This is a genomic window from Citrobacter sp. JUb117, assembly GCF_024809055.1.
Lineage (GTDB): Bacteria > Pseudomonadota > Gammaproteobacteria > Enterobacterales > Enterobacteriaceae > Citrobacter > Citrobacter gillenii.
This window is the reverse complement of record NZ_JANUFB010000014.1, coordinates 1-52,776: the sequence shown is the minus strand read 5'-3', so window position 1 is coordinate 52,776 and position 52,776 is coordinate 1. Positions and strand designations below refer to the sequence as shown.

The window sequence follows — 52,776 nt, the reverse complement described above, 5'->3', positions numbered from 1 at the left end:
AGGTTGTGATAATGAAAAGTAAATCTGCCCAAGTAAATTACCTCCTGCTACTGGCAGCGCTCCGGCAGCCAGTTTTATTGTTTCTACTAAACCAACGTTTACGAAAATGAATATTTCTGGTGCAGATGGCATGATCCCGGCTTTTAGCGAAGGGATTGATCATGCTTATAGGCTATGTACGGGTGTCAACAAATGACCAGAACACAGCATTGCAAAGAAACGCGCTCGAGTGTGCAGGATGTGAACTGATTTTCGAAGATAAGATCAGCGGTAAGGTGTCCGACAGACCAGGATTAAAAAAGGTGCTCAGGACGCTATCAGAAGGCGATACGCTGGTGGTATGGAAGCTGGATCGCCTCGGGCGCAGCATGCGGCATCTTGTCGTGCTGGTCGAAGAAATGAGGGAGCGAGGGGTAAACTTCCGTAGCCTGACCGACAGTATAGATACCTCAACACCAATGGGGCGCTTTTTCTTTCATGTCATGGGGGCGCTTGCTGAGATGGAAAGAGAGCTTATTGTTGAGCGAACACGGGCTGGCTTAGCTGCTGCGCGCGAAGATGGTCGGATCGGCGGCAGACGACCAAAGTTAACCGCAGAAGAGTGGGCTCAGGCTGGAAGGTTGATTGCTGCAGGTGAGTCTAGAAAACGTGTGGCTATAATTTATGATGTAGGGGTGTCGACGCTATACAAAAAATTTCCTGCGCGGCGTTGAGAAGACGCCACCGCGTCGTCGTATGCAAGAACGGGCGGCGGCGAACTGGCGAACGTTCGATAGTGCGAGTATTGAATGATTGCCAGTCACGGCGGATTGTACTTAAGCAATATGACGGTTCAAGGCGTTTAATCTGAAACCAGCCACATATCAGCCTCTTCAAACATTTCCTGAACAGTACGGCTTATCTGTTCCTTCTCATGCTTGCTGGCGTCAGTGTTGATCGCCGGCAGTGTCATCATCGGTTTTACCCGGACATCAGCATCAGGGAAGACCCGGTGAACCCTCTTAGTCAATTCGCCCAGAATGATATCTTTTGCACCGGGCAGGCCATCAAAATTCCTTTTGTCATAAACGAGTTCCACGAACATTGCTTATTTCCTCTTTACTGGATGGATACACAGTATTTATACTGTTTTTTTATCCAGTATTCAAGAAGGGTTAATGATGCCACGACGTAGCGATATTGAAATAGCCTGGCATGCTTCGATACAGCGAGAACCGAATGGTCGGAAGACTGTCACCACACAGCGGTTTGTCCAGGAACTGGGTAAGGTTAACTGGCACTGGACGATGAAGCAGGCCAACGATTGGATAGAATGTTATGTGACAACATTCCGCGATGTATCAACGCAGGAAGGCGAGAACCGAACCTTTCAGCTGTTCAATCCAAACGGAGGGCTTTAGCCATGGGGTTCCCTTCACCGGCCAGCGATTACGTTGAAACGAGGATCTCCCTCGATCAGCAGCTTATCAGCCAGCCAGCAGCGACTTACTTCATGCGGGCATCGCGTTCACATTTCAGGGAAGGGATACTCCAGGGTGCGCTGCTTGTGGTAGATGCGTCACTTACTGCCTGTGATGGCTCACTTCTGATATGTGCAATCGACGGGGAGTTCAGGATCAAGCGATATAGGACTCATCCTCAACCCCACCTGATTAATCTGGAGAGCGGGAGAAGGGAGGCGCTACCAGTAGATGATGACGGTTACGGTTCTGCACCCGCTATATTCGGGGTGGTTACTTACATCATTAATGATGCCAGGAACGCGGAGTTTGATGACTGCCCAGTGATGTAGGAATAGTCATGCGAAACTCAGATTGTTCATTACTGAAAAATTTGTTTAAAAAAAGCTGACCTTAGCCAGCTTTTTGTGTCTACTTAAAGTTAGTAAATGATTTTAAGTAGATTGTATATGGCAAAAGGTGAGCATAAGAGTAATAAAAAAATTATGCTCAGTTTTTTGTGCCAGGGTGCATCCAGATAGCGTTCTAGGAATCGCCACATTTGCTTTTCTCCATTGGAATAACATAGACCGCAGGCACAGGATTGACGTAGAAATAATATTACACTAATATCTACATCAAATGATGGCATGCCCTTGGCGGCGTGTGTTGGATTGGGAATGATGGCCGTCAAACACAATCCAGTATTAAAGCTCTGATTAATCAGGGCTTTTTTATTTTTAAACGAACTGTTTTCTCTTAGAATCAATTCATATTTCCTCCCACTTTTTTATCGCATTGATTTTACCACAATTATAATCTCAGGATTGGACTGCCCACTGAGCTCTATCCAAGCGATACTTAATTAGCTCTTGAAGTTATTCGCTTTATGGTGACCATTCTAGTAGGGATTCTTTTCAGGACAAGAGTTGATTTTGAGGTTGAGCTGAGGATGAAACAGTTTAATGGCTATCGGATGCAGGCCGCGTAAGGCTTGGGAGCTATGTAAACAATTGGTAAAAAATGAAAGTTTGATCGCTAGTGTTGTATCCGTGACATTTACATATGAAATTTTATAAAAAAGCCCGCATAAGCGGGCTTTCATGTCACTCAGGAGCCGCGGCTCCTTTGCGTATCCTTTTTTGTCTCCTCACCGTCTGGTCGGTGTCCTGCTGAGACTGCTAACATCCTGTTTTTGTTAGTGCTGTCCTAGCACTGTCCAATCATGATTGGTGGAGCTGGCTTGAAGCGACACCAAATACTAACTGTCTGATTCTTTGAGCAATGTAGCGGGAATCAATGTCACAGCAGTATGGCACACCCAACTAGCTACGATCAATAGCCTTAACTGCCCTGAGTTGATTGCTTTTTGGCTGCTCTGAGTTGCTGAGTGAAGAAGCGAGCTCTGTCTTTCTGTCTGAAGTCAACTTGACCGGCCGCATGCAGCTTACCTGCCAGCTTTTCTAGATGGATTATTCTTGCTGCGTTGTCTTTTGCGTCAGCCAAAGTAGCGAATTCTTTTCCGATTGAATCATAGTGTGCCCAACGAACCTTAAGTTCCCCATCCTGAATCACTATCCCTGTAAGCAGTTTGCCCTCTGAAGACGGATAAAATCGCTCTTTCTTGTCTTTAGAGGTGAGGCCATGAGAACGGATACATTTTTTAGCTTGGGCGGCAAATCCTTTTGGGATTTTTGAACCAGAGAACGCGACATCGTCAACATATGCTGTAAATACTAAGCTGTTTAAGGTCGCAAGGCTGCTAAGTTCGTCAAACATATCTTTATTGGCCCAAAACGCCATAGCCATGCTTATCGGGCTGCCTGTGGGCACTTTTCCTGCAAAGGTTGCGAGATTGGTCATTACATATGCCACATCAGGTGACATCTCAAATTTATCAACAAATGCTTTGTAGACCTTAGCAGCGCTAGTCGAGGGGAAAAACTTGTGAATGTCGAGCTTCAGAAGTTCAGTTGCTTGCTTATGTGATTCTGCATTAGTTAGTGTTGAATGTTTCTTCCGACCCGAGTGAAGATATAGAGGTAATTCGATTCTGCTTAATAAAACGCCGATCTTCCTGTGAACCGCTTTGAGTTGGGCGATCGGTTCCTGAATCTTCCTTCCTGCGTCGTTTTCGAATTCTTTGTACGCAGAGTCAAGCATGAGTTTATCAGCCTGCTTCTTTGACAAGCCTATGATATCAAATAGTTTTTTTCTGGTTTTAAGCTTGAATAGAGGGGATTGATTCAAAGGGTAAATCTTTGGGGATCTTTGAAGACTAGGGGTACGTTTTGTGCTTTTCATCATTGTTGCTCCAATCCATTATAGCCTCCATTACAGGAATCCCTTGATGGATGCAAAGATAGAGGCAACAGCTTCAGAATGAAAAACCGTAGAAAACACTTCGCTGAAAACCAAGGCAAGGATGTACTTACCGGTATCTTTGGAGTATTTCTTTAGTTTCTCCTTTACACAAAACGTTTGCTGAACACTAGCCTGGTACTTCTTACGTGTCTTTCGACTTGTACGCGTCTTTCGACTTTTACGTGTCTTACGACCCATATTACATCTCCCTTTCAGTTCCCGATGACCAACATGGCCACCAGTCTCGCCTGAACTGACAGGAATAAGAGATGTTCAGCAATTAACCCCAGTTTTCGACGTCACAGAGTGACGTCCTCTCGCCACAAATCCAGCAATCCTAGCTGTCCCAGTACGAACCAGAGCGTCGGTGATGCGTAGCATCGTAACGTTGGAACACTGCGTAAGCGTAGCATGCGTCGTGTGGGGGAGAGATTAGAGGCCGAAACCTCCACGATGGCTGACAAGCAGGCCATCAAGCTTTTGCGAGAAAGTCTCTCCTAGGTACTAGCAGGGACATTTTATGATCATATTCATGTAGTTAGCAATAGAGCGGTAAGCGATTTGTTTCGAAATGTGAGTGATGATGAGAGAGGGGAATTAGGACGCGAATTCAACTCCCTAGCAGGAAGCTGAATTCATGTATTGTTGTAGCTATAATCAGTCGAAATACCTTCAGTCGCTTTTAGCTACCCACGGGGGTTTTGGACGTAATACTCGTTTAGGCCATCTGTGTATCCTTGGTAGTAGGCTACTCGTGGGCTTCTATGCCTGACCTCAGCGGCTTGGCTTTCTAAAAGAGAATTAAGTGCCGTAGTGGCCTCAGGTTCTTGATTTGATAGGCCGGCTTGAAAACCCGCTTCGTAAGCACAACCTGCACATTTATGGCGGTGAGGATAACTTTGATCTTCAGGAAGGGTGGCAAACATGGAATCATATCGATGTGGTTCTTGGCAAGTTGTCATTGAAACCTCTAAATGTTAGAAAAGTACTCTTGATATGAGTATGGTTTTTCTTCATTCAAGGAGATCAAGGCTTGACCTTCCCCTTTATCTAAAAAATGTGAGCCGCCTCGCTTTTGGAATGTAATACCACAAATAGTGAACTCAACCCCCTACGGGGAGCTGAATTCATGCATTGCTGTAGCTATTGCCAGTCGCAAGACTTCCAGTCGCCCTTATCCCACAAATAGAAGCGAATCTCGTTATCCTTGACCCATGTCCGGATTTTGGCTCTCACATCGCCATTACTGAACGTGAGTACAGCTTGTTCCCGGTTCTGTTGTTCAAAGGATCTTAGGGCAAGAACTCCAAAGCCCCGAACAGAGAAATAGCCATCCTGCCAAGTATTATTCATATGAAGTGTGCCTCTGACATTGCTTGGACAGCTCAAATCAATGACTTGGTCTTCCAAAGATGATGCGGTGGCAAGACTGGATGCAGAGAGCATTAATGCAATTGTCAAAGTCCGTGTCAGTGTTCTCATAGTATTTTCCTTAAAGTGGGGAATTTAGGGTATTTTTGTTGCGATACATGGAGCCCAACTGCCATCCGTGTCTCTAAGATAGAATGCTGGTCCGCTATATCTGATTTGTATCTTTGCTTCTGTATGAGCGTCGGCGAAGACTAATGTTATCTGTTGGTTGGTTTCGTTTTCCGTATGCTCAAATGGCAGTGCCATCACGCCCTCAGCAGTCAGTACGTCATCTTTGATCGTTGCATGAATGCCATTCGCACAACGGAGCCAGACATTGATAGGGGGCGCTGCTAAGGCGTTTACGTTGTAGAGCAAGGCAATCAGTAAGCCCCCCTTTAGTCGCTGCAATACTTGTTCTCCAGTAAGTCGGGTCTGTTAGCCCTGACGATGCGATAAATGCTGGTAATGCCGATTCCCAACTGGTGAGATATTTCCGGTTTACTCAGCCCCTTTTCTAGCAGTTCAATAACTTCCAGTGCCTTACTGCGAGCTGTTGCTTTACGGCCTTTGTACTTACCCTTTAGCTTTGCCAGTGCTATCCCTTCGGCCTGACGCTCAAGCATCATTTCACGCTCGAATGTCGCAATCGCTCCAATCATCGTCAGCATGAGCTTTCCGGTTGGGGTGGCAGTATTTATGCCGATATTGAGGATGTTCAACGCCACACCTTTACCTTGTAGGTATTCCGAGATTTCTAGTAAGTGGCGGGTGTTACGGGCGAGTCGGTCGAGTTTCGTTACTTGAACCGTATCGCCCTCTCGGACGAACTCGAGCATTGCCAGCAGTTCAGGGCGGTCGTCTTTTGCCCCACTGACTTTTTCCCTGAATATCTTCTCGCATCCGGAGAGGGCGGAGAGTTGTGCATCCAGACTTTGCCCAGTAGTTGAAACGCGGGCGTATCCGATGGTTGCCATAGTGGACTCCTTACCCTGCCAATAGGCCATGCTATGCTGCAAAGACCTGCCAAAACGCCAAAGCAACCCTGTGGCATGACCTGAACGGGCATTCCATCGTTGCAGTGGTGGCAGATCTTTAGGGCATGGTTATTGGCAGGGGGAAAGTGGTTGGTTAGATTGAGGAAACGTCTGGGGGAGTGAACATCTTGATGATTGTTTCAAGTAGAGCTGTGGCAAAGGCAACCAAGCCAGTTATCAGTGCCGGGACGATTACATCACGTATAAACATAGTGCCTCCTGTTGTGGTTAACACGTTGCTTATACCGACGATATGCTGAGGTATTGACTAAGGGCGGTGACACTTTTCAAATGATGTGAGATCTGCCAAAAAGGTTGATGCTGTCAGCCATTACTTTGAAGTAACTCACCTATGACGACTGAATCCCTATACATTTATAGAGGCTATAGGACTGTGTTGCGGTAGGTTTTGGGGGTTACGGAGTTTGAACTCACCGCAATCCCCATGCTATCAACGTTTCGATGTAACCTTGCTCAAACGATTAGCTTGATTTCAGGTTACTAAGGATGTGCTCGACGCTTTTGGCAGGCAGCCAACGGTGAAGAGTTGTAGCGAATGATTCCAGTGGCACCTGTAACTGGCGTTGCTTCTTTGTTCTGCAATCATTACAACGGATGCCACATTTCTTCAGAGCCTCTTTGATACCACGCAACGGCTGTTTCTCGTGAGTGAGCATATCTGCATTCACGTTCTGTCTAGAATCATATGCCTTCATTGCTGAGTTCGAATCAATGATGAGTGAATCACCTTCGACAGTACGACAGGCGGTGATGATTCCGTCCAAAAAAGCTGATTCAAAGCCAATAAGGCGATTGTTTTCACGCACTAGATCAAACCAGTCATCACTTTCATCATGTTTGACCCTGATGATTGTTGTGTGAGGAGCCTCTTTTTTGATTTCTGTGTCTCTAATCAGGTCGGCTGCCTTGTTTGGTGATAAAGCGTGTTCTTCTTCGTCAAACTCAATGAGGTACAGGTGATAGTTTGAACTATCCTCATCGCCATTCCAGTAATGTTTTACCGCAAAATCAACGTAGTACTTGCCATTGCACATGCGATGCTGAGAATACAGCTCATAATCACCGTAGGTGACGCTTGTGAGTTCGGCATCGATGAATGCACGTAGTTTGTGACCAAAGACAACCTCTCTCCGACTAAGTCCTTTTGGACGGGGAAGCCTGATACCTGTGTATTGTTCGACCCAAAGAGCAACTTCAAGATGCTTGTGATTTCGGGAGCCGTAAGTCAGTAAGACTAAGGCTGAACGGACTGAAATCCACGTGTTTTTGCCGATTTGATCATATAAAACGGCACATATCTCACGAATTTCACGCTCGAAGATGTCACTGGGTAATTTTTGAACCATGCTCTGGCTGGTTTTATACCAAATAGCCCTCGAACCACGGGGCTTCGGTAGGTTTTTAAACAGCATATAGAGATTGATGTGCCACTCGTGATCGATTGTCTGACGGAACATTGCATGGCGGGGAAGAGTGCTATCCGCTGGGAGATACAGCTGGCTCTGGCTAATAATCTGACTCATTGTTAAGCCCTCCCGTTGAGCTGATGGAACATGCATAACGACGTGTAGGGTTTTACATCAGAGGTAATGTCCTGAAAATCAATTGAATTGACTAAGTCTTGCATAACTCGCTGACTAGTGGGCAAAGAGCTGCCGTAGTTGCTGGTTTGGTGACCCATCAATCGGCAAATCCTTTCCTCTGAGTCGGTAACATTCGCTAATTTATCTCTAAACAAGTGCCGGAATCCATGCAATGTGACGTGTTTGGGCTGCCCTAGGTTGTCTCTGAAATTACGAATAAACCATTCACTAGGCTTTGCGGAGTAACTGTCCTGAATTAGTGGAATATTTGGAAATAACCGAGATTCTTGCCCCACCTTCTCCTTCAAGTCACTGATAAAATTTAGAAATCCAAGTCTCACAATTTCTTTGTGTAGAGGGATATAGCGTTTCGCGTTGGGTGTTTTTAGCCACTGGTCATCACGGCGCTTGTCTACACGGATGCAGTGGACTCCTCCTACATCTTCAATATCATCAATATAGAGCTGTGCTACCTCTCCAGTTCTCATCCCTGTGGTCAGGCAAATCAGGGGAAGGAAATAGTGGTGGGGGTGTTGAATCAGTTGAGTTTTGATTCCCATATGATTTGTAAATAATGGATGACTGAATACTAATTTCGCTTCGTCATCGGTAACCGACTGTCGGTCATCTTTGTGGTTTCTCTTCGGTTGAGGGATACTTTTACTAGGAAAGGGACTGGATTTGATGTGCTTACGGTCAACTACCCAATCGAAAAAATTGGCAATTTTTCCCTGATGACCACCAGCTGTAACAAGGGCAATCCTTTTAGAATCACTATTCTGAATTAGCTCAAGCAGAGGCGACGCTGATAACTCCTCTTGTTGCAGATTGAGGGGCAACTTTGATAGGTTTTCGTATAACTCCCTCCCCATAGTGCCTGTGATCGTATGAACTTGGACATCACCAAAGAAGCTGATGACCAGTGCTCTGTACCAGTCGTATTTTTTTTGCGTTCGCCCGGCATGGCCCTTGGCTTTGTTTTCTTCTGCGTATTTGTCAAAGAGTTCAGACAGAGTGGGCGTTTCTTCTTGTTCATCGATAAAAGCGGATTGAGGGACAGCTGGAGAAGGCTGATTCCAGCGGGATTTCCGACCAAGAATGATTTCACGTGTATCTTCCAGTGATTGGACTTTCCCTAGTGCAACTTGGCGGGCAATTTCCTGAATATCGGACTCGCTGAGTGAAGATTTTAGATGAGGAAGCTTATCCAAAATGATATTGGCTTCGTCCTGACGAAGATGAGGTCTGTTGTCGAGTTTGATTCGTCCACTCAAACCCGTTAGGCACGTATCAATGTCTTCAAGGATTCTGTCGAGATCTTCTCCGGTGCGTTCAGGGCGATCAAACCAGCGTTCTGTTTCTTCCGCTGTCCACTCAGCAATTTGAGCTCTGAGCATGGAGTCGATAGTTTGTTTTGTCTTGGAGTCCATTAGATTCTTCTTCTGGTTGGGGTCCCCCAAAGAAGCAACCATATGAAGACAAAGAGTCTGCAAATGGAGGGCTAGAAGCTGGGCTCGCTTGAGGCTTGAGGTTTTTAGGCTCAATCTGAACTCGATTACTTTGCTCTGAGCGACAAAACGCTTCCTGAACCACCAAGTATGGTTACGCTTGTAGAGGTAATGAGGGATGTTGTTTGATGGCATATGGTACACTCCTGAGTCACAGTTGTGCCACACGCCCAAAGAAAAACGGCCTGAAACTCTAAGAGAATCAGGCCGTAATATTTGGTGGAGCTGGCGGGAGTTGAACCCGCGTCCGAAATTCCTACATCCTCGGCACTACATGCTTAGTCAGTCTTTACATTCGCACGCCAGCTGCGGACAGACACGCCACTAACGAACTAGCCTGATTAGTTTTAGCACTTCAGCCCCAGGCAGGACATCCGCGCGATCTCTTTTGGGTTTGACCTCTCTTGATCCCCGTCTTAAGAGCGGAAGCTAGGGAGAGAGGGCTCTTAGCAGGTTATTAAGCTGCTAAAGCGTAGTTTTCGTCGTTTGCGACTATTTTTTTGCGGCTTTTTACGAGGCCAACCGCCCCTCGGCATGCACCTTGGGTTTCGCAAATCCCGTCGAATCCAGAATCAGCCCCAATGTGTTAAGGCAAGTATAACAGACTTGTGACACGCGTGACCAGCCCCTGCAACCCCTTATCCTCAACGATTTAGCGCTCCCGTAGCGCTTCTTTTGCGCGATTAAACGGTTTGATTAAATAGTCGACGATGGTTTTTTCACCGGTTTTGATATCCACGCTGGCAATCATGCCCGGAACGATCGAGAAATGACGGCCCAGTTTGTTCTGCAAATAGTCCTGATGGGTGCGGATAAACACGCGGTAGTAGAAGACTTCTGGCTTTACTTTGTCCTGAATGGTGTCCGGGGAGATGGTTTCGACCACGCCTTCCAGTCCGCCGTAAATGGCGTAGTCATAGGCGGTGATTTTCACCAGTGCCCGCTGTCCGGGGTGAATAAAGGCGATATCGCGCGGTGACAGGCGTGTTTCTATCAGCAGGTGATCGTCGACCGGCACAATCTCCATCATCTCGCCGTTGGGCGGGATCACGCCGCCAATGGTGGTGACCTGAATGTTTTTCACGATGCCGCGCATCGGGGCGCGCACGGTCAGGCGGGTGACGGAATCTTCACGCCCTTTCAAAATGGCCGCCAGCATATCCACTTCGGCGTTGGCTTTTGACAGTGCTTCCCGCGCCTGCACGTAATACTGCGAGCGCAGGTCGGTGATTTTTAGTCCGAGGTCGCTTTTTTGTCGCTGCAGGCGCAGCACTTCCACATGGCTGGCGGCGCCGCTTTTCTCCAGCCGCTGGGTGATTGCCAGCTCTTTATTTACCGAGACCAGCGCATCCTGGAGTTCGACCATCGCGTCGGCAAGCTGCGCCCGACGGCTTTTATACAGCCGGATTTCGGAGGCGATAAGGTCGGGCCAGGCGTTCAGTGCATCGGGAAAGGTCAGCGGCAGATCGTTGACTTCGGCATTGAGTCGCGCGCTGGAGGCCAGCGAAGCGCGGTATCGGGCGGCGCTTTCGCCGACGTTAGATTCCGAGCGGGTCGGGTCGAGACGGGCCACTACCTGATTGGCCTGTACTTTGTCTCCTTCGCGCACCGTCAGTTCGGCGAGGATCCCGCCGTCAAGCGACTGCAGCACCTGTTCGCGCGAGCTGGGGATCACTTTGCCGCTGCCGGTGGAGACTTCATCCAGCGTCCCGAAGTATGCCCAGATGCCCAGAATGGCAAACAGCAGCGTGCTGAGCAGGATAATTCGGCTGGCACCGGAAAAGCGCTGTTCGTGGCGGATGTCGAGGTCGTCCATGGCGGCATCATGCGGATTGGTTTTCATTTTTCCACTCCCGACCGTGAGTCTGTGCAGGCGCGCGACTCGCGTTCAGCGCCTGTGCTTTCGGGGCATCCATCACCAGTTGACCTTCTTTTAACACCACCACGCGCTCGACCAGTTCCAGAACCGGTACGCGATGGGTGGCGACGATCAGCGTGCGGTTGCCGAGCCACTGGTTTAGCCGTTGAATAAACTCCCGCTCGGTATGTTCATCCAGCGAGGCGCTGGGTTCGTCGAGCAGCACAATATTGGGCGAGCGCAGCAGCATTCTTGCCAGCAGAATGGATTGCCGCTGCCCACCGGAGAGGCCGTTGCCGCCTTCCATAATCGGGTGTCCCAGCCCTTTGGCGAGCTGTTTAACAAAGGTGGCTGCGCCGCTGACTTCCAGCGCGTCGAATATCTGCGCATCACTGGCATGCGGCGCGCCGAGGGTCAGGTTCTCACGCAGCGTGCCAAAAAACAGGCGCGCGTTTTGGCTGAGAAAGCCGATGTTGCGGCGTAAATCGGCCATGTCGATCTGCGCCAGGCTCAGGTTATCGAGCCGGACGTCGCCCTGAATCAGCTCCACACCGCCCGCCATGGCCTGTAGTAGGGTGGATTTCCCCGCGCCGTTACGCCCGAGGATGGCGATGCGTTCCCCTGGCATCACTTCGAGGCGAGAAATGCGCAGCGGTACCTGCTGATCGTCGCTGTGGTAGCGGAAGTGGGCGTTCTCAAACAGATAGTGCCCGCGAAAGATTTCCTGATGTACCCGATTCTCATCGTGCTGGGTTTCGGTGGGGAGCTGCATAATGCTGTCCAGCCCCGTCTTCGCTGCCTTGACCTGCTGCCAGCGCGCCAAAACGCCGCACAGATTTGCCATCGGGGCAATCATTCTTGAGCCGAGCATTGAGGCCGCCACGACCGCGCCGGTAGTCATGGTGCCTTCGATGACCATCGGCGCACCGAACATAATAATCGCAGCGTAGACCAGACTTTGTACCGACATGCCCCAGCCAATCAGCCCCTGAGTCAGCTTGCGCGTGCGCAGTCCGGACTCGCCGGTAATGCGGATGTAGCTGTTCCACTGCTGCAAAAAGCGGTTCTCCGCCTGCATCAGCTTGATGTCCTCCAGCCCCTGGACGCTTTCGACCAGCACCGCGTTACGCAGCGTGGACTCGTGTGCAGCCTGGTTGGCGAGCACAGCCAGCTTCTTCTGTAACAGCAGGCCAGGCAGGATCATCAGGATCGCAGCGACGGGCGCTATCCACGCAAGCTGCGGGGCGATGCAGGCCATCACGACGATAAACAAAAAGAAAAAGGGCAGATCGACAAGGGTCGACAGGGTTGAGGAGGTGATCATCTCCCGTACCTGCTCCAGTTCGCGGAGCTGGGAAATAAAGCTGCCGGTGGAGCGGGGGATGGCGCTGTTACGCAGGCGCAGTGCGTGGCCGAACACGCGATCGGAAATGCGCATGTCGGCGCGCTTGCCGAGTACATCCATGATATGGGTACGGGCTTCGCGCAGTAAAAAGCCGAACAGCACCGCCACCAGCACGCCGGTCGAGAGCACATACAGCGTGGGATACGATTGGGCCGGGATCACCCGATCGTAAACCTGCATCGAGAAGATAATCCCGGCGAGCGACAGAACGTTAATCAGGAACGCGGCTACCATCACCGGCAGGTAAGGCCGGATGTCCTGTAGCACCAGGTCGCGCATCCAGTCCGGCTTAAAGCGCGAAACATAGCGGTCGACCCGACTGTCTTTGAGCGCCGACAGCGGGCGCAGGGCGGTAATGGTGTGGATCTCCGGCAGCAGCTCGGCAATCGCCAGCCGGTTGCGCTGGCCTTCTTCGGCGATGATAAACACATCCAGCGCATCGTTACCGTTGAAGTGCTCTATTACCATAATTTGGCCGTCGCGTAGCTCCGCCACAACCGGTAAACGCCACTGGCTGAACAGCTGTTTTGTGGTATCCAGCGCATGAAACGACAGCCCCGCCTGGCGCGCGAGTTGCGTCAGTGCGAGGGGCTTATTTTTTCCGGCAAACCACGGAGCGTTGGCCTGAATCGCGCCGGGCGAGCAGGTGACGCGATAGTGGCTGGCAATGTGGCTAATGGCCTGCGCCCACAGGTTCAGGGCGGACTCGCTAATCGTCTCTTCTACACCCGGCTCGACGTGGCTCATAGCTGGATCTCCACTGACTGGATGCTGCGATTGTTGAGGGCGAACGCCTGGCGCAGCGTGCCGGTATTGTAGAGGCAGTTCAGCTGGAGTTGACGAAGCTGGCTTTGGGTTTGCAATTCGGCAAAGCGGGCCTGATACACCTCCTGCTCGGCGTTAAGCACGTCGAGCAGCGGACGAGAGCCGAGATCCAGATATTGCTGTTGATACAGTTCGCGCGTGCGTTCGCTCAGCCGTTGCTGGCGGCGCAGGATCTGCAGGGCGGAGGCAAGACTCATCGCCTGGCTGCGGGATTCGAGCAGTTTCTGGCGCACGTCAAGGCGGGTGCGCTGGATGGAATACTGCGCCGAGTCTACCGCATGACCAGCGGCGTTGCGTCGGGCGGTGAGTCCGCCTCCCTGATACAGCGGCATCTCGACTTTCACCCACGTGGAGTACTGCGTTTTGTCGAGCACCTCATGGCTGGGATATTTGTCATTGAGATAGTGCTGCACGGAAGGCTCAAGAGAGATAGTGGGCGTCATCTGCGCGTTGGCGTAATCCAGATTGGCCTGTGCGACATTAGCCTGCGCCCAGGCTGCCAGCACCGCAGGTACCAGCCTGTCATCAGGCCTGGTGATGTCGCAGCTGCTGTCCAGTTTCACCGGGAACGCGTTGCTGACACCGTTGAGCGAATTCCAGCCAAGAAAGCTCATCAGTGTCGCCTTGCTGCTGTCGAGGTTCGCCTGATACTGCGCCAGCTGCGAACGAGCGGATTCGATACGCGCATCGGTTTGTACAACGTCAGAGAGCGACGTGGCTCCTTCATCGTTGCGTTGTCGGGTTAACCTGCCAATGCCGTTCAGAGCGGAGAGCTGCGCTTCGGCGGCGTCGACCATTTGCTGCCAGGACTGTACCTGCACAATGGCGTTGGCGGTTTCGTGGGCGACGGTGTCAATGCTGAGTAAGACGTTAGCCTGCTGCTGGGCGGCCCCTGCAGTCTCGGCGCGTACCTGACTGGCGACTTTGCCAAAGTCATACAGCATTTGCGAGACCGAGATCACCAGCGACGGGCTGAAACCATGATCGTTATAGGTATTGCTGTAGCCGTTGTTCACCCCGGCCGTGACCTGCGGATAGTATTTGGATTTCGCCACGTCGATCTGCTCATTTTGCGAGAGCAGTTTGCCGATCGATTCACGGATCGCAGGATGCCAGCTTACGGCGCGGCTTACCGCATCGTTAAGCGTCAGGTTGCCGGGCGCGGCGGCGCTCAGCGGGAGTTCGGCCACCGACCCATCCAGAGAGGGGAGCATCTGGCTGGTGGCCAGCCCTTCCGGCGTAATGATTTGCGGTTCATCTTCGGCATTCACCTGTAAGGAACAGAGCGTGAATGCCAGCAGCAACGTAACAGAGGCGACATTTCTCATCGTATATCCCTTTCAAAATACGGCAGTGACGACTGTTATTGCCCCGGACGTCATAGCATCCGGGGTTGTTGTTATGGCGTTTTGGTGCTCACGTCAGGTCACAATATGATTTTGTTGGATCAGCTCATCGAGCGTGGTGTGAACGTTCTCCAGTGTCACAAGGCTGGTTGATTGATAGGTGGCGCCCGTACCGTCGCGGTCGATGGACACCACGGTGTTGTTACCGTTGGTGGACACGGTGAGATAATTGCCGAGCGTGGCGTTCTGCCCGTTCCAGCCCACCAGCAGGTCGCCGATATCGATTTTGTCACCCTGCGCCAGCGAGAAGTTGCTCCAGGTGTCCGCGGTTCCGTTGCCGCCGGTTGCATTATTGGCGCTGAGCAGGTGGTAAATCAGCGTATCGCCGTACGCGCTGCCGATAACCCGATCGGCCTCCGCGGTGCTGATCACCTGTGGATTCATATCGATGGTCAACGTGGCGCTATCGGTATGTCCTTTTTGGTCGTTAAGGGTGTAGTTGAATGTCTCTTTGGTCTTGATGGATTCCAGTGAGACATCACTGTTGAGGGTATAGGTGTAATGCCCATCAATGCCCATTGTCAGTTTGCCGTACAGTCCATTGATGGTGGCGCTGGCGGTGCTGCTGCCCAGTGGATCCAGCGTGGCGGTACTGCCGCCCGCGCCGTTTACCGTCAGCAGGGTATGGACGCTGGCAATATGGTCGCCGTCATAGATGTTGCCGGTGACGCTATTGACGCCCGCGGTTTCGAAGTTATCGAGATCGACTATTGTCCCTTTCACGCTGGGGGTGATGGTGATGGTGCCTAGCCCCAGCGCACCTGCGTTGCCGGTATAGTCGAGGCGATAGTTCCCGGCGTGCAGCACCAGTCCGTTCAGGGCAATATCAAGATTGCCGCCGATCAGGAGCCCGCCGTTGAAGGTATCCCCGGCAACTTTAACGCCATTGCTGTCGTACAGCGCCCAGGTCACGTTCAGCCCACCCAGCGTCAGCCCTGATGCCACGTTAAAATGCAGCACCACGTTTTGCACCGCTGTACCCGCTGCGACTTCAACTGTTCCGGTACCACTTTTCGAGCTGGGCCCCAGCACAGTGGTCCAACTGGCCGATCCCACGCTGGTATCACTAAAGGGCTGAGACGTATCCTGCAACGTCGTCACCGCCATCTGGCTGCTGGTGTCGTTTACCGCGTCCAGCACTTGCGGGGTCGCCTTGATGTTCAGCGACGCGCTGCCGATATCGCCGTTTGGCGCCTTGACCGTATACACAAAGCTGTCCGGCGTATTGATGCTGTCCGCGCCCAGTCCGCTTTTCAGCGTGTAGCTGTAGTTCCCCTTCGCATCGATAGTGAGTGTGCCGTACTGTCCCTCAATACGGGTTGTGCCTGTTAAATTGACTGCGACGCCGTTTACGTCGGTGATAACCGTACCGGCGGGCGCGGAATCATTGGCCAGAATATTACCGTTGGTTGAGGCACTCAGACTGTCCACCGCATAGGTGTGATCGGCCTGAATATTCAGGGTGTAGCTGGTTAACAGTGCCAGACCGCCGCCGGCGTTCAGCAGGAACAGGTAGTCACCGCCCGGCAGCGTGATGGTGTAATCTTTTGATTTTCCACCTAATACTGCCGTGGCCCAGTTGGGTTGTACCCGATACTGCTCGTATTGCTGAATAGCGTCATTAAAACGGTAGACGTACAGATCAAAGCCGCCGAGCGTTACGCCGAGAACGTCGGCCTGAATCGTCAGCGTGCGGGTGGCGCCATCTTCAACGTTGAATTTGATGGGGTTGGTTAACCCGTCGACCAGACTGACGTCCAGCACATTCCCCAGGCCTACGCTGGCGAGCGTAAAGCCGGTTTGTTTTGATGGTCCGTGGTCGACCACGCTGACCTCGGTGCCGTAGGTCAGTGAGGCCACATCGTCTGCTGCCGTTACCGTACTGGTCGTCGGACCCTGGCCCAGCGCCACCACCAGTTTTGCCGAAGAGTGGTCGTTACCGTGCGTCAGCGTATAGGTGAAGCTTTCGGAGCGACCGTATACCGAGGCGGATTTATCGGTAAGAGTGTAGGTATAACTCCCGTCCTGATTAATATGCAGAGTGCCGTATTTACCCTCTACACTAGCCCCGCCCAGCGGAATGTTCACCACATTGCCGTTGCCATCGGTAATCGACGTCACCCGCGTGCCGGATGGGGCGTTATCCTGCCCGTTGGTGGGGTCAGTATCGGTGATGATATTGCCGGATTCGCTGGTGCCGCCGGTGATCGTTCCGGCGCTGGTTTTGACCACCGCCACGTCCAGACTGGTGAAGGCTCCGGTCGCCAGCAGGCTGGTGTTGTAGCTGACGACACGGTAGTCCCCACCGGTAAGCCCGCCATAGTTGAGCGTCACGCCGGAGGCGCTGAGCGTCAGCAGGTCGGCAAAATCGGCTTGACCGGTATCGACCACCGTCACCCAGGCGCTGCGCGTGGAGTCAAAGCGTTGGATAACAATCTCCATGGTACTCAGCAGCGACAGCACAATGCCGGTTGCTGCCGCGTTGATGGTGATGGTGCCGCTGCCGCCGGTCTGGATGTTGAAGTTGACGAGTGCAGTGTTGTCTCCCAGTACCTTCAGCACATTATCCACCGCACCGACCAGCAGGAAGCCATAATCGCTTTTGTGCTCGTTGGTAACCGTGAAGTCGGTTTGTAGCGCCAGACGAGTGACGTTGTCTTCAGCCAGCAGCGGTAAGACCGGTGCGAGGATAGTGGTCGGCGTTGAGGTGTTGCCTGCCGCGTCGGTCGCAGTAGCGGACAACGACTGGCCCTCAATCTGGCGTACCGGCAGGGTGACGCTGTAGACCCCGCTGCTGTTGGCGACCGCCGTAATGCTGCCGCCGCCGGGCAGGGAGATAGTGACCGTACTGCCTGCTTCGGCGATGCCGCTGACCGTGCCGCCGTCGGCGCTGATCAGCACTGATGGCGGCGGCGGTGGCGTGGTATCGACAATGACGTTAAACGCGCCAGACAACACGCCGGAACCGTTGGCGTTAGCCGCACTGGCGGTAAACGCGTGGTTGCCTTCACTGAGCGCGCCGGAAGGGGTAAAGCTCCACAGTCCGTTGCCGTCCGCGGTTGTGGTGCCCATCAATGTTCCGTTGTTGTACAGGCTGACGACGGCGTTAGCCTGTGCCGTGCCGCTGAGCATCGGACGGGTGTCGTTGGTGGTTTTTCCGGCGGCGACATTGCCGGTGACCGTACCAATGTCATCAAAAACGCTGGCGATAATCGGTGCGGGTGGTACCCCGGTAAACGGGGCCAGCGCGTTGCCTGGCGTGCCGGTATTCCCGGCGGCATCCTGCGCGCTAACCTGCAGCGTTTGTCCGCTGATCTGCGGCGGGTTGAGGGTAAAGGTGAAGTTGCCGGCGGCGTTGGCCGTGGCGGTGCCGAGCACGGTGCCGCTGCTTGTTGTGACGATCACCGTGCTGTTGGCTTCCGCAACGCCGGTCAGCACAGTACCGTTGGCGTTGACCGCCAGAGCGGTGGGAATACCCGGAGCGACGGTATCGACCACAATCGACGCGGCAGCCGACATGCCGCTGGTATTGCCCGCGCTGTCCGTTGCGGTAATAGTAAATGAATGGGGGCCCTGACCCAGTGCGGTTGACGGGGTGTAGTTCCAGTTGCCGCTGCCATCCGCCGTTACGCTGGTGACAAAGTTGCCGTTGTCATAAATATCAACCCGGGCATTGGCTTCCGTGGTGCCGTTTAACGTGGGGCGCGCGTCATTGGTGGGCTGGTTGTTGCCAATCGACCCGGTATTGGGACCGACATCATCAACAATGCTGCTAATTGACGGCAGCGTGGGGGCGGTGGTGTCCACGTTAATCGTAAAGCCCGCCGTTGCACCGCTGGTGTTGCCCGCGGGGTCGGTGGCGGTGACGGTAAAGGTGTGCGAACCATTCCCCAACGGTGTCGTTGGGGTAAACGACCAGCTGTTGTTACTTTGCACGAGAGCAGTGCCGAGCAGCGTGCTGCCGTCATAAATATTGACGGTGCTGCCCGCTTCGGCGGTACCGTTAAGCGTAGGGCGGGCGTCATTGGTCAGTTGCCCGTTGCTCAGTGCGGCATTAAACACGCCGCCAGTGATGTCATCCACCACCGAGGTCAGGATCGGTGTTGATGGCGCAACGGTATCAACGTTGAGAATAAATCCGCTTGACGCCGGGCCGACGTTTCCGGCCGCATCCGTGGCGATGGCGGTGAAGACATGCTGGCCGTTACCCAGCGTAGTGGACAGAAACTCCCAGGTACCGTCTATTGTTGCGGTAACAGTCGTCAGCAGCGTGCCGTTGTCGTAAATGGCAATCCGGGCGTTGGCCTCCGCAGAACCGCTCAGCACGGGGCGGGTATCGTTGGTCCAGGCACCGCTCGACAGCGTGCCGGTGCCCGGTTGTACGTCATCAAAGGCCTGGATAATGGTGGGTGCCAGCGGGGCGACGGTATCCACAATCAGGGCAAACCCGGCAGACGACACGCTGACGTTGCCGGCCGCGTCGGTGGATGTCACCGTCAACACGTGATTGCCGTTACCCAGCGCACTCCCCGGTGTAAAATTCCATACGCCGTTTCCGTCTGCAGAAACCGTGTCGATAAGCGTGCCGTTGTCATAGATTTTGACCGTTGAATTGGCTTCCGCCGTACCGTTAAGGGTTGGGTGTGCATCGTTTGTCGCCTGGCCGTTGTTTAGATTTCCGGTCAGTGGGCCGACATCATCGCTGACCTGGGTAATAACCGGCGTGTTCGGTGATACCGTATCAACCGTGAACGTAAAGCCGCTGGAGGCCGGGCTGGTATTGCCCGCGCTGTCGGTGGCGGTGGCGGTCAGCGTATGCGGACCGTTACTCAGAGCGTCTGTTGGCGTAAAGCTCCAGGTGCCGCCTGCACCGACGGTGGTGGTGCCAATGGGTAAACCGTCGCTCAGGATAGTAATCGTTGCGCCGATTTCACCCGTTCCACTCAGCGCTGGACGGGTTTCGTTGGTCGTCTGACCGTTACCTATTGGCCCGGTGGTGGGGGCCGTGTTGTCCTGTACGTTACCGATGACCGGCGCCAGCGGGGCAACGGAATCCAGTTCAAGGGTAAAGGCGGAGGATGCCCCACCCGTATTACCGGCCTGGTCTGTGGCTGTCGCGGTGAAGACATGCTGCCCCTGACCCAGCGCGTTTTCTGGTGTGAAGGTCCAGTTACCGGATTCGTCTACCCGCGCGGTACCTAATTCGACGCCCTTATCTTTTATCGTGATAGTCGCTCCGGCTTCCCCTTTGCCGTTCAGCGTTGGCTGCGCGTCGTTAGTCAGTTGCCCGTTCGTCAGTGAGGTATTTCCCGGTTGGTCGTCAATCACCGAGGTGATGATTGGCGCGGCTGGCGCCAGTGTATCGACAACCAGCAGGAACGGCGGCGTTGCCGGGCTGATGTTGCCCGCGCCATCGGTGACGGTAGCGGTTAACGCGTGATTGCCTTCACCGAGAGCTGGGGCTGGTGTAAAGCTCCAGTTGCCGTCTGCGTCGCTGGTGGTGGTGCCAATTACCGTCCCTTTATCAAGAATAGTGACGACCGAATTCGCCTCGGTCACGCCTTCCAGTGTTGGGGTGTTGTCGTTGGTCGACTGCCCGGAGGTGAGCGTCTGGTCCGTGCCGACGTTGTCCTTCACCGTCACAATGGACGGCGCGTCCGGGACTAAGGTATCGACAATAATGCGGAAACTGTCGGAGGCAGCGCCCTGGTTGCCTGCGGCGTCCGTCGCGCGCACAGTGAAGTCATGCGGGCCTTCGCCCAGGGCATTGGTTGGGGTATAGCTCCAGAATCCGCTGCTGTTGACGGTGGTAGTGGCATAGACACCGTTGCCATCGTAGAGAGTGATGGTTGCGCCTGCTTCGCCGGTACCGTTAAAGGTTGGTCGGGAATCGTTGGTAAGTTGTCCTTTGTCTAACGTGCCCGTACCGGGCGTGACATCGTCAATAATGCTGGCGATGGTCGGGGCCAGCGGGGCGACGGTATCGATAGTGATGGTGTAATTAGGTGATTGACCGCTCTCTGCACCACCTACCGTTTGCGACACGGTGAAGTTATACGCGGTACCGTTTGTCAGTGGCGTGGACAGTTGATAGCTCCATGCGCCGGAGGTGGCGTCGGCGGTCACTGTGTCGAGTAGGGTCCCATTTTGGTAAATGTTTACCGTAGCCCCCGGAGTGGCGGTTCCTTGCAGCAGCGGTAAGGTGTCATTGGTGGTTTTACCGTTGCCAATCACGCCCATGACCGGGGCCACATCGTCCACAATTTCCAGCGTCGGCGGGTGGGGGATGCTGGACGTCGCGGCGTTAAACGGCGTGGGATCGCTCTGATTACCTGCCGGGTCCTGGGCGATAGCGTCCAGTACCTGACCGGTTGTTTGCGCCGGTGAGAGGGTAACGGAATAATTTCCCTCGTCGTCGGCAATACCCTGACCGAGAATCGTGTTGTCGCGGCGAATGATAACGGTGCTGCCCGGTTCGGCCGTGCCGCTAACCAGCGTCCCGTTTGGATCTACGCCACTGACGGTTGGCATTGCAGGTGGCAAGGTATCGACGATTAACGTCACGGGGTTTCCTGCTGCCAGCACGTTACCGGCAGCGTCCTGGGCACCGAAAGTCAGCGTGTGAGTGACGTTGGGTGTCAGGGGAACATCTATACTCCAACTGCCGTTCGCCGCGACGGTGGCCGTGGCAATCGCTACGGGATTGCTGCCATCGAAAATTAACACTGTACTGCCCGGTGTACCGGTCCCACTGATCGTTGGGGTGGTATCGTCCGTGACGCTGTTGTTGGTTAGCGAACCGATAATAACCCCAGCGTCATCTTCAATATCCGTGACCTGGGGCAACTTCAATGCTGTGCTGTTCACCGTAAACGAGACGCTGTTTGAGGCGTCGCTGGCATTTCCTGCCGCATCGGTGGCGATGGCGGTCAGCGTGTAGCTGCCGTTGGTCAGCGCCGGGTTGGGCGTGATACTCCAGACGCCGCCTGCAACGGTAGCCGTGCCAATTACCGTACTGCCATTGTACAGGGTGATGATGTCACCGTTGGAGCCGGTTCCGCGGATGGTCGGCGTGGTGTCATCCGTCACCGCGCCGGCGGCGAGATCGCCTCTGACGTCGCCGACGTCATCATTAACCGCGGTGATAACCGGCGGCGCGGACGGCGTCGTATCGATGCCCAGGGTGACGGCATCCGAACGCGGGCTGACGTTGCCCGCCGGATCGGTGGCGGTGAGGGTGACCTGATAGCTGTCCGGATTAATCGGGTCGGTTGGCGTAAAGCTCCAGGTGCCATCCGCCCCGACCGTCGCCGTGCCTAGCGGTTCGGTTCTGCCGTCAAGATAGATGGCGATAACATCTCCGGCACTCCCGGTACCGCTGAAGGTTGGCGTGGTATCGTTGGTGATGCCGTTGGTGATAATTCCCGTTATCGGATTGACGTCATCGGTTATGGTTGGCGGTTCTGGCTTCGTGGGCGGCAGGTTATCTACCGTCAGCGTAAAGCCGGCGGACGGGATCCCCGTGTTGCCAGCCACGTCTGTCGCTGTGGCGGTGAATTTGTGTGGACCGTCTGTAAGCAACGTTGGAGTAAAGGTCCAGGTGCCGTTTGGCTGCACGGTGGCCGTACCCAGACGGACGTCATTATCAAAAACGGTAATTGTCGCACCCGGCTCGCCGGTGCCTGACAGCTTGGGGTTGTCGCTTTTGGTGCTCCCGCCGTTAGCCAGCAGTTTTGTCTCACTGCCAATAAGTCCTTCCGCCGAGGTGATAACAGGGGCGGTTGGCGGCGTGGTATCAATCGTCAGCGTGAAATTACCGGCACTGCTGGCGTTACCCGCTTTATCTGTCGCAATAGCTGACAGCGCGTGTGGACCCTCACTCAGCGGTTGAGTGACCTGAAAACTCCAGCTTCCTTCCGGCGTCACTGTGGCAGTGCCTATGGGGGTAGCCCCATCGTAAATTGTGATCGTGGAATCTGCGACTCCGGTGCCTTTCAGCAGCGGCAGGGTATCGTCTGAACGTCCACCATTGGTCAGGTCGCTTTGCAAACTACCTACGTCGTCCGTGGCGCTCGAAATAATGGGGGCATCGGGCGCTTTGGTGTCGACCGTTATGATGACAGGGGGGGCGGTGACGACGTTACCGGCGGCATCCGTTGCGGTCAGCGTAAAACGGTGGGTGCCTTCGCTAAGGGCCTCATTGGCTGGCACGCTATGGCTCCAGGTGCCTGTTCTGTCGATAAGAATAACCATCATCTGCAGGCCATTATCATACAGTGTCACCAGCGAGCCGGGTTCACCGGTCCCTGAGAACGTGGGGGTTTTGTCATTGGTGACCCCGTTGTTCGCGACGTTGCCGGTGATGCTGCCGACGTCATCGTTGATAAGCGTAATGGCCGGTACGGTGGGGGCGATACTGTCGACAATGATTTTCCAGCTGGCGGCACTGCTGGTGTTACTGGCGGCATCGGTAGCCGTCACCGTAAAGACGTGCGCACCCTGCGCCAGCGCGGTGGTGGGGGTATAGTTCCAGTTGCCGTTGAGATCGGCGGTAACGGTGGTTAACAGTACGCCATTGTCGTAAATGTTGATCTTAGACCCGGCCTCGGCAGTGCCCTCAATTTTGGGTTTATCGTCGTTGGTCAATCCATCATTCTTGATGGATCCAAGGATATCTTCGACATCGTCTGTGACGGCGATAATAATCGGCTGTTCGGGTGCAGTGAGATCTGGTGCTATTGCTGAAGTTGGCAGACTTTCGTTGCCTTTGCCGTCCGTGGCGGTGACGGTAACCGTCTCACTGTTGATTTGCGCCGGTGCGATTGACACGGTGAAGTTGCCGCCGCTGTCCGCCTGGCCCTTGCCAATAATATGACCATCGCTGTCTTTGACGGTGACGGTACTTCCGGCCTCGGCGTGGCCGCTCACCGACCCTCCATTTCCAGCGACGATAACATCTGTCGGTGCATCCGGTGCCGTGGTATCCGGCGCGGTGACGGAGGCATTGCCCCCTTTGTTACCTGCTGCATCGGTCGCGTTTGCCGTCAGGATCTCACCATTCGTCTGCGGCGGTACCAGCGCTGCGGTGAAGTCCCCATCTGCAGTGGCTGTCGTTGTGCCAATGATATTGCCGCGTGGATCCAGAATATTGACCGTACTGTCAGGCTCGGCCTTGCCGGTGACCTCGTTGCCCGCGCCATTAATCACCAGGTTTGTGGGCGGTTGTGGGGCGGTGATGTCCGGCGCAACTGCCGTTTCTGGCGGACTTGAGTTTCCTGCGGGATCGGTCGAGATGGCTGTAAGCGTTTCGCCATTGGTCTGCGGCGGTTTGATGGTAATGGTAAATGAACCATCCGGCCCGGCGACGCCGCTGCCAATGGGGATATTTTTACTGTCGGTGATCACCACGGTATTGCCGGGCTCGGTTTTCCCGGTTACGACAGCGCCATCTGCCGAGACGTTGAGATCGTCAGGCGCAGACGGCGGCAGAGTATCAATATTAATGTTGAATGCGGTCGACACTCCCCCGGTACCCGACTGGTTGGTTGCGGTGACGGTAAAGGCGTTCGGGCCGTCATCCAGCGGTGAGCTTGATGTCCAGCTCCAGTTGCCGTTGCTGTCAGCCTGTACGCTGTCGACCGCTACGCCGTTGTCGTAAATATTCACCGTGCTGTTGGCGTCAGCGGTACCGGAAAGCGTGGGCTTGTTATCGTTAGTCGCCTGATGATTGCTCAACGGCCCGGTTGACGGGGCGACGTCATCCATCACGCTGACGATAACCGGTACGCCAGGATAGCCTGAGTTCTGAGCGTTGAATGGGGTGTCTGGCCCGACGTTGCCGGCTTCGTCATGAATTTTTGCGGTAAGTGATTCACCGTGGGTCTGCGACGGTGAAATCGCGATGCTGAAAGTGCCGTCCTGGCCTACAACGGCCGAACCCAGCAGCAGATTATTACTGCCGATAATACTGACCGTGCTGCCTGGCTCTGCGCTGCCGGTGACCGTTGTCCCTTCCGGGTTGACGTTGGTAATCGCTGCCGCCGGAGGCGGGGTGATATCGACAGTGAAGCTGGGCACGGTGGTTTTTGCACTGACGTTACCTGCAGGGTCGGTTTGCGTCAGCGTCAGATTGTGAACGCCTTCGCTCAACGGCGTATCCGGTGTGAATGTCCAGTTACCATTCTCATCAACCTGCGTCATGCCAATCAGGATACCGTTGTCGTAGACGCTGATGAAATTGCCGGCAACACCGATACCAGAGAGCGTCGGCGTGTCATCGTCGATCACGGCGTTACTGGCGATAAAACCTTGAATGGATCCGACATCATCGAGTTCCTGAGAGAGAGCAGGCGCATCAGGGGCGAGGGTATCAATGATAATAACCCAACTGTTTGACATGCCACTGCTGCCCGCGCTGTTCGACGCGCTGACTGTAAACTGGTGGGTACCATCCGCGAGAGGGGGAGATGGTGTAAATGACCAGTTACCACTGGCATCGATGGTGATCTGGCCAATCTCTTTGCCATTATCGAAAATATGCAACGTGGTATTAGCCGTTCCCGTCCCTTGAAGCGTAGGGGTATTGTCGTTGGTGGACTCCTGTTGATTGACAATGCCAGTAATCAGCTCCTGGTTATCGACTACGCTGGTGATGACGGGAACGCCGGGGAGCGCTGGCGTTGTTGGTGGGGTTCCACCGTCGCCATCGCCATTTCCACCGCCGGGGTTATTACCGTTGCCGTTTCCCGGATTATTCCCGTTTCCATTCCCGTTCCCGGGATTATCACCACCGCCACCGCCACCGCCACCGCCACCGCCACCGCCACCACCACCACCCGCCGCGAGGGCAATTCCGCCCGCCGCCGCCACGCCGCCTAGAACCCACGGCCAGACTGCGCCACCGTCATGACTGCCTTCAGCCGCCATCAGCGGTGTGAGATCGTCCAGATGCTGGAAGTGGAATGCGCCATCAGTATCCTGAACCCACCACAGTGCACCGTTGCTGTCTTCGAGAACGAGTTGGCTTTTATCACTGCCGTTTGCGACATAGAAGTTTTTAATCGTAATTACGTCACCTGAGCGGAGTGTGACCACCAGATCCTGGTTAATACGGGTCAGTTGGCTGATGTCTTCACGCGAAACGGATAATTTCACGATGGACGGTGTACTGAGCGTCACTTCAGAGGCTTCAACATTCGTAGATACACCAGTCAATTTTGATACAACGGCGAGATGACGCATATGTTCACTCCTGATGGCTTGCCGGGGGAATTAATCCGCAACAGCGTTCTGGGAAAATGAGCAGACAGGTGCCCCGTTCATCGTGAAGATGAATTTACACATGTAGTTTCATTGATTAGGTCACAGAGATGTCTGTTTGGTTAGTAAATAAAAATTGGCCTCGGCGTTGAATAGTTCTTTCGTATTAGATGATATAGTCAGAAAGAAAGTATTCCGCAACTTCTGCCTGTTAAAAATATACGGCGATATTTCAGGTGGGTTAGTGTAAAACGCCACACAAAATATATGTGTTTTATTATGTTATTGTATTTTAAGTGATTTGTTTTTAGCGTGCAGCATGGATTTATAATAAACATCAGTAATAATAATGTTATTAAAATGAAGTGAAATAGATGAAGGAAATTCTTGAAGTTTTATTTTTATTGGACTACAGACATCATGAAATAACACGGTGATTTACTTGATATTTGAACGATTCAGCAGTATTAAACTATAAGTGTGATGAATATATTGAGGGGGATTCAATAACTAAATAATAAGGACCAGTCCCATAATGAGAGACTGGTCACAAAACAAAGGTGTTATCTGCCAGCATTTTTCATAATACGTGCTTTATCCACCTGCCACTCACGCTCTTTCACATCGGAACGTTTATCGTGCTGTTTCTTACCTTTAGCGACGCCAATTTTCACTTTGCACCAGGCGTTTTTCCAGTACAGAGACAGTGCCACGACGGTGTAACCTTCGCGGTTCATTCGGCCATACAGCGAATCGAGCTCGCGCTGGTTTAACAGCAGTTTACGGGTACGAGTGGGATCGCAGACCACGTGCGTTGAGGCAACTGCCATCGGGATAAAGTTGGCGCCAAACAGGTAAGCTTCACCGTCTTTAAGAATGACATAGCTGTCGCTGATGTTGGCTTTACCCGCACGCAGGGATTTGACTTCCCAGCCTTGCAGAGCGAGTCCAGCTTCGAACTCTTCTTCAATAAAGTATTCGTGTCGTGCGCGCTTGTTAAGCGCGATTGTGGCTGAGCCAGGTTTGTGTGCTTTTTTCTTCGTCATAATGCCGCTCAGTATAGGTAATCTGGAATCGAAAAACACCCCATTTCATCCAGCGGGGCGCAAGGCGCTATCTTAGCACGAGTTGGGCTATAGCGTTTTTTTTAGCGGATGATAAATGGTATTATTTGCTCGATTGATATAGATGGAAATTGTTATGCCTCAGATTAGCCGGACCGCTTTAGTACCTTACAGTGCGGAACAGATGTATCAGCTAGTGAATGATGTGAAATCCTATCCCCAGTTTTTACCGGGTTGCACCGGAAGCCGCGTACTGGAGTCGACTCCTGGACAGATGACGGCAGCGGTGGATGTGTCTAAAGCAGGGATCAGCAAAACGTTCACCACGCGCAACCAGTTGACTAATAACCAGAGCATTCTGATGCATCTGGTCGATGGCCCCTTCAAAAAACTCATTGGCGGGTGGAAGTTTACGCCGCTCAGTCATGAAGCGTGCCGTATTGAGTTTCAGCTTGATTTTGAGTTTACTAACAAGCTCATTGAGCTGGCGTTTGGCCGTATCTTTAAAGAGCTGGCGTCGAACATGGTGCAAGCCTTCACAGTGCGTGCGAAAGAGGTTTACAGTGTCAGTGTCAGCTAAAATGGTCGTCGAAGTCGCGTACGCGCTACCCGAAAAGCAATATCTACAGCGCGTGACGCTACAAGAGGGCGCGACGGTTGAAGAGGCCATTCGCGCGTCTGGATTACTGGAATTGCGCCCTGATATCGACCTCAGTAAAAACAAAGTGGGGATCTACAGCCGCCCGGTAAAACTTGCTGATGCTGTGCATGATGGTGATCGGGTAGAAATTTACCGGCCATTGATTGCCGATCCAAAAGAGTTGCGCAGGAAGCGGGCGGAGAAGTCTGCCAACAAATAGCAGGCAATAAAAAGGTGCTCAGCGAGCACCTTTTTTGCTATCTGAAGACCTACTTATTGATTACCGGTCAATGCGGGCTTGTTATCAATATTGGTCAACACGCCATTGCTGTTAAAGGTCAGCGTCAGCGTTTGCTGCGTTACGCCTTCGTGTCCTGGTTGCTGACGGAACACATAGAACCAGGTGTTGGTGCCAAAAGGATCGGACATCATCGGTGTACCCAGAGCATAAGCAACCTGCTGTTGCGTCATACCGACACGAACTTTGGACACATCGTTAGCGGTCAGATAGTTTCCCTGGTTGATGTCAGGACGGTAAACCACTCGCTCCAGAGTGGAACAGCCTGCGGTCAACATCAGTAGTACTGCTGCAGCAGCAGTCAGCGTTTTACAGCGCATAGTGATTTGATTCCTTTTCGGGCCCGAGCAGTACGCGGCTCATATGTAATATGCCGATGATAATAGACCTTTCACCACTTTAAAACCTTTTGCTGTCGGGTCGGACGGCGATTTTATGTTGAACTCAGACCGTTACAAGAGAAAAAAGTTTATGCTGCCAGCAGTTCTTTTGCATTTGCAAGGGTATTGCGCGTCACTTCGCTACCGCCAAGTAAGCGAGCGAGCTCCTGCAGGCGCGCGCGTTTATCCAGTGGTTGCATATGTGTTTCGGTCATCGCGCCGTCGGTTTCTTTGCTGACGTAGAAGTGTTGATGTCCGCAACCGGCAACCTGCGGCAGGTGCGTGACGCACATAACCTGCGTGGATTCACCGAGCTGGCGCAGTAGTTTGCCGACGACCGCGGCTGTTGGACCGCTAATACCGACGTCAACCTCATCGAAAATCAGCGCCGGGGTTTCCATTTTACGAGCGGTGATCACCTGAATAGCCAGTGCGATACGCGACAGTTCCCCCCCAGATGCGACTTTTGCTATAGGCTGTAACGGCTGGCCTGGGTTGGTGGTGACCTTAAATTCAATGCGATCGGCACCGTCTACACTCAGATGGTGTTCATCAAACTTCACCTCAATGCAAAAGAGTCCGTGCGGCATAGAAAGTGCGTGCATGCTCTCTGTAATGAGCTGCCCTAACTCCTGAGCATAGTGCTGACGTTGGTGGTGCAGCGTCTTTGCTGTTTCCAGTGCCAGCTTGTGATGAGTGTTCACCGCCAGAGTGAGGGTTTCGAGTGAATCTGCCTGATCGTCAAGTTGCTGCTGTTCGTCCAGCAGGGACTGATAGAACTGCGGGAGCGCTTCAGGTGCGACATGGTGTTTGCGCGCCAGAGAGATTTGTTTTGCGATGCGCTGCTCAAGCTCGAATAACCGGTTAGGGTCCAGATCCAGCCGGTCACAATAGTGGCGCAGCTCGTCGCTGGCTTCGCTGAGTTGAATGGTTGCCTCTTCAAGCATGTCCAGAATACCGGAAAGCTTATTGTCCATACCCGCCAGTTCGCTGACCAACTGCTTTGCCGTGTACAGCTGGCTTTGCAGATTAGCGTCTTCGCCATCTGCCATGATAGCCAGCGCCTGTTGGCTGGTGGTGAGCAACTGCCCGCTGTTAGCCAGGCGCTTGTACTCTTCATCGATCTGCTCAAACTCACCCGCCTGCGGGTTAAATTCGTTTAGCTCTTTCAACTGGTACTGCAACAGCTCTGCCCGGGCAGCGCGTTCCTGGCTTTGCTGCTGATGATGTGCCAGGTCGCGGCAGCTCTGATGCCACAGTTGATAGCGCGTCGCCATTTCCTGAATAAGAGATGCCTCATTGGCATAGCCGTCCAGCAGGGATTTTTGGTGTTCAGATTTCGTCAGCAGTTGATGCGCGTGCTGGCCGTGGATTTGAATTAACAACTGGCCGAGCTCGCGAAGCTGCGACAGTGGTACCGCGGTGCCGTTGATAAAGCCACGGGAACGCCCATCGCTACTGATAACGCGGCGTAGCAAGCATTCACGGCCTTCTTCAAGCTGGTTTTCTTCGAGCCATTGCAGCGCCGCTGGCGTGTCCTTCAGGGAGAAGCGGGCACACAGATCGGCACGCGTAGCGCCAGCGCGCACCATGTCGGCATCGGCACGTCCGCCAAGGCACAAACCGAGGGCATCAATGGCAATGGACTTACCCGCCCCGGTCTCACCGGTGATGACGGTCATTCCGCTCTGAAAATCGATCTCAAGTTCACGAACGATAGCAAAATTGCTGATGGTCAGTTGTGCCAACATAGCTGTTTTCCTGTATGAAAAACCATAACTGTAATTACATACAGTATAAACTGGTTTTTTATACAGTAAAGAGGCTGGGGGTAAATTAAAATAATTTTTTTGACCAGCCGAGCTTGGTGCTTAATGTATTGAAATAGCTGTAGTCTTTAGGGTGAATCAGGTTTAAATGATAATCACAGCGGCGAATCAACACGTCTTCACCTTCCTGTATAGGCAGGGCAATCTGGCTGTCGCAGCTAATTTCGAGATCGCTACGGCGGTGTGAGAAGCGCAGGCGAATGGTGCTGCTACTGTTGATCACCAGCGGTCGCGCTGAGAGCGTGTGCGGGAACATTGGTACCAGCGTAATGGCATCCAGAGAAGGCGTCAGGATTGGGCCGCCGGCAGAGAGCGAGTAGGCGGTAGAACCGGTGGGCGTGGAAATAATCAGTCCGTCTGAACGCTGGGAAAACGCAAAGACCTCATCAATATAGACTTCAAATTCAATCATGTGCGCGACTTTACCCGGGTGCAGCACCACTTCATTGATCGCGGTACTGATACGCTTCTGGCAATCTTGCTGGCACACCTGGGCTTCAAGTAAAAAGCGCTTTTCACTGATGTAGTGGCCTTCCAGCACATCGGCTAACTGCTGATGGGCATTGTCCGGGTCAAGGTCGGTGAGAAAGCCCAGGTTGCCACGGTTGATCCCGATGACCTTAATGTCATAGCGTGCCAGAGTGCGCGCAGCACCGAGCATGTTGCCATCTCCGCCCACCACTACCGCGAGGTCCGCCTGCTGACCAATTTCTGCCAGCGTGCCGGTTTGCACATTTTTCAGCTGTAGTTCGCGGGCGATTTGTTGCTCCACGATAACCTGATACCCTTTTGTGCACAGCCAGCGGTAAAGCATTTCATGTGTGGTCAGTGCAGTGGGGTGGCGTGGATGCCCCACAATGCCAATACACTTGAAATGTTTATTCATTTTCTCGAGGTCCTTGTAGCGAAGATGAGTGACAATGTGAGTACTTCCCTTGAATCCCTGAATCTTATCCCCATAATAAGCCAAGTTAGCGAGATGAATGCGAAAAAACGCGGAGAAATTCATGAGTAGTAAAGAACAGAAAACGCCTGAGGGGCAAGCCCCGGAAGAAATTATCATGGATCAGCACGAAGAAGTTGAGGCGGTTGAACCAGACGCTTCTGCTGAGCAGGTGGATCCGCGCGATGAAAAAATTGCGAATCTGGAAGCTCAGCTTACTGAAGCCGAAACGCGCGAGCGTGACAGCGTGTTGCGCATGAAAGCTGAAATGGAAAACCTGCGTCGTCGTACCGAACTGGACGTAGAAAAGGCGCATAAGTTCGCGCTGGAAAAATTCGTTAACGAACTGCTGCCGGTGCTCGATAGCCTGGACCGTGCGCTGGAAGTAGCGGACAAAGACAACGATGCCATGTCGGCGATGATCGAGGGTATTGAACTGACCCGTAAATCGATGCTGGATGTGGTGGCGAAGTTTGGCGTGCAGGTTGTTGCGGATATCGATGTGCCGATGGACCCGAACGTGCATCAGGCGATTGCCATGGTTGAGTCTGACGACGTTGCGGCCGGTAACGTACTGATGGTGATGCAGAAAGGTTATACCCTGAACGGACGTACCATCCGCGCGGCGATGGTGTCTGTGGCGAAAGCCAAGGGCTAATCAGCCTGTCGCGGCGGGTAATGCAGATGCGTTACCCGCCGCGATATTATCATCCCTGGTCCGCCACGCTCTCCCGCAGCGGTTTTACCGGCAAGACCTGCACCTGTTTAATCATATTATCCTGTACGTCGAGAATATCGATATCGTACTGGCCAATGCGCACCCGCGTACCGGCCACCGGGATCTCTTCCAGCGCTTCAAGAATAATCCCGTTTACGGTTCGTGCATCGTCTTCCGGCAGGTGCCAGTTAAAGGCTTTGTTGATTTCGCGCACGTTGGCGCTGCCGTCAATTATCACTGAACCGTCATTTTGCGGGGTGACTTCCTCGGCAAGCGTAGGTGACATGGAGGTGGTGAAGTCGCCGACAATCTCTTCCAGGATATCTTCGACCGTCACCAGGCCCTGAACGTCGCCATATTCGTTAACCACCAGGCCAACTTTCTTTTTGTTGCGCTGAAATTTGATTAGCTGGGTGCTGAGCGGCGTGCCTTCCGGGACGTAATAGATCTCATCAGCGGCGCGCAGCATGGTCTCTTTGGTGAATTCTTTTTTCTCTGCCATCAGGCGCCAGGCTTCGCGTACGCGCAGCATACTAATGGTATCGTCCAGCGAGTCGCGGTAAAGCACAATGCGGCCGTGCGGGGAGTGCGACAGTTGACGCACGATTGATTTCCAGTCGTCGTTGATATCAATCCCGATGATTTCGTTTCGCGGCACCATGATGTCGTCGACGCTGATTTTTTCCAGATCCAACACCGACAGCAGCATATCCTGATTACGGCGCGAGATTTGCGAGCGCGATTCATTCACCAGCGTTCGCAGTTCGTCTTTACTCAGGGAACTGCTTATCACGATATCCGTTTTGATGCCCATCATACGCATCAGCAGACGGGTAATGGTGTTCAGTAACCACACCAGCGGCATCATCAGAATTTGGAGTGGTGCCAGTAAGAAACTGCTGGGATAGGCGACTTTTTCGGGATACAGTGCGGCGATGGTTTTTGGCAGTACTTCAGCAAAAACCAGCACCACAAAGGTCAGCACCCCGGTGGCAATCGCCACACCCGCATCGCCATACAGACGCATACCGACGATGGTGCCAAGCGCGGAGGCGAGAATGTTGACCAGGTTATTGCCGATAAGCACCAGGCTTATCAGGCGGTCCGGTTTGCGCAGGAGTTTTTCAACGCGCTTTGCCTGACGATTCCCCTGCTTGGCCCGGTGGCGCAGGCGGTAGCGGTTCAGGGTCATCATTCCGGTTTCGGAACCGGAAAAATAGGCTGAAATAACCACCATGATGAGAAGCGTAACAATGAGCGTGGTGGTGGAGATGTGTTCCACGTAGGGTTCCTTAAAGACTTAACTCACAAGCTGTTGCAGTATGCGACTACCGAAATAGGCCAGCGTCAGAATACCTGCACCTGCGACGTTAAACCAGACGACACGACGTCCGCGCCAGCCCTCATGGTAATGTCCCCATAGCAGAACGATGTAGACAAACCATGCCACGATAGAGAGCACGGCTTTATCAATATTTTCGGTACTGAACAGGTTGTGCATGTAAAATAGGCCAGTGCACAGGGTCAGCGTCAGCAGAACCACGCCTATCTGAGTGATGTGAAACATTTTGCGTTCAATGCTCATCAGCGGCGGCATTTCATTGTTGAACGCCAGTTTTTTGTTTTTCAGCTGATAATCGATCCATGCCAGCTGCAGTGCGTACAGGGCGGCAATGATCAGCGTGGCATAGGACAAGAGCGAGAGCCCGATGTGGATCATCATGCCCGGTGTGGCTTCAAGGTGGGTGATGTACTCGTTGGGCATAAACGTGGCGCAGGCCAGATTGATTAATGCAAACGCATACACGATCGGCAGCAGCAGCCAGCCGCGATTGCGCGAGGCCACAATGGTCATTACCGTACAGATCATCAGGCTAACCAGAGAACCGACGTTCAGCAGGCTCAGGTTTTGTCCATTCTCGCCACCGGGCAAAATACGTGCTTCCAGGGCAAAAGCGTGGCACACCAGCGCGATAACCGCAGAAAGGATAGCCATACGCCGCCAGCCGCTGTTTTTTTGCAGCAGAGCGGGAACGATCAGCGCAAGGCTGACGGAATAGGCGACAAGGGCGAACAAAGCAAAAACGGGCATATAGGTGTCGACAGTTGACCAGTGATAAAGAAAAGCAGTATAGCGTTACGTGACCGCTGCTCCAACCGTTGCATAACAACAAAGGCGGCTTCATGTTATACTGCGACAAAATTCTGTTGATGTGTCGTGCAAGCGACCGACCGTTTCCACCCCAGGCGAGAGACAATGTTTGATAATTTAACCGATCGTTTGTCGCGCACGCTGCGCAATATCAGTGGCCGTGGACGCCTTACTGAAGACAACGTTAAAGAAACGCTGCGCGAAGTGCGCATGGCGCTGCTGGAAGCTGACGTTGCGCTGCCGGTAGTGCGTGAGTTTATCAATCGCGTAAAAGAGAAAGCGGTTGGTCATGAAGTTAACAAAAGCCTGACCCCGGGTCAGGAATTCGTCAAAATCGTTCGCAGTGAACTGGTCGCGGCGATGGGCGAAGAGAACCAGACCCTGAATCTGGCCGCTCAGCCACCGGCCGTAGTGCTGATGGCGGGTCTGCAGGGTGCCGGTAAAACGACCAGCGTGGCGAAACTGGGTAAGTTCCTGCGCGAGAAGCACAAGAAGAAAGTGCTGGTCGTCTCTGCCGACGTTTATCGTCCGGCGGCGATCAAACAGCTGGAAACGCTGGCTGAGCAGGTTGAAGTCGACTTCTTCCCGTCTGACGTCGGCCAAAAGCCGGTCGATATCGTTAACGCTGCGCTGAAAGAAGCGAAGCTGAAATTCTACGACGTGCTGCTGGTGGATACCGCCGGTCGTCTGCACGTTGACGAAGCGATGATGGACGAAATCAAACAGGTCCACGCGTCTATCAATCCGGTAGAAACGCTGTTTGTTGTCGATGCCATGACCGGTCAGGATGCCGCGAATACCGCAAAAGCCTTCAACGAAGCGCTGCCGTTAACCGGTGTCGTGCTGACGAAAGTCGACGGTGACGCCCGCGGCGGTGCCGCACTCTCTATTCGTCATATCACTGGTAAGCCGATTAAGTTCCTCGGTGTTGGCGAGAAAACCGAAGCGCTGGAGCCATTCCATCCGGACAGGATTGCTTCGCGTATCCTCGGCATGGGCGACGTACTGTCGCTGATCGAAGATATCGAAAGCAAGGTTGACCGCGCGCAGGCTGAGAAGCTGGCGACCAAGCTGAAGAAGGGCGATGGTTTTGACCTGAACGACTTCTTAGAACAGCTTAATCAGATGAAAAACATGGGCGGCATGGCAAGCCTGATGGGCAAGCTGCCGGGCATGGGTCAGATTCCTGACAACGTGAAATCGCAGATGGATGACAAAGTGCTGGTGCGTATGGAAGCGATCATCAATTCGATGACGTTGAAAGAACGTGCCAAGCCGGAAATCATCAAAGGTTCGCGTAAGCGCCGTATCGCTCAGGGCTGCGGTATGCAGGTACAGGACGTTAACCGCCTTCTGAAACAGTTCGACGACATGCAGCGCATGATGAAGAAAATGAAGAAGGGCGGGATGGCCAAGATGATGCGCAATATGAAGGGCATGATGCCGCCAGGATTCCCTGGTAGATAAATATATCGGGCTACCTTATTTGCTATTTTGACGCCGGAGTGTGCTCGAAATGCTCACGTACTGCGTGTACGCTCCGCTTTCTGCGCGCACGCCGACGCCAAACTGGCTGCAACGGTAACGCCCAGGTATCAAGCTTCATCACATGTTGATTGCTTTTTTCTCAGAAATCAGTAAAATTTTCGGGCTTTTAATATGACACCGGGTCCCTTCCCTCGATGGGGCCCGGTGTTTTATTCACACAAGAGGATGTTATGGTTACTATTCGTTTAGCACGTCACGGCGCTAAAAAGCGTCCGTTCTACCAGGTTGTTGTTACTGACAGCCGTAATGCACGCAACGGTCGCTTCATCGAGCGCGTTGGCTTCTTTAACCCAATCGCTAGCGAAAAAGAAGAAGGCACTCGCCTGGATCTGGATCGCATCGCTCACTGGGTTGGCCAGGGCGCGACTATTTCTGATCGCGTAGCTACGCTGATCAAAGCAGCAAACAAAGCAGCTTAATCTGTCACGGTGGTCATGATGAGCAAGCAACTCGCCGCACAGGCGCCCGTAGAACCCATAGTTCTGGGGAAAATGGGGTCTCCTTACGGTATCCGTGGTTGGCTCAGAGTGTTTTCTTCCACTGAAGACGCCGAAAGCATTTTTGACTATCAGCCCTGGTTTATCCAGAAGGCGGGTCAGTGGCAGCAAGTACAGCTGGAAAGCTGGAAGCACCACAATCAGGATCTGATCATCAAGCTGAAAGGTATTGAGGATCGGGATGCGGCGAACGTACTGACGAATTGTGAAATTGTCGTAGATTCCTCGCAGTTGCCAGCGCTGGATGATGGCACTTACTACTGGAAAGACCTTATGGGTTGCCAGGTAGTGACCACTGAAGGCTACGAACTCGGTAAAGTCGTCGATATGATGGAAACCGGATCGAATGACGTTATCGTCATCAAGGCAAACCTGAAAGATGCGTTTGGTATCAAGGAACGTTTAGTGCCGTTCCTCGATGGGCAGGTTATCAAGAAAGTCGATCTCGCTACTCGTACTATCGAAGTAGATTGGGATCCTGGTTTTTAAACCACCGGATAAACGGTAAAAGTCGGCGTGATGGGGATTGGCTTGTGTTTATAGGTATCGTTAGCCTGTTTCCAGAAATGTTCCGCGCAATTACCGATTACGGGGTAACTGGCCGGGCAGTAAAAAATGGCCTGCTGAACATCCAGAGCTGGAGTCCTCGTGACTTTGCTCATGACCGGCACCGTACCGTGGACGATCGTCCTTACGGCGGCGGACCGGGGATGTTAATGATGGTGCAACCTTTACGGGATGCCATTCATGCAGCAAAAGACGCGGCAGGTGAAGGCGCGAAGGTGATTTATCTGTCACCTCAGGGACGCAAGCTTGATCAAGCGGGCGTGAGCGAACTGGCAACGAATCAAAAGCTGATTCTGGTGTGTGGTCGCTATGAAGGCGTAGATGAGCGCGTAATTCAAACCGAAATTGATGAAGAATGGTCAATCGGCGATTACGTTCTCAGCGGTGGAGAATTAGCAGCGATGACGCTGATTGATTCCGTCTCCCGGTTTATTCCGGGGGTACTGGGTCATGAAGCATCGGCAACGGAGGATTCCTTTGCCGATGGGTTGCTGGACTGCCCGCACTATACCCGACCTGAAGTGTTAGAGCAGATGGAAGTACCGGCAGTTTTGCTGTCGGGGAACCACGCTGAGATACGTCGCTGGCGTTTGAAGCAGTCGCTGGGCCGTACCTGGCTTAGAAGACCTGAACTTCTGGAAAACCTGGCTCTGACTGAAGAGCAAGCAAGGTTGCTGGCGGAGTTCAAAAAGGAACACGCACAACAGCAACATAAACATGATGGGCAGGCGTAAGCCCCCAATATCAGTTTACCCAGGATAAGAGATTAAATTATGAGCAACATTATTAAGCAACTTGAACAAGAACAGATGAAGCAGGACGTACCTTCCTTCCGTCCGGGTGATACCGTGGAAGTGAAAGTATGGGTTGTTGAAGGTTCCAAAAAACGTCTGCAGGCATTCGAGGGCGTGGTTATCGCTATTCGTAACCGCGGTCTGCACTCTGCATTCACTGTTCGTAAAATCTCCAACGGCGAAGGCGTTGAGCGTGTCTTCCAGACTCACTCTCCGGTAGTTGACAGCATTGCTGTTAAACGTCGTGGTGCTGTTCGTAAAGCTAAACTGTACTACCTGCGTGAGCGCACTGGTAAGTCTGCTCGTATCAAAGAGCGTCTTAACTAAGATATCGCTCAGGCGACATCCTGTCAGAAGGGGCTGGCCAATAAGGCTGGCCCCTTTTTTTATCGCCATAAAACTCACATCATTAACTATTAATTCATAAATCATTTACAATGCCCTGTCGTTATTGGAGGGGCAGTGGTTATTGGTGCAATTTTTCGGTTTGGTCATCAGCGCTGCGCGGCATGGCTCGCGTTGTTTGCGATCCTGCTGATCGTCATCGCGCCGCTTATCTCTGTTTCTTTGCAACACGATCCTATGAATGCGATGCCGGGTATGCATCATGATATGGGCATGATGGTGGAACATGCTGAACAACATGGTGACGGCGTCTCGATGACGATGCCCGTCGATCACGGCGAAGCATGCGGCTACTGTGTGCTGCTGGCGCACGTCCCCGGGCTGATACTGACTCTGGTTATTCTGTTGCGCGGCGTGCTGCGGCTACAGAAAAAAACGCCACTACATCCTACGCTGACGTTCTGGTTCTACTTCCCCTGGCTGTATCCCAATACCCGTGCACCACCGTACCGGTCTGCTTTTTCCTGATCCTAAAAATACGTCTGTACGCGTTAGCGTGATGACGCTCTTTGGCTTTTTCTAAGGAAAAGTATGACCACCTGCACCCCGCGTGCGGCATGGGTAACCCTGCTGCGACGCCTTCATTTCTCTATCGGCCTGTTCGTGGGTCCCTTTATTTTTGTCGCGGCACTGACCGGTACGCTCTACGTTGCCACACCGCAACTGGAAGAGGCGCTTTACTCTGAGGCGCTACAGGGAACCGAGCAAGGAGAACCACAATCGCTGGCTGCTCAAATTGCGCTCGCGCAGCAGGTCGTCGGCAATCATTTGCCGGTGTATGCAGTACGCCCTGCGCTTGAGCCAGGAGAGACGACCCGGGTCATGTTTGCAGACCCTGTACTGGCCCCGTCTGAACATCGGGCGATATTTATCGACCCGGTTGCGCTTACGGTAACAGGCGATATGACTGTCTATGGCACCAGTGGGATTTTACCTCTGCGCCAGTGGATCGACTATGCGCACCGTTCCTTGCTGTTGGGGGATATTGGGCGGCTTTATAGCGAACTGGCGGCGTCCTGGATGTGGGTAGCGGCGCTGGGCGGTATTGTGCTTTGGTTTTTCACTCGACCCAGGCGTCGTCTGAATAATCGACTGCAAAAAAACCGTCGTCTGCACGTTACGCTGGGCTGGATTCTGCTAGGCGGGATGTTACTTTTTTCCGCAACCGGTTTAACCTGGTCGCAATGGGCAGGGGGCAATGTGGATAGCATGCGGGCAGCCTTTGGCTGGCTGACGCCGCAGGTAAATACACAGCTCGATGGCGTCCAGCAAATTCATGATGAGCATGCCGGACATCACGTTGGCATGGTAATGCCATCGGCAAGCGTGGTTGACGGCGGGCTTTTTGATGCGGTATTACGCACGGCGCAGACGGCGGGGATTGATGCCAGGAAGCTGGAGATCCGCCCGGCGAAAGATGCGCAGCATGCTTGGACTGTCACCGAGATTGACCGCCGCTGGCCAACCCAGGTGGATGCGGTGTCTGTTGATACAACCACGATGCGGATTATTGACCAGACGCGCTTTGTCGATTTCCCACTGATGGCGAAATTGACGCGTTGGGGCGTTGATTTCCATATGGGGATTCTGTTTGGCGTACTCAATCAGGGGCTGCTGATCGTCTTTGGTGCAGGCCTGTGCCTGATGATCGTGCTGGGCTATCGGCTATGGTGGATACGCCGACCCGCTGGACCGGCGGTGAATCCGGCACAAACGCTGGTGCAGTGTTGGCTGATGCTCAACGGGAAGGGGCGATGTGCGGTGCTGGTAGTGGCTGGCGTGCTGGGGATGGCGATGCCGGTAGCGGGCGTAAGCCTACTGCTGTTTATGATGATTGACTGGCTGCGCTGGTACAAAATGTCGCAAAATCTGTTGGCGCAGTCAGCCGAGTAAGGCATTAAGGCGTGCTGATGACGACCGCAACGCGGCGGTTTTCGGCACGGCCTTTTGAGCTCTGGTTACTGGCAATCGGGTATTTTTTGCCTAATCCCTGAGTTGTCAGATTGGTGCGTGGGATGTTGGCACCCTGAGCCCAGGCATCTGCCACGACGTTAGCTCGCTTAAGCGACAGTGCTTCGTTATAGCTGTCTTCGCCGTAGTTATCGGTGTGACCATCCAGACGCGCATGATTCAGGCCGGTAGCCGCCAGTTTAGCTGCCATTTCCTGGATCTGTTTTTCACTTTCAGGACGCAGCTTATAGTCATTTTTATCAAACAAAATGGTATCAGACAGACCCAGCGACCAGTCGCCAGATGCTTCGGTAAAGCCGTATGATTTCATGGCTGCAACTTGCTCAGGGGTGAATTTACCCTGAGGGGCCTGACAGCCAGCCAGAATCAGTATGATAAGAATAAATGGCGATAATAGACGTTTCAGCATGTGTGTAATTCCTTATTTTTTAATAATGCGTTCAGAACGCAAATGTTTAGCCTGATACATATTGTGATCGGCGAGTTCTTGTAATTTCTCGGCAGAGGCATGTTCCCACGTCAGCGCAAACCCAATGCTTAGCGTCATGCTTGCCAGATGACCATTGTGAAGGTCAAATGGACGGTTAAACTCTTGCGATAGTGCCGCGCAGATACGCTGAACTTCATTCTCCGAATGCACGCTGTATAGCACCATCGCAAACTCATCGCCTCCGAGCCGGTACGGTTGATGGTGATTGCCACCAAACTCGGCCAGCCTTTTAGCAACTTCAATCAATACCCGGTCTCCTGCTGCATGCCCCCAGGTATCATTAATAAATTTAAAATTATCGCCATCAAGGAATAACAACGCCGAGCTGCTGTGAGCGGATTCGTCGTTCATCAACGCGTTAATGCTGCTACGAAATGCGGCGCGATTAGCAAGTCCGGTCAGGGGATCGTGCAGCGCGGTGCGCAACAACTGAGCATTTTTGGCTTGCAGGCGCAGTTGCCACTCTTCCATCTCATCCAGCAGACTATTAAAGTCCTGGGCAAACAGATGAAACTCTTCAATGCGTTCTTCAGACACGCGGCGTGAGAAGTTGCGGTTGGTGCGAACGTCGTGCACCACCTCGGTAATATTTTGCAGCGCTTCAACAACGCCATTGTGCAAATAGCGGGTGAGCATTAATGCAATACCGGAGGCCAGTAAAATGCATCCGGTAAGCACAGCCAGTGACAGATAGATGAAATGGCTAATGACGCTGTCGCGGGCTGTCAGGCGCACTTCCCCAATGACGTTGCCATTGTGCAAAATAGGCTTTGTCACCGGCTGTGGGAATAGCCAGTGACTGATCAGACCGCTAATCTTTTCTGTTGTATCCTGGGCGTCATAGCGCCAGGTGGCGATCACCTTTTGATTTTTATTGCGTACTTCGGCAACGGAGAATTGCCCCTGTTGCCCTAGCGCAGCCAACGTTTCGTTTGCTGCAACGCTATCAGAAAACACCAGCGAGGCTTCAAGCGATCGGGTCATGGTCGCGGCGGTCAGATCGAGGTTTTTTTGCGCATATTGTTTGAGTGCCAGCACGGAAGAAATGCTCAGCAGCAGCCAGATCAGCGTCATAGTGACCAGAACGCTGACGATGCTGATACGCCGTAGTGTCCGTTTGAACGTTGGGCGTGTTATGGGAGAAATACCCTTATCCATCCTTATTATTCCGTGCAAGCATCAATACGTCTGGACTGACCCTTACACCACTGCGTGACAGGGAATCCATATTTACCGAAAACCTCACTTCTTCATTATTTATGATGAGGCAAAAAGCGCTACCAATAACGCATTCGGTATTCTGTTCGGCAATTAATAACAATGCCTTAGTTGGAAATTGACTCTTTAATTCCACCTGAAATGTCGGGGATTCAGTGCCAAAATAAAAACCGTCACACTGAGCTACGACACTGTCTTGTTGCGTATGAACGATGACGGGAAGATAGGGTAACGCTCCGGCATGGGTATCCTGCAGCACACTGGTAAAACGTGATGAAGAGAAGATACACAGTTTGGGCGGACCGGAAAGCGCTGGCCAGCGCGTATAGCTGACGATGCCGGAAACCATGGCGCGTACGGATTTCGCCTCTTCCGTAGCGTTTTGGGCATACAGCGGTAATCCGGACAATAGCAGTGCCAGTAGAAGTATGAGTCGATAAGAAAAGCTCATGAAAAGGTACCTACCAGCGTTAGCCGTAATACGTCGAAATACACTCACGATTGTTCGCAACAAAGTAACATTATTTTACCAGAGCGTCATTATATCTGGATGAATAACATTATCGATTTAAGTTAAATATTATTGGTTTATCGGATATAACTTCTTGTTTAATTTAATCTTATAGAGGCTGCGCCTTCATTTGAACCTTTTTGCCAGGCACTGTGTAATTGGTCGACATTTTCAACGGTATCACAGCTTGGAGGGAAGGTTTTCCCGGCCAGTCCCCTGGCGTAAACAAAATCCTGCTGGCAGGTTTTACGTTGTCCTTCAGCGTAACCCTTAAGATATTCCGTACGATCGATTTCGGGGTCATTGTAGTTGTCGGCAAGAGTTTCATTATCTTTAATGACATACCCTGAAATAGCATCCTGGATCCCGGCATCGTACCAGTCGGTGCCGGTCCAGGTGGGGGCATGGGTATAGGGATCTATCTGACATCCGCTTAGCAGTAACACCAGTACCGTGTTGATAAGTCGCTTCATTGCTGATACTCCCTGGTTTTTTTAAAGCATAGCGGATCTCTTAAATGGCGTGTGTAAATTTAAATTTACGACATCCCGCGCCCGTTAGGCCTGTTTATACTGGCTGTAAATAAAAATTTACGCAACTTGGATTGAAATCTTTACCCGTTGTGTTATCGTAATTACCTCCTCGCTGAGGAACAACTATCGCAAACGAGCTAAACAGGATCACCACCATGCAAAAAGACGCGCTGAACAACGTACACATTACTGATGAACAGGTTCTGATGACTCCGGAACAACTTAAAATGCAATTCCCGTTGAGTCTGGCGCAAGAGGCGCAAATTGCGCAGTCGCGCAAAACCATTTCTGACATCATCGCCGGTCGCGATCCGCGTTTGCTGGTAGTGTGTGGTCCTTGCTCTATTCATGATCCTGAAATGGCGCTGGAATATGCCCGTCGATTTAAAACCCTTGCCGCAGAGGTCAGCGATAGCCTCTATCTGGTGATGCGTGTCTATTTTGAAAAACCCCGTACCACCGTCGGCTGGAAAGGGTTAATTAACGATCCTCATATGGATGGCTCTTTTGATGTTGAAGCCGGTCTGAAAATTGCGCGTCAGCTGTTGCTTGAACTGGTGAATATGGGGCTGCCGCTGGCGACAGAAGCATTGGATCCCAACAGCCCGCAGTACCTGGGCGATCTGTTTAGCTGGTCCGCTATCGGTGCGCGTACGACTGAATCGCAGACTCACCGTGAAATGGCGTCGGGTCTGTCGATGCCGGTTGGTTTTAAAAATGGCACTGACGGCAGCCTGGCGACAGCGATTAACGCTATGCGCGCAGCAGCTCAGTCTCACCGCTTTGTGGGTATTAACCAGGCAGGACAGGTGGCACTGCTGCAAACGCAGGGTAATCCGGACGGTCATGTGATCCTGCGCGGCGGTAAAGCACCGAATTACAGTCCGGCAGATGTTGCTCAGTGCGAAAAAGAAATGGAGCAGGCGGGACTGCGACCGTCACTGATGGTAGATTGCAGTCATGGTAACTCCAACAAAGATTACCGTCGCCAGCCTGCCGTGGCAGAGTCAGTGGTTGCACAAATTAAAGATGGCAACCGTTCAATCATCGGCCTGATGATTGAAAGCAATATTCACGAAGGCAACCAGTCTTCCGAGCAGCCGCGCAGTGCAATGAAATACGGCGTGTCCGTAACAGATGCCTGCATTAGCTGGGAAATGACGGATGCGTTGTTGCGTGAAATTAATAAAGACTTGAACGGCCAGCTGGCGACGCGCCTGGCTTAAGAGGTGGGTTATGGTGGCTGAATTGACCGCATTACGCGATCAAATTGATGAAGTGGATAAGGCGTTGCTGGATTTGCTGGCGCGCCGTCTTGAACTGGTTGCCGAGGTTGGCGAAGTAAAAAGCCGCTTTGGGTTACCGATTTACGTGCCTGAGCGGGAGGCGTCTATGCTGGCTTCTCGCCGTGCAGAGGCGGAAGCGCTCGGCGTACCGCCTGATCTGATTGAAGATGTATTACGTCGGGTAATGCGTGAGTCGTACTCTAGCGAGAATGACAAAGGATTTAAAACGCTCTGTCCAACGTTACGCCCGGTGGTGATTGTCGGCGGTGGCGGTCAGATGGGACGGCTATTCGAGAAGATGCTTACGCTGTCAGGTTATCAGGTGCGTATTCTTGAACAGCAGGACTGGGATCGTGCCGAGGAGATCGTGGCGGATGCCGGAATGGTGATCGTTAGCGTGCCGATTCACGTTACCGAGCAGGTGATCGCGAAATTACCGCGCTTGCCTGCTGACTGTATCCTGGTCGATCTGGCCTCGGTGAAAAACGGCCCATTACAGGCGATGCTGGCGGCGCACGATGGCCCGGTAGTTGGATTGCATCCGATGTTTGGTCCGGATAGCGGCAGTCTGGCAAAGCAGGTGGTTGTCTGGTGCGATGGACGCCAGCCGGAAGCCTATCAATGGTTCCTGGAACAGATTCAGGTCTGGGGGGCGCGGCTGCATCGGATCAGTGCCGTCGAGCACGATCAGAACATGGCGTTTATCCAGGCATTACGTCACTTCGCGACTTTTGCTTACGGGTTGCACTTAGCAGAAGAGAATGTCCAACTTGAACAGTTACTGGCGCTCTCTTCGCCGATTTACCGTCTTGAGCTGGCCATGGTCGGACGCCTGTTTGCCCAGGATCCGCAGCTGTATGCCGACATTATTATGTCGTCAGAAAGTAATCTCGCGTTGATCAAACGGTATTATCAGCGTTTTGGTGAAGCGATTGGTTTACTGGAGCAGGGCGATAAGCAGGCGTTTATCGACAGCTTCCGTAAGGTTGAGCACTGGTTTGGCGATTATGCCAAACGCTTCCAGAGCGAAAGCCGTACGCTACTGCGTCAGGCCAACGATAGCCGCCAGTAGCGTCGATACCGGATGGCGATGCCTACGCCATCCGGTATTGTCATACGTTAGCTCGGATCGACCGGCACCACGTTCTCACTTGGGTAACATCCCAGTACCTTCATCGAACGCGTAATTTCACCCAACTCCTTCAATGCTTTTTGCATTTCCGGCGATTCCAGGTTGGCCTGGATATCGAGATAAAACATCTCTTCCCACGGATTACCGTGAATCGGGCGCGATTCCAGCTTGGTCATAATCAGATTATGGTTGCGTAGCACCAGCAGCGCTTCAACCAGCGCACCCGCCTGTTGCCCTGTCGCTATCAACAGCGTGGTTTTCGCCGGAACCTGGTCGGAAACATTAATAGCCTTGCGTGCTAGCACGACAAAACGGGTAATGTTTTGCGTCTGATTCGCTTCAATATGTTCAAGTACCTGCAGACCGTGCAGCACGCCACCGGCTTCGCTGCCCAAGGCTGCCACGTGCGGTGAGTTCGCCTGGGCAACCTTTTCCATTGCTGCCGAGGTGCTTTCGGTATATTCGATCTTCCAGTGCGGATAACGATTGAGGAATTTGCTGCATTGCTGGAACGGTTGCGGATGGCTGTACACGGTTTCGATGCTATTCAGGTCCGTAGTACCGGAAACCAGCACGCAGTGGTCGATAATAATGGTCATCTCGCCGACGATGGAGAGGCTGGTGTGCTGCAGCAAGTCGTAAACATCGTTGATCGCGCCAGAGCTGGTGTTCTCAATAGGCACGACCGCGTAGTCCGCCTGTCCGGTTTCGACCTGATTAAAGATATCGGCAAACTTGGCGCAACCGCTTTCAATAAATTGCTCAAAATGGCGAGCGGCATACTGACGCGCAGCGAGGTGCGAATACGAGCCTTTTGGCCCCAGAAACGCGACGCGGGCGGAGTGCGGATTGATTTTATTCAGATGCTGCTGCAGGAGCGCCTGCTGGGTGAGAACGGAATCTTCAATAATGAGCTGGAACAGGCGTGTGATGTAGTGGGCATCGAGGTGATGCACTTTACCCAACTGGATCAGTCGGTCCAGCAGATCGCGCTCGCGGTCAATATCGCGCACCGGACGATGAGAAAGCAGTTTTGCTTTACCGACTTCGACGGCCAGACCACGACGCTCAGCCAGCAGGGCCAGTAATTTTTCATCCAGCGAGCTTATCTTATCGCGCAGCGCCAGTAATGGGTTTTCCGATGTCATAGTGTTGCCTTTTTTATTATCAATAAAAAAGGCCCCCCGTTGTGGGAGGCCTTATTGTTCGTCTTCGCATTATTTATCACACGACGAAACGCCTCCCATTCAGGGGAAGGTAAAAAAGAATGCGAAGAAGAACGGAATAAGTTTCATGTCAATTTCCTTTGGCTACGTCAGTTAAAGTACCTGTACTGTTTTCACCCTGTCAACAAAAAACGCGCCCGAAGGCGCGTTGGCGATACACTCAATGTAAGGGACTACTCTTCTTCTGCTTCGACGAAGTTGGCGTCTTTTACTGAAGTTGTTGCACGACGGGCTTCGCCTTTGTGCTGCACTTTATTGAGCTGCCGTTCCAGCTTGTTGATCAAATCGTTAATAGCGGTGTACATATCTTCGTGCTTAGCGCTGGCAACCAAATGTCCGTTCGGTGTATTGATGGTGGCGTCAGCAGTGAAACCCTGTGGCTCCTTGGACAGAATGATATGTGGATTAATCAGATGAGTTTGCCATTTTTCAAGTTTGGCGAGACGGTCTGCGACATGCTGGCGAATTGCCGGAGTAATTTCCATTTGTTTACTGGTAATGTTCATTGTCATAAATTTTACCTCTTGTCTTTCCCGTCTTGGTGATTCCAGCATACCTTTCCTAATGTCAAAATGTGTGATCTAAATCACATTATTTTGTCGCTTTTTGTCAAGAAAACCTTTTTGTGAGGCACCGCAGGAACAGGCGATCTTTTACTTGAGGAATACCTGAAAGCAGGCCATATTTGATAGGATGCGTTGCAGCTAAACCGCTTCAGTTACGGCGTAAACGGATAAAAAAACGGCAGCCCGAGGGCTGCCGTTTTGCATTCAGCGAGGAATCAGGTATTACTGCTGTTGGCGGCAATAATTTTCGCCACTTTTTCGGCCTGTGCAGTCATCTGCATCTGGCGATAGGCGTTTTCCATCAGCGGTAAGGCATCACGTGTTGCCTGGGTATCCGGGAAGTCACGCAGCATACCTTCTACGCGGTTCACCACAGCAACCCACGCGCCGCGTGCGGTGTAGTACTCAGCAACGGAGTACTCATATTTCGCCAGGCGATCTTTCAGGAATACCAGGCGCTTGGTGGCGTCCGTTGTGTACTGGCTATTCGGGTAGCCACGTACCAGTTTGGAAAAGTCATTAAACGCAGCTCGGGCGTGCTGTGGATCGCGATCGCTGCGATCAACACCAAAGAATCCTTGCAGTGCGCTATCATCCAACGCCATATTGGTCAGGCCACGCATATACATGACATAATCAATGTTAGGGTGTGTCGGGTTCAGACGGATAAAACGATCGATGGCGGCCTGAGCGAGCGGCAGATCGGCATTTTTGTAGTAGGCGTAGATGAGATCTAATTGCACCTGCTGAGAATAAGGTCCAAATGGATAGCGATTATCCAACGCTTCCAATTGCGTTATTGCCTGTTTCCAGTTACCGTCCTGCAGCTTTTGCTGAGCAGTCGCGTAGATTTCATTTGGTGGGTTATCGGGCACCTCTTCCTTTGAACCAGAGCAACCCGCCAAAAACAGGCTCAACGTGGCTGCTGCCACCAGGTATTTCATGCGCGTCATGACGTTTTGACTTTCCTCAAAATGTTTTACGGGAGATTCTCTGTTCCTGCTCCCGGTTAAGACCAGCTACAATAGCACACTATATTAAACGGCAAAGCCGTAAAACCCAACGTTAAACGAAGAAGCAGTTTATGGCACAACGAGTAGAACTCACCGCAACAGTCTCCGATAATCAGCTCGGTCAACGCTTAGATCAGGCTTTGGCCGAATTGTTCCCTGATTATTCGCGTTCTCGCATAAAAGAATGGATCCTCGATCAGCGCGTGCTGGTAAACGGGAATCTTTGCGATAAACCGAAAGAAAAAGTTTTGGGTGGAGAACGTGTCTCCATCAATGCTGAAATTGACGAAGAAATTCGTTTTGAAGCGCAAGATATCCCGCTAGATATCGTCTATGAAGATGACGATATTCTGGTCATCAACAAACCACGTGATTTCGTGGTACATCCGGGCGCCGGTAATCCTGATTGCACGGTATTGAATGCGTTACTGCATTATTACCCGCCGATTGCGGATGTTCCTCGTGCAGGTATCGTGCACCGTCTGGATAAAGACACCACCGGATTAATGGTGGTAGCAAAAACGGTTCCGGCGCAAACGCGTTTGGTCGAGTCGCTACAGCTGCGTGAAATTACGCGTGAGTACGAAGCCGTAGCGATTGGTCATATGACAGCCGGTGGCACTGTAGAAGAGCCTATCAGCCGTCATCCCACCAAACGTACGCATATGTCCGTGCATCCCATGGGGAAACCTGCGGTGACGCATTACCGCATTATGGAGCACTTCCGTGTACACACGCGCCTTAGGCTGCGTCTGGAAACCGGACGTACGCACCAGATCCGTGTGCACATGGCGCATATTACCCATCCGCTGGTGGGCGACCAGGTCTACGGCGGCCGTCCACGTCCACCGAAAGGCGCATCGGATGAATTTATTTCTACGCTGCGTAAGTTCGACCGCCAGGCGCTGCATGCCACCATGCTGCGCTTGTATCACCCAATCACAGGTATCGAAATGGAATGGCATGCGCCAATTCCGCAAGATATGGTTGATTTGATTGCCGTGATGCGTGCCGATTTCGAAGAGCATAAGGATGATGTGGCCTGGCTATGAGTAAGCTAATTGTCCCGCAGTGGCCGCTGCCGCAAGGCGTCGCGGCCTGTAGTTCTACCCGTATTGGTGGCGTCAGTTTGCCGCCGTACGATTCGCTGAATCTGGGGGCCCATTGCGGCGATAACCTGGAACATGTTGAAGAGAACCGCAAACGACTCTTTGCTGTGGGCAATTTGCCTTCAAAACCGGTCTGGCTCGAACAGGTGCACGGTAAAGAGGTTCTGAAACTTACCGGCGAGCCTTATTCTTCTAAGCGTGCGGATGCGTCTTACAGCAATACGCCGGGCACCGTGTGTGCAGTGATGACGGCGGACTGTTTGCCCGTGTTATTTTGTAATCGTGCTGGCACGGAAGTCGCGGCGGCTCATGCGGGCTGGCGCGGGTTATGTGCAGGCGTGCTTGAAGAGACCGTTGCGTGTTTTGCTGATAAACCCGAAAACATTATTGCCTGGTTAGGCCCGGCAATTGGTCCCTGTGCATTTGAAGTGGGGCCTGAAGTGCGTGACGCGTTTATGGTCAAAGATCCACAAGCAGACAGCGCATTTGTGCCACGTGGTGAAAAGTACCTGGCAGATATTTATCAGCTTGCTCGCCAGCGTCTGGCACATGTTGGGGTTGAGAACCTCTACGGCGGTGACCGCTGTACGTTCAGCGAAAGTGAGACTTTCTTCTCTTATCGTCGCGACAAAACCACCGGTCGTATGGCAAGTTTTATTTGGCTGATATAACCTAAAGAATCAAGACGATCCGGTACGCGTAATTTTCTTTTCACATAATTCAGGTCATTCACCTTGAATAATTGAGGGATGACCTCATTTAATCTCCAGTAGCAATTTTGACCTGTTATGGGAGGAGTTATGCGTCTGGATCGTCTTACTAATAAATTCCAGCTTGCACTCGCCGATGCCCAGTCACTCGCACTGGGGCACGACAACCAGTTTATCGAACCACTTCATCTAATGAGCGCCCTGCTTAATCAGGAAGGGGGATCGGTCCGTCCTTTGTTAACGTCTGCTGGCATTAACGCCGGCCAGTTACGCACAGCCATTGATCAGGCATTGAGCCGCTTGCCGCAGGTAGAAGGCACCGGCGGTGATGTGCAGCCTTCTCAGGAGCTGGTGCGTGTACTGAATCTTTGCGACAAGCTGGCGCAAAAACGTGGGGACAATTTTATTTCGTCGGAACTGTTCGTTCTGGCGGCGCTTGAGTCACGCGGTACGCTGACCGATTTATTAAAATCAGCGGGGGCGACGACCGCTAATATCACTCAGGCAATTGAACAGATGCGTGGAGGTGAAAGCGTGAACGACCAAGGGGCTGAAGACCAACGTCAGGCCTTGAAAAAATACACCGTCGACCTGACGGAACGTGCCGAGCAGGGTAAGCTCGATCCGGTTATCGGTCGTGATGAAGAAATTCGTCGCACCATTCAGGTGCTGCAACGCCGTACTAAAAACAATCCGGTATTAATTGGTGAGCCTGGTGTCGGTAAAACGGCCATTGTTGAAGGGCTTGCGCAGCGCATCATTAATGGCGAAGTGCCGGAGGGTTTAAAAGGCCGCCGTGTACTGGCGCTGGATATGGGCGCGTTGGTGGCCGGGGCGAAATATCGCGGTGAATTTGAAGAACGTTTAAAAGGTGTGCTGAACGATCTGTCGAAACAGGAAGGCAATGTCATTCTGTTTATCGATGAGCTGCATACTATGGTTGGCGCAGGTAAAGCCGATGGTGCCATGGATGCCGGGAACATGTTGAAACCGGCACTGGCTCGTGGCGAACTGCACTGTGTAGGGGCTACAACACTTGATGAGTACCGCCAGTACATCGAAAAAGATGCGGCACTGGAACGTCGTTTCCAGAAAGTGTTTGTTGCCGAGCCGAGCGTGGAAGACACCATCGCCATTTTGCGTGGGTTGAAAGAACGCTATGAGCTGCACCACCACGTGCAGATCACTGACCCGGCAATTGTCGCGGCAGCGACGCTATCTCATCGTTACATTGCTGACCGTCAGTTACCGGACAAAGCCATCGATCTTATCGATGAAGCGGCGTCCAGCATTCGTATGCAGATTGACTCCAAGCCGGAAGAACTGGACCGACTCGATCGCCGAATCATCCAGCTCAAACTGGAACAGCAGGCGTTAATGAAAGAGTCTGACGAGGCGAGTAAAAAGCGCCTCGATATGCTTAATGAAGAGCTGGATGACAAAGAGCGTCAGTATTCTGAGCTCGAAGAAGAGTGGAAAGCGGAAAAAGCGTCACTCTCCGGTACGCAGACGATTAAGGCTGAACTGGAGCAGGCGAAAATCGCTATCGAACAGGCTCGTCGGGTGGGTGACCTGGCGCGGATGTCTGAGCTGCAGTACGGCAAAATTCCTGAGCTGGAAAAACAGCTGGAAGCAGCCACTCAGTCTGAAGGCAAAACCATGCGCCTGTTGCGTAATAAAGTGACGGATGCGGAAATCGCCGAAGTACTGGCGCGTTGGACGGGGATCCCTGTTGCCCGCATGCTGGAAGGCGAGCGTGAAAAACTGCTGCGTATGGAGCAGGATCTGCATAACCGCGTCATTGGTCAGAACGAAGCGGTGGAAGCGGTATCCAACGCGATTCGCCGTAGCCGTGCAGGGTTGTCCGATCCGAATCGTCCGATCGGTTCGTTCTTGTTCCTTGGGCCAACCGGTGTCGGTAAAACCGAACTGTGTAAAGCGCTGGCTAACTTTATGTTCGACAGCGACGACGCGATGGTTCGTATCGATATGTCTGAGTTTATGGAGAAACACTCTGTCTCTCGTCTGGTCGGTGCGCCCCCGGGATACGTTGGCTATGAAGAGGGCGGCTACCTGACAGAAGCGGTGCGTCGTCGCCCTTATTCCGTCATCCTGCTGGATGAAGTGGAAAAGGCGCATCCGGATGTGTTCAACATTCTGTTGCAGGTGCTGGATGACGGTCGACTGACTGACGGGCAGGGGAGAACGGTCGACTTCCGTAATACGGTGGTCATCATGACTTCTAACCTGGGGTCCGATCTCATTCAGGAACGTTTTGGCGACCTGGACTACGGACACATGAAAGACATGGTGCTGGGCGTGGTCAGCCAAAACTTCCGTCCGGAATTCATTAACCGTATAGATGAAGTTGTTGTCTTCCATCCGTTGGGTGAACAACACATTGCGTCTATTGCCCAGATCCAGCTGCAGCGTCTGTACAAACGTCTGGAAGATCGTGGCTATGAAATCCACATCTCTGACGAGGCGCTTAAACTGCTGAGCGCGAATGGGTACGATCCTGTCTACGGGGCGCGTCCATTGAAACGTGCTATCCAGCAACAGATCGAAAACCCGCTGGCCCAGCAAATCCTGTCGGGTGAGCTGGTTCCTGGCAAAACGATTCGTCTGGAAGTGAATGACGAACGCATTGTGGCAGTGCAGTAAGTCACAAAATACTAAAAACGGGCCCTGCGGGGCTCGTTTTTGTTTAAAAACCAGGCGAAAATAACTTTTCATTACTAGTTTTGATGGAAAAGTAATCGGTTGATAAGTTTTTTGTATTTTCCCCTTGTCAGCCTGAAATAACTCCCTATAATGCGCCTCCACTGACACGGAACAACGGATTACAAGCCGCCGGGTCAGCGGGGTTCCATTGAGAATCCTGCGGAGAAAGGCAAAATAAAAGCTTGACTTCGTAGCGGGATGGCGTAATATGCACACCCCGCGCCGCTGAGAAAAGCGAAGCGGCACTGCTCTTTAACAATTTATCAGACAATCTGTGTGGGCACTCGAAGATACGGATTCTTAACGTCGCAAGACGAAAAATGAATACCAAGTCTCT

41 protein-coding genes, 1 other RNA gene, 2 pseudogenes and 1 other annotated feature are annotated in these 52,776 nt (G+C 52.6%); of the genes and pseudogenes, 17 read left to right on the top strand and 27 right to left on the bottom strand.

The annotated features are described in order from the left end of the window. Window positions 1-161 precede the first annotated feature (161 nt). Window positions 162-713 (top strand): recombinase family protein, encoded by a 552-nt coding sequence (locus tag M2374_RS21595; protein WP_038998783.1) that lies wholly within the window; start codon window positions 162-164, stop codon window positions 711-713. 128 nt (window positions 714-841) lie between these two features. Here M2374_RS21595 and M2374_RS21590 read toward each other — a convergent pair whose 3' ends face one another. After that, complete coding sequence (locus M2374_RS21590) at window positions 842-1,084, bottom strand: DinI family protein (RefSeq protein WP_047414238.1); 243 nt, start codon at window positions 1,082-1,084, stop codon at window positions 842-844. A gap of 94 nt (window positions 1,085-1,178) precedes the next feature. Next, window positions 1,179-1,280: pseudogene (locus tag M2374_RS21585) on the bottom strand (hypothetical protein); the annotation flags it as partial. 6 nt (window positions 1,281-1,286) lie between these two features. Between M2374_RS21585 and M2374_RS21580 the strand changes: the two are divergent. After that, window positions 1,287-1,792: pseudogene (locus M2374_RS21580) on the top strand (S24 family peptidase). A gap of 991 nt (window positions 1,793-2,783) precedes the next feature. On the opposite strand, the gene M2374_RS21575 reads toward M2374_RS21580, so the two are convergent. From M2374_RS21575 to smpB, 11 genes are all read right to left on the bottom strand, one after another. Then, complete coding sequence (locus M2374_RS21575) at window positions 2,784-3,746, bottom strand: reverse transcriptase family protein (protein ID WP_247752466.1); 963 nt, start codon at window positions 3,744-3,746, stop codon at window positions 2,784-2,786. A 1,200-nt stretch (window positions 3,747-4,946) separates the two neighbouring features. Further along, a complete protein-coding gene (locus M2374_RS21570; RefSeq protein ID WP_048240578.1) occupies window positions 4,947-5,285 on the bottom strand; it encodes a hypothetical protein in 339 nt (112 codons plus the stop codon). A 326-nt stretch (window positions 5,286-5,611) separates the two neighbouring features. Continuing rightward, a complete protein-coding gene (locus tag M2374_RS21565; RefSeq protein ID WP_048240581.1) occupies window positions 5,612-6,190 on the bottom strand; it encodes a recombinase family protein in 579 nt (192 codons plus the stop codon). A 542-nt stretch (window positions 6,191-6,732) separates the two neighbouring features. Continuing rightward, entirely contained in the window at window positions 6,733-7,794 is a 1,062-nt protein-coding gene (locus M2374_RS21560; RefSeq protein WP_048240585.1) for a hypothetical protein, read from the bottom strand. 2 nt (window positions 7,795-7,796) lie between these two features. Beyond that, on the bottom strand, window positions 7,797-9,497 hold the full coding sequence (locus M2374_RS21555; protein ID WP_048240587.1) for a site-specific integrase: 1,701 nt from the start codon (window positions 9,495-9,497) through the stop codon (window positions 7,797-7,799). An 82-nt stretch (window positions 9,498-9,579) separates the two neighbouring features. Beyond that, window positions 9,580-9,942: a transfer-messenger RNA gene (gene ssrA, locus M2374_RS21550) on the bottom strand. A 72-nt stretch (window positions 9,943-10,014) separates the two neighbouring features. Further along, a complete protein-coding gene (locus M2374_RS21545) occupies window positions 10,015-11,178 on the bottom strand; it encodes an HlyD family efflux transporter periplasmic adaptor subunit (protein ID WP_117343876.1) in 1,164 nt (387 codons plus the stop codon). Between the two features lie 7 nt (window positions 11,179-11,185). Next, the gene (locus M2374_RS21540) at window positions 11,186-13,372 is read right to left on the bottom strand and encodes a type I secretion system permease/ATPase (protein ID WP_181688857.1); all 2,187 of its coding nucleotides are present in this window, start codon (window positions 13,370-13,372) and stop codon (window positions 11,186-11,188) included. Beyond that, window positions 13,369-14,778 (bottom strand): TolC family outer membrane protein, encoded by a 1,410-nt coding sequence (locus M2374_RS21535; RefSeq protein ID WP_181688858.1) that lies wholly within the window; start codon window positions 14,776-14,778, stop codon window positions 13,369-13,371. Before M2374_RS21535 ends, M2374_RS21540 begins: the two co-directional genes overlap by 4 nt. 93 nt (window positions 14,779-14,871) lie before the next feature. Beyond that, window positions 14,872-26,097, bottom strand: a complete 11,226-nt coding sequence (locus M2374_RS21530) for a BapA/Bap/LapF family large adhesin (protein ID WP_259156129.1) — start codon at window positions 26,095-26,097, stop codon at window positions 14,872-14,874. 581 nt (window positions 26,098-26,678) lie between these two features. Next, complete coding sequence (gene smpB, locus M2374_RS21525; protein ID WP_096759347.1) at window positions 26,679-27,161, bottom strand: SsrA-binding protein SmpB; 483 nt, start codon at window positions 27,159-27,161, stop codon at window positions 26,679-26,681. A gap of 154 nt (window positions 27,162-27,315) precedes the next feature. On the opposite strand from smpB, the gene ratA reads away from it, so the two are divergent. Then, a complete protein-coding gene (gene ratA / locus M2374_RS21520) occupies window positions 27,316-27,759 on the top strand; it encodes a type II toxin-antitoxin system toxin RatA (RefSeq protein WP_115257733.1) in 444 nt (147 codons plus the stop codon). A 1-nt stretch (window position 27,760) separates the two neighbouring features. Beyond that, a complete protein-coding gene (locus M2374_RS21515; RefSeq protein WP_217439082.1) occupies window positions 27,761-28,039 on the top strand; it encodes an RnfH family protein in 279 nt (92 codons plus the stop codon). A gap of 53 nt (window positions 28,040-28,092) precedes the next feature. Here the strand turns inward: M2374_RS21515 and bamE are convergent, their stop codons facing one another. The 3 genes from bamE to nadK form a co-directional block, all read right to left on the bottom strand. Then, window positions 28,093-28,437 (bottom strand): outer membrane protein assembly factor BamE, encoded by a 345-nt coding sequence (bamE, locus tag M2374_RS21510; RefSeq protein ID WP_115257734.1) that lies wholly within the window; start codon window positions 28,435-28,437, stop codon window positions 28,093-28,095. 149 nt (window positions 28,438-28,586) lie between these two features. Next, on the bottom strand, window positions 28,587-30,248 hold the full coding sequence (gene recN, locus M2374_RS21505; RefSeq protein WP_117343869.1) for a DNA repair protein RecN: 1,662 nt from the start codon (window positions 30,246-30,248) through the stop codon (window positions 28,587-28,589). Window positions 30,249-30,333: 85 nt separating this feature from the next. After that, entirely contained in the window at window positions 30,334-31,212 is an 879-nt protein-coding gene (gene nadK / locus M2374_RS21500; protein ID WP_096756091.1) for an NAD(+) kinase, read from the bottom strand. A gap of 121 nt (window positions 31,213-31,333) precedes the next feature. Between nadK and grpE the strand changes: the two genes are divergently transcribed. Further along, complete coding sequence (grpE, locus tag M2374_RS21495) at window positions 31,334-31,927, top strand: nucleotide exchange factor GrpE (RefSeq protein ID WP_096756092.1); 594 nt, start codon at window positions 31,334-31,336, stop codon at window positions 31,925-31,927. A gap of 49 nt (window positions 31,928-31,976) precedes the next feature. Here grpE and M2374_RS21490 read toward each other — a convergent pair whose 3' ends face one another. Together M2374_RS21490 and M2374_RS21485 are read right to left on the bottom strand one after the other, a co-directional pair. Beyond that, complete coding sequence (locus M2374_RS21490) at window positions 31,977-33,269, bottom strand: HlyC/CorC family transporter (protein WP_135911576.1); 1,293 nt, start codon at window positions 33,267-33,269, stop codon at window positions 31,977-31,979. An 18-nt stretch (window positions 33,270-33,287) separates the two neighbouring features. Further along, a complete protein-coding gene (locus tag M2374_RS21485) occupies window positions 33,288-34,079 on the bottom strand; it encodes an inner membrane protein YpjD (RefSeq protein WP_096756093.1) in 792 nt (263 codons plus the stop codon). 165 nt (window positions 34,080-34,244) lie between these two features. Here M2374_RS21485 and ffh point away from each other — a divergent pair, with 165 nt between their 5' ends. The 7 genes from ffh (at window position 34,245) to M2374_RS21450 (ending at window position 39,843) form a co-directional block, all read left to right on the top strand. Then, on the top strand, window positions 34,245-35,606 hold the full coding sequence (gene ffh / locus M2374_RS21480; protein ID WP_096756094.1) for a signal recognition particle protein: 1,362 nt from the start codon (window positions 34,245-34,247) through the stop codon (window positions 35,604-35,606). 251 nt (window positions 35,607-35,857) lie between these two features. Further along, a complete protein-coding gene (rpsP, locus tag M2374_RS21475) occupies window positions 35,858-36,106 on the top strand; it encodes a 30S ribosomal protein S16 (protein ID WP_003031228.1) in 249 nt (82 codons plus the stop codon). A gap of 18 nt (window positions 36,107-36,124) precedes the next feature. Further along, complete coding sequence (rimM, locus tag M2374_RS21470; protein WP_115257736.1) at window positions 36,125-36,673, top strand: ribosome maturation factor RimM; 549 nt, start codon at window positions 36,125-36,127, stop codon at window positions 36,671-36,673. Between the two features lie 44 nt (window positions 36,674-36,717). Beyond that, window positions 36,718-37,485 (top strand): tRNA (guanosine(37)-N1)-methyltransferase TrmD, encoded by a 768-nt coding sequence (gene trmD, locus M2374_RS21465; RefSeq protein WP_115257737.1) that lies wholly within the window; start codon window positions 36,718-36,720, stop codon window positions 37,483-37,485. 39 nt (window positions 37,486-37,524) lie between these two features. Further along, on the top strand, window positions 37,525-37,872 hold the full coding sequence (gene rplS / locus M2374_RS21460; protein ID WP_002914145.1) for a 50S ribosomal protein L19: 348 nt from the start codon (window positions 37,525-37,527) through the stop codon (window positions 37,870-37,872). A 141-nt stretch (window positions 37,873-38,013) separates the two neighbouring features. Next, window positions 38,014-38,418: a DUF2946 domain-containing protein gene (locus M2374_RS21455; RefSeq protein ID WP_249418308.1), complete on the top strand. Its 405-nt coding sequence runs from the start codon at window positions 38,014-38,016 to the stop codon at window positions 38,416-38,418. 63 nt (window positions 38,419-38,481) lie between these two features. After that, window positions 38,482-39,843 carry a PepSY domain-containing protein gene (locus M2374_RS21450; RefSeq protein ID WP_181688860.1) on the top strand — a complete coding sequence of 454 codons (1,362 nt, stop codon included), beginning with the start codon at window positions 38,482-38,484 and terminating at the stop codon, window positions 39,841-39,843. A 4-nt stretch (window positions 39,844-39,847) separates the two neighbouring features. Here the strand turns inward: M2374_RS21450 and M2374_RS21445 are convergent, their stop codons facing one another. The 4 genes from M2374_RS21445 to M2374_RS21430 all read right to left on the bottom strand — a co-directional run bounded on the left by M2374_RS21445 (window position 39,848) and on the right by M2374_RS21430 (window position 42,613). Continuing rightward, window positions 39,848-40,330, bottom strand: a complete 483-nt coding sequence (locus M2374_RS21445) for an OmpA family protein (RefSeq protein WP_096756098.1) — start codon at window positions 40,328-40,330, stop codon at window positions 39,848-39,850. A 12-nt stretch (window positions 40,331-40,342) separates the two neighbouring features. Next, the gene (dgcN, locus tag M2374_RS21440; protein WP_115257739.1) at window positions 40,343-41,569 is read right to left on the bottom strand and encodes a diguanylate cyclase DgcN; all 1,227 of its coding nucleotides are present in this window, start codon (window positions 41,567-41,569) and stop codon (window positions 40,343-40,345) included. Next, entirely contained in the window at window positions 41,562-42,080 is a 519-nt protein-coding gene (locus M2374_RS21435; RefSeq protein WP_096756100.1) for a YfiR family protein, read from the bottom strand. The genes dgcN and M2374_RS21435 overlap by 8 nt, the downstream gene beginning before the upstream one ends. A 158-nt stretch (window positions 42,081-42,238) precedes the next feature. After that, entirely contained in the window at window positions 42,239-42,613 is a 375-nt protein-coding gene (locus M2374_RS21430; RefSeq protein ID WP_096756101.1) for a DUF2799 domain-containing protein, read from the bottom strand. Window positions 42,614-42,828: 215 nt separating this feature from the next. On the opposite strand from M2374_RS21430, the gene aroF reads away from it, so the two are divergent. Then, window positions 42,829-43,899 (top strand): 3-deoxy-7-phosphoheptulonate synthase AroF, encoded by a 1,071-nt coding sequence (gene aroF, locus M2374_RS21425; protein ID WP_096756102.1) that lies wholly within the window; start codon window positions 42,829-42,831, stop codon window positions 43,897-43,899. A gap of 10 nt (window positions 43,900-43,909) precedes the next feature. After that, the gene (gene tyrA, locus M2374_RS21420) at window positions 43,910-45,031 is read left to right on the top strand and encodes a bifunctional chorismate mutase/prephenate dehydrogenase (protein ID WP_115257741.1); all 1,122 of its coding nucleotides are present in this window, start codon (window positions 43,910-43,912) and stop codon (window positions 45,029-45,031) included. A 47-nt stretch (window positions 45,032-45,078) separates the two neighbouring features. On the opposite strand, the gene pheA is transcribed toward tyrA, so the two are convergent. The 4 genes from pheA to bamD all read right to left on the bottom strand — a co-directional run bounded on the left by pheA (window position 45,079) and on the right by bamD (window position 47,836). Next, the gene (gene pheA / locus M2374_RS21415; protein WP_096756104.1) at window positions 45,079-46,239 is read right to left on the bottom strand and encodes a bifunctional chorismate mutase/prephenate dehydratase; all 1,161 of its coding nucleotides are present in this window, start codon (window positions 46,237-46,239) and stop codon (window positions 45,079-45,081) included. Window positions 46,240-46,261: 22 nt separating this feature from the next. After that, window positions 46,262-46,387, bottom strand: a sequence feature (Phe leader region). After that, window positions 46,339-46,386, bottom strand: a complete 48-nt coding sequence (gene pheL / locus M2374_RS21410; RefSeq protein ID WP_101706155.1) for a pheA operon leader peptide PheL — start codon at window positions 46,384-46,386, stop codon at window positions 46,339-46,341. It overlaps the preceding feature by 48 nt. A 103-nt stretch (window positions 46,388-46,490) precedes the next feature. Then, window positions 46,491-46,829 (bottom strand): ribosome-associated translation inhibitor RaiA, encoded by a 339-nt coding sequence (gene raiA / locus M2374_RS21405; RefSeq protein WP_096756105.1) that lies wholly within the window; start codon window positions 46,827-46,829, stop codon window positions 46,491-46,493. A gap of 269 nt (window positions 46,830-47,098) precedes the next feature. Next, window positions 47,099-47,836, bottom strand: a complete 738-nt coding sequence (bamD, locus tag M2374_RS21400) for an outer membrane protein assembly factor BamD (RefSeq protein ID WP_096756107.1) — start codon at window positions 47,834-47,836, stop codon at window positions 47,099-47,101. A 131-nt stretch (window positions 47,837-47,967) separates the two neighbouring features. Between bamD and rluD the strand changes: the two genes are divergently transcribed. From rluD to clpB, 3 genes are all read left to right on the top strand, one after another. Continuing rightward, a complete protein-coding gene (rluD, locus tag M2374_RS21395; RefSeq protein WP_181688861.1) occupies window positions 47,968-48,948 on the top strand; it encodes a 23S rRNA pseudouridine(1911/1915/1917) synthase RluD in 981 nt (326 codons plus the stop codon). After that, window positions 48,945-49,676, top strand: a complete 732-nt coding sequence (yfiH, locus tag M2374_RS21390) for a purine nucleoside phosphorylase YfiH (RefSeq protein WP_181688862.1) — start codon at window positions 48,945-48,947, stop codon at window positions 49,674-49,676. The genes rluD and yfiH overlap by 4 nt, the downstream gene beginning before the upstream one ends. A gap of 129 nt (window positions 49,677-49,805) precedes the next feature. Continuing rightward, complete coding sequence (gene clpB, locus M2374_RS21385; protein ID WP_115257744.1) at window positions 49,806-52,379, top strand: ATP-dependent chaperone ClpB; 2,574 nt, start codon at window positions 49,806-49,808, stop codon at window positions 52,377-52,379. A gap of 145 nt (window positions 52,380-52,524) precedes the next feature. Here the strand turns inward: clpB and M2374_RS21380 are convergent. Next, a partial coding sequence (locus tag M2374_RS21380; RefSeq protein WP_259156041.1) for a hypothetical protein occupies window positions 52,525-52,776 on the bottom strand: 252 nt, incomplete at its 5' end.

Coding starts and splice junctions, on each gene's coding strand:
- M2374_RS21595 (WP_038998783.1), top strand. CDS start 162: ATGCTTATAGGCTATGTACGGGTGTCAACAAATGACCAGAACACAGCA.
- M2374_RS21590 (WP_047414238.1), bottom strand. CDS start 1,084: ATGTTCGTGGAACTCGTTTATGACAAAAGGAATTTTGATGGCCTGCCC.
- M2374_RS21575 (WP_247752466.1), bottom strand. CDS start 3,746: ATGATGAAAAGCACAAAACGTACCCCTAGTCTTCAAAGATCCCCAAAG.
- M2374_RS21570 (WP_048240578.1), bottom strand. CDS start 5,285: ATGAGAACACTGACACGGACTTTGACAATTGCATTAATGCTCTCTGCA.
- M2374_RS21565 (WP_048240581.1), bottom strand. CDS start 6,190: ATGGCAACCATCGGATACGCCCGCGTTTCAACTACTGGGCAAAGTCTG.
- M2374_RS21560 (WP_048240585.1), bottom strand. CDS start 7,794: ATGAGTCAGATTATTAGCCAGAGCCAGCTGTATCTCCCAGCGGATAGC.
- M2374_RS21555 (WP_048240587.1), bottom strand. CDS start 9,497: ATGCCATCAAACAACATCCCTCATTACCTCTACAAGCGTAACCATACT.
- M2374_RS21545 (WP_117343876.1), bottom strand. CDS start 11,178: ATGGACGACCTCGACATCCGCCACGAACAGCGCTTTTCCGGTGCCAGC.
- M2374_RS21540 (WP_181688857.1), bottom strand. CDS start 13,372: ATGAGCCACGTCGAGCCGGGTGTAGAAGAGACGATTAGCGAGTCCGCC.
- M2374_RS21535 (WP_181688858.1), bottom strand. CDS start 14,778: ATGAGAAATGTCGCCTCTGTTACGTTGCTGCTGGCATTCACGCTCTGT.
- M2374_RS21530 (WP_259156129.1), bottom strand. CDS start 26,097: ATGCGTCATCTCGCCGTTGTATCAAAATTGACTGGTGTATCTACGAAT.
- smpB (WP_096759347.1), bottom strand. CDS start 27,161: ATGACGAAGAAAAAAGCACACAAACCTGGCTCAGCCACAATCGCGCTT.
- ratA (WP_115257733.1), top strand. CDS start 27,316: ATGCCTCAGATTAGCCGGACCGCTTTAGTACCTTACAGTGCGGAACAG.
- M2374_RS21515 (WP_217439082.1), top strand. CDS start 27,761: ATGGTCGTCGAAGTCGCGTACGCGCTACCCGAAAAGCAATATCTACAG.
- bamE (WP_115257734.1), bottom strand. CDS start 28,437: ATGCGCTGTAAAACGCTGACTGCTGCTGCAGCAGTACTACTGATGTTG.
- recN (WP_117343869.1), bottom strand. CDS start 30,248: ATGTTGGCACAACTGACCATCAGCAATTTTGCTATCGTTCGTGAACTT.
- nadK (WP_096756091.1), bottom strand. CDS start 31,212: ATGAATAAACATTTCAAGTGTATTGGCATTGTGGGGCATCCACGCCAC.
- grpE (WP_096756092.1), top strand. CDS start 31,334: ATGAGTAGTAAAGAACAGAAAACGCCTGAGGGGCAAGCCCCGGAAGAA.
- M2374_RS21485 (WP_096756093.1), bottom strand. CDS start 34,079: ATGCCCGTTTTTGCTTTGTTCGCCCTTGTCGCCTATTCCGTCAGCCTT.
- ffh (WP_096756094.1), top strand. CDS start 34,245: ATGTTTGATAATTTAACCGATCGTTTGTCGCGCACGCTGCGCAATATC.
- rpsP (WP_003031228.1), top strand. CDS start 35,858: ATGGTTACTATTCGTTTAGCACGTCACGGCGCTAAAAAGCGTCCGTTC.
- rimM (WP_115257736.1), top strand. CDS start 36,125: ATGAGCAAGCAACTCGCCGCACAGGCGCCCGTAGAACCCATAGTTCTG.
- rplS (WP_002914145.1), top strand. CDS start 37,525: ATGAGCAACATTATTAAGCAACTTGAACAAGAACAGATGAAGCAGGAC.
- M2374_RS21450 (WP_181688860.1), top strand. CDS start 38,482: ATGACCACCTGCACCCCGCGTGCGGCATGGGTAACCCTGCTGCGACGC.
- M2374_RS21445 (WP_096756098.1), bottom strand. CDS start 40,330: ATGCTGAAACGTCTATTATCGCCATTTATTCTTATCATACTGATTCTG.
- dgcN (WP_115257739.1), bottom strand. CDS start 41,569: ATGGATAAGGGTATTTCTCCCATAACACGCCCAACGTTCAAACGGACA.
- M2374_RS21435 (WP_096756100.1), bottom strand. CDS start 42,080: ATGAGCTTTTCTTATCGACTCATACTTCTACTGGCACTGCTATTGTCC.
- M2374_RS21430 (WP_096756101.1), bottom strand. CDS start 42,613: ATGAAGCGACTTATCAACACGGTACTGGTGTTACTGCTAAGCGGATGT.
- aroF (WP_096756102.1), top strand. CDS start 42,829: ATGCAAAAAGACGCGCTGAACAACGTACACATTACTGATGAACAGGTT.
- tyrA (WP_115257741.1), top strand. CDS start 43,910: ATGGTGGCTGAATTGACCGCATTACGCGATCAAATTGATGAAGTGGAT.
- pheA (WP_096756104.1), bottom strand. CDS start 46,239: ATGACATCGGAAAACCCATTACTGGCGCTGCGCGATAAGATAAGCTCG.
- raiA (WP_096756105.1), bottom strand. CDS start 46,829: ATGACAATGAACATTACCAGTAAACAAATGGAAATTACTCCGGCAATT.
- bamD (WP_096756107.1), bottom strand. CDS start 47,836: ATGACGCGCATGAAATACCTGGTGGCAGCAGCCACGTTGAGCCTGTTT.
- rluD (WP_181688861.1), top strand. CDS start 47,968: ATGGCACAACGAGTAGAACTCACCGCAACAGTCTCCGATAATCAGCTC.
- yfiH (WP_181688862.1), top strand. CDS start 48,945: ATGAGTAAGCTAATTGTCCCGCAGTGGCCGCTGCCGCAAGGCGTCGCG.
- clpB (WP_115257744.1), top strand. CDS start 49,806: ATGCGTCTGGATCGTCTTACTAATAAATTCCAGCTTGCACTCGCCGAT.